Annotated in this window: 56 protein-coding genes (1 of these 56 cut by a window edge); 35 read left to right on the top strand and 21 right to left on the bottom strand. The window is 67.0% G+C overall.

What is annotated here, in order from left to right:
* Positions 1-256 carry the 3' end of a PQQ-dependent sugar dehydrogenase gene (locus L0966_RS12165; protein ID WP_370640731.1) on the top strand. It extends 890 nt beyond the left edge of the window, so only the last 256 of its 1,146 coding nucleotides appear in the window; the start codon falls outside the window, past its left edge; its stop codon occupies positions 254-256.
* On the opposite strand, the gene L0966_RS12160 is transcribed toward L0966_RS12165, so the two are convergent.
* On the bottom strand, positions 232-594 hold the full coding sequence (locus L0966_RS12160; RefSeq protein WP_234052187.1) for a DMT family protein: 363 nt from the start codon (positions 592-594) through the stop codon (positions 232-234). The two genes, L0966_RS12165 and L0966_RS12160, sit on opposite strands and share 25 nt — an antisense overlap.
* Positions 595-779: 185 nt before the next feature.
* Between L0966_RS12160 and uvrB the strand changes: the two genes are divergently transcribed.
* The 3 genes from uvrB (at position 780) to L0966_RS12145 (ending at position 5,670) form a co-directional block, all read left to right on the top strand.
* Entirely contained in the window at positions 780-3,515 is a 2,736-nt protein-coding gene (uvrB, locus tag L0966_RS12155; protein WP_304945421.1) for an excinuclease ABC subunit UvrB, read from the top strand.
* 95 nt (positions 3,516-3,610) lie between these two features.
* Positions 3,611-4,981 (top strand): ATP-binding protein, encoded by a 1,371-nt coding sequence (locus tag L0966_RS12150; RefSeq protein WP_234052186.1) that lies wholly within the window; start codon positions 3,611-3,613, stop codon positions 4,979-4,981.
* A gap of 59 nt (positions 4,982-5,040) precedes the next feature.
* Entirely contained in the window at positions 5,041-5,670 is a 630-nt protein-coding gene (locus tag L0966_RS12145; protein ID WP_234052183.1) for a trimeric intracellular cation channel family protein, read from the top strand.
* A gap of 15 nt (positions 5,671-5,685) precedes the next feature.
* Here L0966_RS12145 and L0966_RS12140 read toward each other — a convergent pair whose 3' ends face one another.
* Complete coding sequence (locus L0966_RS12140) at positions 5,686-6,099, bottom strand: DUF930 domain-containing protein (protein ID WP_234052181.1); 414 nt, start codon at positions 6,097-6,099, stop codon at positions 5,686-5,688.
* 201 nt (positions 6,100-6,300) lie between these two features.
* Here L0966_RS12140 and L0966_RS12135 point away from each other — a divergent pair, with 201 nt between their 5' ends.
* Positions 6,301-6,855, top strand: coding sequence for a DUF2478 domain-containing protein (locus tag L0966_RS12135; protein WP_234052180.1), 555 nt, complete (start codon positions 6,301-6,303; stop codon positions 6,853-6,855).
* A 64-nt stretch (positions 6,856-6,919) separates the two neighbouring features.
* On the opposite strand, the gene L0966_RS12130 is transcribed toward L0966_RS12135, so the two are convergent.
* Positions 6,920-8,392 carry an MFS transporter gene (locus L0966_RS12130; RefSeq protein WP_234052179.1) on the bottom strand — a complete coding sequence of 491 codons (1,473 nt, stop codon included), beginning with the start codon at positions 8,390-8,392 and terminating at the stop codon, positions 6,920-6,922.
* A gap of 216 nt (positions 8,393-8,608) precedes the next feature.
* Here L0966_RS12130 and L0966_RS12125 point away from each other — a divergent pair, with 216 nt between their 5' ends.
* Positions 8,609-9,355 carry a hypothetical protein gene (locus L0966_RS12125; protein ID WP_234052178.1) on the top strand — a complete coding sequence of 249 codons (747 nt, stop codon included), beginning with the start codon at positions 8,609-8,611 and terminating at the stop codon, positions 9,353-9,355.
* Between the two features lie 245 nt (positions 9,356-9,600).
* A complete protein-coding gene (locus tag L0966_RS12120; RefSeq protein WP_234052176.1) occupies positions 9,601-9,957 on the top strand; it encodes a cytochrome c family protein in 357 nt (118 codons plus the stop codon).
* Positions 9,958-9,983: 26 nt separating this feature from the next.
* Here L0966_RS12120 and L0966_RS12115 read toward each other — a convergent pair whose 3' ends face one another.
* On the bottom strand, positions 9,984-10,430 hold the full coding sequence (locus L0966_RS12115; protein WP_234052175.1) for a GtrA family protein: 447 nt from the start codon (positions 10,428-10,430) through the stop codon (positions 9,984-9,986).
* 289 nt (positions 10,431-10,719) lie between these two features.
* Between L0966_RS12115 and carB the strand changes: the two genes are divergently transcribed.
* Positions 10,720-14,085: a carbamoyl-phosphate synthase large subunit gene (carB, locus tag L0966_RS12110; RefSeq protein WP_234052174.1), complete on the top strand. Its 3,366-nt coding sequence runs from the start codon at positions 10,720-10,722 to the stop codon at positions 14,083-14,085.
* Between the two features lie 243 nt (positions 14,086-14,328).
* The gene (gene greA / locus L0966_RS12105) at positions 14,329-14,802 is read left to right on the top strand and encodes a transcription elongation factor GreA (protein ID WP_234052173.1); all 474 of its coding nucleotides are present in this window, start codon (positions 14,329-14,331) and stop codon (positions 14,800-14,802) included.
* A 940-nt stretch (positions 14,803-15,742) separates the two neighbouring features.
* On the opposite strand, the gene L0966_RS12100 is transcribed toward greA, so the two are convergent.
* Positions 15,743-16,669 carry a LysR family transcriptional regulator gene (locus L0966_RS12100; RefSeq protein ID WP_234052172.1) on the bottom strand — a complete coding sequence of 309 codons (927 nt, stop codon included), beginning with the start codon at positions 16,667-16,669 and terminating at the stop codon, positions 15,743-15,745.
* 97 nt (positions 16,670-16,766) lie between these two features.
* Between L0966_RS12100 and L0966_RS12095 the strand changes: the two genes are divergently transcribed.
* Positions 16,767-17,213, top strand: a complete 447-nt coding sequence (locus L0966_RS12095; protein WP_370640728.1) for a CidA/LrgA family protein — start codon at positions 16,767-16,769, stop codon at positions 17,211-17,213.
* Positions 17,200-17,898: an LrgB family protein gene (locus L0966_RS12090; RefSeq protein WP_234052171.1), complete on the top strand. Its 699-nt coding sequence runs from the start codon at positions 17,200-17,202 to the stop codon at positions 17,896-17,898. The genes L0966_RS12095 and L0966_RS12090 overlap by 14 nt, the downstream gene beginning before the upstream one ends.
* Here L0966_RS12090 and L0966_RS12085 read toward each other — a convergent pair.
* Positions 17,855-18,889, bottom strand: a complete 1,035-nt coding sequence (locus L0966_RS12085; protein ID WP_370640726.1) for a COX15/CtaA family protein — start codon at positions 18,887-18,889, stop codon at positions 17,855-17,857. The two genes, L0966_RS12090 and L0966_RS12085, sit on opposite strands and share 44 nt — an antisense overlap.
* Positions 18,890-19,151: 262 nt before the next feature.
* Here L0966_RS12085 and L0966_RS12080 point away from each other — a divergent pair, with 262 nt between their 5' ends.
* Positions 19,152-19,370 (top strand): DUF2842 domain-containing protein, encoded by a 219-nt coding sequence (locus tag L0966_RS12080; protein ID WP_370640725.1) that lies wholly within the window; start codon positions 19,152-19,154, stop codon positions 19,368-19,370.
* A 43-nt stretch (positions 19,371-19,413) separates the two neighbouring features.
* Here the strand turns inward: L0966_RS12080 and L0966_RS12075 are convergent, their stop codons facing one another.
* On the bottom strand, positions 19,414-20,865 hold the full coding sequence (locus L0966_RS12075; RefSeq protein WP_234052170.1) for a hypothetical protein: 1,452 nt from the start codon (positions 20,863-20,865) through the stop codon (positions 19,414-19,416).
* Between the two features lie 115 nt (positions 20,866-20,980).
* A complete protein-coding gene (locus tag L0966_RS12070) occupies positions 20,981-21,799 on the bottom strand; it encodes an enoyl-CoA hydratase (RefSeq protein WP_234052168.1) in 819 nt (272 codons plus the stop codon).
* A 123-nt stretch (positions 21,800-21,922) separates the two neighbouring features.
* Here L0966_RS12070 and L0966_RS12065 point away from each other — a divergent pair, with 123 nt between their 5' ends.
* The 3 genes from L0966_RS12065 (at position 21,923) to rpsI (ending at position 23,539) form a co-directional block, all read left to right on the top strand.
* Positions 21,923-22,378, top strand: a complete 456-nt coding sequence (locus L0966_RS12065; protein WP_234052166.1) for a PaaI family thioesterase — start codon at positions 21,923-21,925, stop codon at positions 22,376-22,378.
* Positions 22,379-22,593: 215 nt separating this feature from the next.
* Positions 22,594-23,055, top strand: coding sequence for a 50S ribosomal protein L13 (gene rplM / locus L0966_RS12060; protein WP_234052165.1), 462 nt, complete (start codon positions 22,594-22,596; stop codon positions 23,053-23,055).
* Between the two features lies 1 nt (position 23,056).
* On the top strand, positions 23,057-23,539 hold the full coding sequence (gene rpsI / locus L0966_RS12055) for a 30S ribosomal protein S9 (RefSeq protein WP_234052164.1): 483 nt from the start codon (positions 23,057-23,059) through the stop codon (positions 23,537-23,539).
* Between the two features lie 167 nt (positions 23,540-23,706).
* Here the strand turns inward: rpsI and L0966_RS12050 are convergent, their stop codons facing one another.
* Positions 23,707-24,039 carry a hypothetical protein gene (locus L0966_RS12050; RefSeq protein WP_234052161.1) on the bottom strand — a complete coding sequence of 111 codons (333 nt, stop codon included), beginning with the start codon at positions 24,037-24,039 and terminating at the stop codon, positions 23,707-23,709.
* A 206-nt stretch (positions 24,040-24,245) separates the two neighbouring features.
* On the opposite strand from L0966_RS12050, the gene L0966_RS12045 reads away from it, so the two are divergent.
* The gene (locus tag L0966_RS12045; RefSeq protein WP_234052159.1) at positions 24,246-25,034 is read left to right on the top strand and encodes a hypothetical protein; all 789 of its coding nucleotides are present in this window, start codon (positions 24,246-24,248) and stop codon (positions 25,032-25,034) included.
* Here the strand turns inward: L0966_RS12045 and L0966_RS12040 are convergent.
* The 4 genes from L0966_RS12040 to L0966_RS12025 form a co-directional block, all read right to left on the bottom strand.
* Positions 25,006-25,530: a DoxX family protein gene (locus tag L0966_RS12040; protein WP_234052157.1), complete on the bottom strand. Its 525-nt coding sequence runs from the start codon at positions 25,528-25,530 to the stop codon at positions 25,006-25,008. The two genes, L0966_RS12045 and L0966_RS12040, sit on opposite strands and share 29 nt — an antisense overlap.
* Positions 25,527-26,297 (bottom strand): DNA-binding domain-containing protein, encoded by a 771-nt coding sequence (locus tag L0966_RS12035; RefSeq protein ID WP_234052156.1) that lies wholly within the window; start codon positions 26,295-26,297, stop codon positions 25,527-25,529. Before L0966_RS12035 ends, L0966_RS12040 begins: the two co-directional genes overlap by 4 nt.
* A gap of 1 nt (position 26,298) precedes the next feature.
* Positions 26,299-27,186, bottom strand: a complete 888-nt coding sequence (locus L0966_RS12030; RefSeq protein ID WP_370640724.1) for a DUF692 domain-containing protein — start codon at positions 27,184-27,186, stop codon at positions 26,299-26,301.
* 106 nt (positions 27,187-27,292) lie between these two features.
* A complete protein-coding gene (locus L0966_RS12025) occupies positions 27,293-27,568 on the bottom strand; it encodes a DUF2282 domain-containing protein (RefSeq protein WP_234052153.1) in 276 nt (91 codons plus the stop codon).
* Between the two features lie 199 nt (positions 27,569-27,767).
* Here L0966_RS12025 and L0966_RS12020 point away from each other — a divergent pair, with 199 nt between their 5' ends.
* The 7 genes from L0966_RS12020 to L0966_RS11990 all read left to right on the top strand — a co-directional run bounded on the left by L0966_RS12020 (position 27,768) and on the right by L0966_RS11990 (position 33,502).
* The gene (locus L0966_RS12020; protein ID WP_234052151.1) at positions 27,768-28,355 is read left to right on the top strand and encodes a sigma-70 family RNA polymerase sigma factor; all 588 of its coding nucleotides are present in this window, start codon (positions 27,768-27,770) and stop codon (positions 28,353-28,355) included.
* Positions 28,352-28,990, top strand: a complete 639-nt coding sequence (locus L0966_RS12015) for an NrsF family protein (protein ID WP_234052150.1) — start codon at positions 28,352-28,354, stop codon at positions 28,988-28,990. Before L0966_RS12020 ends, L0966_RS12015 begins: the two co-directional genes overlap by 4 nt.
* A gap of 317 nt (positions 28,991-29,307) precedes the next feature.
* The gene (locus L0966_RS12010) at positions 29,308-29,532 is read left to right on the top strand and encodes a hemin uptake protein HemP (RefSeq protein WP_234052147.1); all 225 of its coding nucleotides are present in this window, start codon (positions 29,308-29,310) and stop codon (positions 29,530-29,532) included.
* 259 nt (positions 29,533-29,791) lie between these two features.
* Positions 29,792-31,525 (top strand): glycosyltransferase family 39 protein, encoded by a 1,734-nt coding sequence (locus tag L0966_RS12005; protein WP_234052145.1) that lies wholly within the window; start codon positions 29,792-29,794, stop codon positions 31,523-31,525.
* Positions 31,522-32,430, top strand: coding sequence for a phosphatase PAP2 family protein (locus tag L0966_RS22545; protein ID WP_234052140.1), 909 nt, complete (start codon positions 31,522-31,524; stop codon positions 32,428-32,430). The genes L0966_RS12005 and L0966_RS22545 overlap by 4 nt, the downstream gene beginning before the upstream one ends.
* A complete protein-coding gene (locus L0966_RS11995) occupies positions 32,424-33,173 on the top strand; it encodes a glycosyltransferase (RefSeq protein ID WP_234052221.1) in 750 nt (249 codons plus the stop codon). The genes L0966_RS22545 and L0966_RS11995 overlap by 7 nt, the downstream gene beginning before the upstream one ends.
* Entirely contained in the window at positions 33,173-33,502 is a 330-nt protein-coding gene (locus L0966_RS11990) for a lipid-A-disaccharide synthase N-terminal domain-containing protein (protein WP_234052139.1), read from the top strand. Before L0966_RS11995 ends, L0966_RS11990 begins: the two co-directional genes overlap by 1 nt.
* Before the next feature lie 25 nt (positions 33,503-33,527).
* Here L0966_RS11990 and L0966_RS11985 read toward each other — a convergent pair whose 3' ends face one another.
* Positions 33,528-34,451, bottom strand: a complete 924-nt coding sequence (locus tag L0966_RS11985; RefSeq protein WP_234052138.1) for a bestrophin family protein — start codon at positions 34,449-34,451, stop codon at positions 33,528-33,530.
* 15 nt (positions 34,452-34,466) lie between these two features.
* The gene (gene metC, locus L0966_RS11980; RefSeq protein ID WP_234052137.1) at positions 34,467-35,666 is read right to left on the bottom strand and encodes a cystathionine beta-lyase; all 1,200 of its coding nucleotides are present in this window, start codon (positions 35,664-35,666) and stop codon (positions 34,467-34,469) included.
* Between the two features lie 160 nt (positions 35,667-35,826).
* On the opposite strand from metC, the gene L0966_RS11975 reads away from it, so the two are divergent.
* From L0966_RS11975 to L0966_RS11960, 4 genes are all read left to right on the top strand, one after another.
* Positions 35,827-36,837, top strand: a complete 1,011-nt coding sequence (locus tag L0966_RS11975; protein WP_234052136.1) for an amino acid ABC transporter substrate-binding protein — start codon at positions 35,827-35,829, stop codon at positions 36,835-36,837.
* Positions 36,838-36,968: 131 nt separating this feature from the next.
* A complete protein-coding gene (locus tag L0966_RS11970) occupies positions 36,969-38,264 on the top strand; it encodes an amino acid ABC transporter permease (protein ID WP_234052135.1) in 1,296 nt (431 codons plus the stop codon).
* 4 nt (positions 38,265-38,268) lie between these two features.
* Positions 38,269-39,678: an amino acid ABC transporter permease gene (locus tag L0966_RS11965; RefSeq protein ID WP_234052133.1), complete on the top strand. Its 1,410-nt coding sequence runs from the start codon at positions 38,269-38,271 to the stop codon at positions 39,676-39,678.
* 14 nt (positions 39,679-39,692) lie between these two features.
* Positions 39,693-40,469, top strand: coding sequence for an amino acid ABC transporter ATP-binding protein (locus tag L0966_RS11960; protein WP_304945420.1), 777 nt, complete (start codon positions 39,693-39,695; stop codon positions 40,467-40,469).
* Positions 40,470-40,540: 71 nt separating this feature from the next.
* On the opposite strand, the gene panC is transcribed toward L0966_RS11960, so the two are convergent.
* Complete coding sequence (gene panC / locus L0966_RS11955; RefSeq protein ID WP_234052129.1) at positions 40,541-41,389, bottom strand: pantoate--beta-alanine ligase; 849 nt, start codon at positions 41,387-41,389, stop codon at positions 40,541-40,543.
* 178 nt (positions 41,390-41,567) lie between these two features.
* Between panC and L0966_RS11950 the strand changes: the two genes are divergently transcribed.
* Both L0966_RS11950 and L0966_RS11945 read left to right on the top strand, forming a co-directional pair.
* Positions 41,568-42,311 (top strand): VWA domain-containing protein, encoded by a 744-nt coding sequence (locus L0966_RS11950; protein WP_234052128.1) that lies wholly within the window; start codon positions 41,568-41,570, stop codon positions 42,309-42,311.
* A gap of 210 nt (positions 42,312-42,521) precedes the next feature.
* On the top strand, positions 42,522-43,238 hold the full coding sequence (locus L0966_RS11945; RefSeq protein ID WP_370640723.1) for a DnaJ domain-containing protein: 717 nt from the start codon (positions 42,522-42,524) through the stop codon (positions 43,236-43,238).
* A 19-nt stretch (positions 43,239-43,257) separates the two neighbouring features.
* Here L0966_RS11945 and L0966_RS11940 read toward each other — a convergent pair whose 3' ends face one another.
* Positions 43,258-45,090, bottom strand: coding sequence for a serine hydrolase (locus tag L0966_RS11940; protein WP_234052125.1), 1,833 nt, complete (start codon positions 45,088-45,090; stop codon positions 43,258-43,260).
* 312 nt (positions 45,091-45,402) lie between these two features.
* On the opposite strand from L0966_RS11940, the gene L0966_RS11935 reads away from it, so the two are divergent.
* The 4 genes from L0966_RS11935 to L0966_RS11920 all read left to right on the top strand — a co-directional run bounded on the left by L0966_RS11935 (position 45,403) and on the right by L0966_RS11920 (position 49,594).
* A complete protein-coding gene (locus L0966_RS11935) occupies positions 45,403-45,735 on the top strand; it encodes a phasin family protein (protein ID WP_234052124.1) in 333 nt (110 codons plus the stop codon).
* A gap of 345 nt (positions 45,736-46,080) precedes the next feature.
* The gene (clpS, locus tag L0966_RS11930) at positions 46,081-46,407 is read left to right on the top strand and encodes an ATP-dependent Clp protease adapter ClpS (RefSeq protein ID WP_234052218.1); all 327 of its coding nucleotides are present in this window, start codon (positions 46,081-46,083) and stop codon (positions 46,405-46,407) included.
* 203 nt (positions 46,408-46,610) lie between these two features.
* The gene (clpA, locus tag L0966_RS11925) at positions 46,611-49,064 is read left to right on the top strand and encodes an ATP-dependent Clp protease ATP-binding subunit ClpA (RefSeq protein WP_234052121.1); all 2,454 of its coding nucleotides are present in this window, start codon (positions 46,611-46,613) and stop codon (positions 49,062-49,064) included.
* Positions 49,065-49,264: 200 nt separating this feature from the next.
* Entirely contained in the window at positions 49,265-49,594 is a 330-nt protein-coding gene (locus tag L0966_RS11920) for a hypothetical protein (protein ID WP_234052119.1), read from the top strand.
* Between the two features lie 156 nt (positions 49,595-49,750).
* On the opposite strand, the gene L0966_RS11915 is transcribed toward L0966_RS11920, so the two are convergent.
* The 3 genes from L0966_RS11915 to pabB are packed head-to-tail and all read right to left on the bottom strand — an operon-like array spanning position 49,751 to position 52,505.
* Entirely contained in the window at positions 49,751-50,317 is a 567-nt protein-coding gene (locus tag L0966_RS11915) for a GNAT family N-acetyltransferase (RefSeq protein ID WP_234052117.1), read from the bottom strand.
* Positions 50,317-51,111, bottom strand: coding sequence for an aminotransferase class IV (locus L0966_RS11910; RefSeq protein WP_234052116.1), 795 nt, complete (start codon positions 51,109-51,111; stop codon positions 50,317-50,319). Before L0966_RS11910 ends, L0966_RS11915 begins: the two co-directional genes overlap by 1 nt.
* The gene (gene pabB, locus L0966_RS11905) at positions 51,108-52,505 is read right to left on the bottom strand and encodes an aminodeoxychorismate synthase component I (RefSeq protein WP_234052114.1); all 1,398 of its coding nucleotides are present in this window, start codon (positions 52,503-52,505) and stop codon (positions 51,108-51,110) included. The genes L0966_RS11910 and pabB overlap by 4 nt, the downstream gene beginning before the upstream one ends.
* A gap of 243 nt (positions 52,506-52,748) precedes the next feature.
* Between pabB and L0966_RS11900 the strand changes: the two genes are divergently transcribed.
* A complete protein-coding gene (locus tag L0966_RS11900) occupies positions 52,749-53,498 on the top strand; it encodes an AzlC family ABC transporter permease (RefSeq protein WP_234052112.1) in 750 nt (249 codons plus the stop codon).
* Positions 53,495-53,842, top strand: a complete 348-nt coding sequence (locus L0966_RS11895; RefSeq protein ID WP_234052111.1) for an AzlD domain-containing protein — start codon at positions 53,495-53,497, stop codon at positions 53,840-53,842. Before L0966_RS11900 ends, L0966_RS11895 begins: the two co-directional genes overlap by 4 nt.
* Positions 53,843-53,846: 4 nt before the next feature.
* Here the strand turns inward: L0966_RS11895 and rfbC are convergent, their stop codons facing one another.
* Positions 53,847-54,407 carry a dTDP-4-dehydrorhamnose 3,5-epimerase gene (gene rfbC, locus L0966_RS11890; protein WP_234052110.1) on the bottom strand — a complete coding sequence of 187 codons (561 nt, stop codon included), beginning with the start codon at positions 54,405-54,407 and terminating at the stop codon, positions 53,847-53,849.
* Positions 54,408-54,432 lie beyond the last annotated feature (25 nt).

Below are 54,432 nucleotides of genomic sequence, written 5' to 3'. Positions count from 1 at the left end.
GCCGGCGTTCAAGGGACACCTGTTCGTGGGTGCGCTGGCCGGTGCGGCGCTGGTGGAAGTGAAGGTGCGCGACGGCGTGGTGATGGGCGAGGAGCGGCTGCCCATGGGGGCGCGCATCCGTGACGTGCGCATGGGCCCCGACGGTGCGCTCTGGCTCGCCACCGATTCGTCCGAAGGCCAGATTCTGCGCGTGGTTCCCGCCACGACGCCACGGCCCGGTTCGGTGGATGATCAGAATTCGTGGAAGATAAAATAGGCGCCCGCCGCGATGAAGGCGAAGCCCACCAGGTGATTCCAGCCCAGCGGCTCCTTCAGGTAAAACACCGAGAAGCCGGCGAACACCAAGAGGGTGATGACCTCCTGCATGGTCTTGAGCTGGGCGGTGGAATAGGCCTGCGAGCCGAGCCGGTTGGCGGGGACCGCCAGGCAATATTCAAAGAAGGCGATGCTCCAGCTGGCAAGGATGGCGAGCACCAGCGGCGACGACTTGTATTTGAGATGCCCATACCAGGCGAACGTCATGAAGACGTTGGAGGCCAGTAGCAGGACAAGCGGGGCGATCTGCGGAGGCAGGAGAGAGGTTAGCGCGGGCATGGGTTTCGGCTGAAGGGGCTGAGCGGCGGATGGGCTCCAGCAGGCTTCACTAGAGCATTCGCAGGTACGGTTGAAACGCGCAAATGCGTGAGGTGGCGACGACGCCATGCGTTTTTCGCGGAGGGCGGCGGCCGCACCTGGCGAAGGGGCTTTTCCGGCGGCGGCGCCACGCCCATATTGGCGCCATGGCCAAAGCATCCCGCCCCGGAAAGCTCGGGGAGCGCTCCCAGCGCGCCTTCGAGCCGGCGCCCCAGCAGGCGCTCGACCCTGACCTCGCTCGCTCCCTCGGGCTGGATCCGGGTGATCTCACCCTCGCTCCGGAATCCTCCGGCGCCTCCGCCACGGTCCAGGCGCTCAGCCGGCTGATCGAGGGCGGGCGGCCGGAGGTGGAGGGGCAGACCTGGGTGCCCCACCGCCCGCCGCGCCCGGAGAAATCGGAAGGCGGTGTCGCCTTCACCATGAAGAGTGAGTTCAAGCCCTCCGGCGACCAGCCCCAGGCCATCGCGGAATTGTGCGCCCAGGCGCAGCAGGGCGAGCGGGATCAGGTGCTGCTGGGCGTCACCGGTTCGGGCAAGACCTTCACCATGGCCAAGGTGATCGAACAGCTTCAGCGGCCCGCCATTGTGCTCGCGCCCAACAAGACGCTGGCGGCCCAGCTCTATGGCGAGTTCAAGAGCTTCTTCCCCGACAATGCGGTGGAATATTTCGTTTCCTATTACGATTATTACCAGCCGGAAGCCTATGTGCCGCGCACGGATACGTATATCGAGAAGGAGTCCTCCATCAATGAGCAGATCGACCGCATGCGCCATGCGGCGACGCGCGCGCTACTGGAGCGTGACGATGTGATCATCGTGGCGTCCGTGTCGTGCATTTACGGTATCGGCTCGGTGGAAACCTATTCGGCCATGACCTTCGACCTGAAGGTGGGCGAGCGCATCGACCAGCGCGCCCTTTTGGCTGATCTCGTGGCCCTGCAATACAAGCGCATCCAGGCCGACTTCGCGCGCGGCACCTTCCGGGTGCGCGGCGATGTGGTGGAAATATTTCCGGCGCACTATGAGGACCGCGCCTGGCGCGTCTCTCTGTTTGGCGACGAGATCGAGAGCATCCAGGAATTCGACCCGCTCACGGGGCAGAAGAGCGGCGATATGAAGAGCGTGCGCGTCTACGCCGCCTCCCATTATGTGACGCCGCGCCCCACCCTCATCCAGGCCATCACCGGCATCAAGGCCGAGCTGAAGATGCGCCTCGAGGAGCTCTACAAGATGGGCCGCCTGCTGGAGGCCCAGCGCCTGGAGCAGCGCACGCGCTACGACCTCGAAATGATGGAGGCCACCGGCTCCTGCGCCGGCATCGAGAATTATTCGCGCTGGCTCACCGGCCGCAAGCCCGGCGAGCCGCCGCCGACACTGTTTGAATACGTGCCGGACAACGCCATGGTTTTCATCGACGAGAGCCATGTGACGGTGCCGCAGATCGGCGCCATGTATCGCGGCGACTTCCGGCGCAAGGCGACGCTGGCGGAATATGGCTTCCGCCTGCCGAGCTGCATGGACAACCGGCCCTTGCGCTTCGAGGAATGGGAAGCCATGCGGCCCCAGACCGTCCATGTCTCCGCCACCCCCGGCCCCTGGGAGATGGACCAGACCGGCGGCGTGTTCGTGGAGCAGGTCATCCGCCCCACCGGCCTGGTCGACCCGCCGGTGGAGGTGCGTCCCGCCCGCAGCCAGGTGGATGACCTTCTGGGCGAGATCCGCGCGGCGAGCGCCAAGGGCTATCGCACCCTCGTCACCGTGCTCACCAAGCGCATGGCCGAGGATCTCACCGAATATCTGCACGAAAATGGGATCCGCGTGCGCTACATGCACTCGGACATCGACACCATCGAGCGCATCGAGATCATCCGTGACCTGCGGCTGGGGGCGTTTGACGCGCTCATCGGCATCAACCTGCTGCGCGAGGGCCTCGATATTCCCGAATGCGGGTTGGTGGCCATCCTCGACGCGGACAAGGAAGGCTTCCTGCGGTCCGAGACCTCGCTGGTGCAGACCATCGGCCGCGCGGCGCGAAACGTGGATGGCCGGGTGATCCTCTATGCGGACAACATCACCGGTTCCATGTCCCGCGCCATGGCCGAAACCACGCGCCGCCGCGAGAAGCAGATCGCCTATAATGTGGAGCACGGCATCACACCCGAGAGCGTGAAGAAGGCCATCGGCGACATTCTCAACTCCGTCTATGAGCGCGACCACGTGCAGGTGGACACGGGGCTGATGGAGGAGGGGGCCGCCTTCGGCCACAACCTCAAGGCGGTCATCGCCGACCTGGAAAAGAAGATGCGCGCCGCCGCCGCCGATCTCGATTTCGAGACGGCCGCCCGCATGCGCGACGAAATCCGCCGCCTGGAGGCCACCGAGCTGGCGGTGGCGGACGACCCCCTCGCCAGCCAAGGCGCGGTGGAGGACAAGACCGGCGGCTTCAAGGGCGCGCGCAAATATGGCCGCGCCGCCAATCTGCCGCCGGAGGGGGGAAGGGCCGGCGCGGCCAAAAGCCCTTCATCCAAAAGCTCTTCATCCAAGGGTGTCGGGTCGAAGGCTTCAGCCTCGCGAGGCCGTGCCGCCAAGCCCGCCGCTCCGGAAGCGCCGTTGCCGCCGGGGCGGGACGAACCCGCCAAGGCGCCGGCCGCGCCGCGCCAGTCCCGGGCGAAGACCGATCTTGAAGCCGCGCTGGAAGGACTTGCCGAAAAGCAGGCCCCCTATAAGGCGCCTCCCGCCTCCCGCGCCCACAAGCCGTCGCTGGACGACATGGGGCCGGGCAGCGATCGCGCCGTGCCCCTCGCCGAGGACAGCTTCCGCCCCGGCCCCCGTCCGGACCCGGGCACGAAGGGCTATCGCAAGGGCGGCCGGCGGAAGGGTTGAGGTATTAAAATACAATTAAAAATTTTTATTTTGTCGCAGAATTATGCTCTCATGGGTTGTGCTGGAGTGATTCGCTGAAATCGCCATGGGGGAGCATGATGTTTTTAGTTGAAAATGTATCCTGCGATGATGTCTTAATTTTGCTTTCACGCCAAGAGTCTCAGTTTTTTGATTTTAAGAGAAAAGACAATTTTGATAAAATGTCAAAAACAATCTCTGCTTTTGCGAATGCAGATGGTGGGGAGCTGCTGATCGGAATTGGAGATCCTAGCGATTTGGGAGAGCGTTGGCTAGGGTATGATACTATAGAGGATGCTAATGGGCATGTTACGCAATTATTCGCGTTGTTTGAGAATGGTGCAGAGTACATAAATGTAGACTTCGTATCGGCTCAAGGTCGTAGCGGCTACGTTATGAGGGCTGTCGTCCAAAAAACTCCTTACATTGTACGGGCGGCCGATAATAAGACGTATCGGCGCCAAAATGCTCAAGATCGCCAGGTGTCCGGGAGTGATTTGCATCAGCTTGAATTAGATAAGGGTGTAAGGAGTTATGAGGATCAGGTAACTGATGTTAATATAGATGAGTTATATGATTCAGAAATTTATGATTATTTTAAGGAGGCGATAGTACCTCATAGCGGAATTGACGCTTTTTTTAAGCGCGAGCGCATTGTTTCAGAGCGCAGGGTGCGGGTAGCTGGGGTGTTGTTGTTTTATGATTTTCCGCAGTCAATTTTGGCGCAAAGTGCGATAAAGGTTTATCGGTATAAGAGTATTTCTGAAGAGGGGACGCGTAATGAATTGGCGTTCGACCCTATAACGATTGAGGGGCCGATTTATAATTTAATAAGAGATTCTGTTTCTAAGACGAAAGAAATAATAGAGCAGATCCCGATATTAAAAGAGGGTGGCTTTAGGGCGATAAAATATCCTGAAGAGGCGATACATGAGGTCGTATGTAACGCGGTTATTCATAGGGATTATAGTATAAATGACTATGTTCACGTAAGAATATTCGATAATCGTGTTGAAGTAGAGAGCCCGGGCAAGTTGGCTGGGCCTGTGACTGTAAGCAATATATTGAATCAAAGGTTTGCAAGAAATAAGAAGATAGTTCGATTGATAAATAAGTTTCCGTCTCCTCCGAATAAAGACGTTGGAGAAGGGTTAAATACTGCTGCGAGGGCTATGCAGGATCTTAACCTGGGGGGGCCGGAGATTAGGGAGACTGATGCCTCAGTTATTGTTGTTTTAAAACATGAGCCTCTGGCTTCAAGGGAGGAGCTGATTTTGAATTATATTACTGAAAATGGAAGTATAAATAATTCGATAGCTCGCCGGGTTTGCTCGGTTCAGTCGGACAGTGTGATTAGAAAAATTTTCAAAAAGATGATGGAGTCGGATCTTATAGAAAAGGTGCCTGGGACAGCGGCTCGGGGCACGAGGTATAGATCTAAAAATTAGAACATTCCGCTATTTGTGGCCTAACTGCGTGTTGGGTTATGAATTTGGTGTGGCGAGGCATGGAAACGACGCTCTTCTTTAAGGCGATCTATATCGTCGCCATCGTCGCGGAAGCCATGACGGCGGCGCTGGCGGCCGGGCGGCGGGAGATGGACTGGGTGGGCGTGTGTCTGCTGGGTTCAGTCACGGCGCTGGGCGGGGGCTCGGTGCGCGATGTGCTGCTGGGGCGCCATCCCTTGACCTGGATCGAGCATCCCTCCTACCTGCTCATCACGTGCGCGGCGGCGCTCGGCACCATCGGCATCGCGCGCTACATGCACCATTTGCGGCACCTGTTCCTGTTTCTCGATGCGGTGGGTCTTGTCGTGTTCACCATCATCGGCTGCAACATCGCCATGGGGCTCGGCATGCCAGTGGTGGTGGTCATCGCCTCGGGCATGATCACCGGTTGCGTCGGCGGTGTGCTGCGCGACGTTTTGTGCGCGGATGTGCCTCTGCTGTTCCGCGCCGAGCTCTACGGCACCGTTTCCATCGTCACCGGAGGGCTTTACGTGGCCGGGGCGCAGCTCGGGGTGTCCCATGATCTGCTGATGATCGGGGCCATGCTGGTAGGGCTGGGCCTGCGCCTTTTGGCCCTGCACTATGGCTGGCGCATGCCCAGGTTCGTCTACACGAACGATCTGCACTGACCATGCGCGGGCGGCTCAGGGCACCAGGTAATGGGCGGACCAGTCCGCCCGCGGCACCTCGTGGCCGAGCACGTAGCTGAATTCCTTGATATCCATTCCGTCGGCGGAGGTGCGGCAGCGGTAGGAGAGACGGTACCAGTGACCAGAGCTGCGCACGGCGGCGCCGGGGGCCACGATGTTGTCCGCGCCCACCTTGGTGTCTGCGAAGGCGTAGGCGACCAGCTCGTCCGGGCGCATGTCGTGATGCTCGCGGCTGATCACCCCCATGGCGCGCGCATTGCAGCGCTGCTCGACGCGGGCGGCGGGGGCAAGATGCAGGATCATCTGATCGCGCTTGGGCGTGGACGCCGAGGCGGGGCCCATGCCGGCAAGGCCCGTAGACAGGATGAGGGCGGTCGCCGCCGCGACATGACGATGGCTGGTCTTCAAGGGATGTCGTCCTCGCTGGGGAGCCGCTCAGGCGGGCCGACTTAAGTCGAATCTGTGGCGAGGATGAGGACAGGCGCGGTTCCGTCGAGCGCCTCGGTGAGTGAAGGCGTCTGGCGCCTGCGGGCCGCACTCTGCTATGGTTCGATATATACAAACACGATACAGCGCCATGGGCGGCCTGCGCCCGTGCGGAAGATGGCCATGGTGGACGTTTCAAGCCGGCCCACGATCCTTGCCGTTCAAGGCGCCGATCGGGAGGTGATCCAGTCGCTGCTCGCCGAGGCCGCACGCCGGCTGCGGGCGGGTGGCGTGCATGTGCTCGGCGTGGTCGAGGACATGGTACCCGGCATCGCCCATCACGAGGTGATGCTGCTTGATCTCGCCTCCGGCGCCACCCACCGCCTGCACCAGGATCTCGGCCCCGGTTCATCCGGCTGCGCGCTGGATCCAGAGGGGCTGGCGGCCGCCTGCGCCGGGGTGGAAAACGCTATTGCCGCGCGCCTCGCCCAAGGTGGCGCGGGGGCGGATACCGTGGTGATCCTCTCCAAGTTCGGCCGCCAGGAAGCGGAGGGGCGCGGCCTCACCTCCGCCTTCCACGCGGCGGTGGCGGCGGAGTTCTCGGTTCTCACTTCGGTTTCCCCCTCCGTGGCGGGCGAGTGGGTCAATTTCGCTGGTGACATGGCCCGCGTGGTGTCCGCGGAACTCGATGAGGTGGAAGCCTGGTGGCACGCAGTGCCCGCGGTGGCGCCCCTTTAGCGCGCTGGGGCCTCCCTGGGGGCGCGTTTACCGCGCCCCCCGTCCCGTGTCGTCCGGTTGGGCCTCAGGCGCCGATGTCGTCCAGGCTGCGGCCCTTGGTTTCGATGCGGAACGCATAGGTCACCACCGCGCCCAGCACGGATGTGCCCACCAGGATATAGAGCAGGGTCGCCGTTCCGATTTCCGCCAGCAGGATGGGAAAGAGGAAGGCGGTGGTCACCGCCCCGATCTTCGCGAAGGCCGCAGCGAAGCCGGCACCCATGCCGCGAATGTGAGTGGGGAAGACCTCTCCGGCCAGCAGGTAGGTCTGCGCGTTGGGGCCGAGATTGGTCATGAAGTTGAACAGCATGAAGCCCGCGAAGATGAGGGTGATGCGCGGCCCGTCGGCATAATAGGTGGACAGGGCGGCGATCAGCAGGCCCGCCGCGCAGCCCAGGAACCCCACGATCTGCAGCGGAATGCGCCCCACCCGGTCGGCCAGGACCACCGCCGCGCCGATGCCCACCAGTAGCAGCAGGTCGATGGCGGCGGCCCCTTCCGCCGCCAGCTCGTCATGGAGGATGAGCGCGCTCAGGTGCTGGTCATGGCTGGCGGCCATGCCCAGCGATGCCGCCAGGATGGTGGGGGTGAAGATGCCGATGCCGTAGGTGCCCAGATCCTGCAGGAACCAGGGCACGGAAGCCAGGATGGTGGCGCGGCGGTTGCGCGCGTTGAACAGGGCGGAGGGGTGGCGCTCATCCTTCGAGTGGGCCTTGTGCTTCGAGGCGAGCTTGATGTGCTTGGGATATTGGGGCTTGCGCTTGAGCAGCTTGTGCGCCTCGCGCTCGGCTTCGGTATGGCGGCCGTGCACCATCAGCCAGGACGCGCTTTCGGTGACGTAGAAGCGCCCGATGACCACCGCCAGCGCCGGCAGGATGGCCACCGCGTACATGAGCCGCCAGCCGGTCACGTCGGAGAGATTGGAGAGCACCAGATAGCCCACCAGCGTGCCCAGGAGCGCGCCCACCGCCTGGAAGCCGAAGGCGCCCAGCACTAGCCGCCCGCGCGCGCTGGTGGGGATGCTCTCCGAGATCACCATGTGGGCGGTGGGATAGTCGCAGCCGAGCGCCACGCCCATGCCGAACAGAAAGGCCACCGTCCAGCCCAAGCTGGGGCTGACCGAGAGCAGGGCGAGGAAGATGATGAAGATCACCATCTCCACGATGAACATGACCTTGCGCCCGAACTGATCGGCCAGCCCGCCCAGGAGCAGCGCGCCCACCAGGATGCCTGCGAGGCTCGCCGCGCCCACCAGTCCGTGCTGGAAGGCATCCATGCCGAATTCCTTCGACATCAGCGGCATGGCCACGCCGGTCATGAACACGACGAGGCCCTCGAAGAACTTGCCCGCCGCGGCCAGCCACCAGATGCGCCATTGCATCGAGGTCATGGGCACGGCGGCGACAGGCGTGCCATCGGGCCATGCCGGCGCCTCGTCGATATAGTCTTGAACCGAGCGGGCGGCCGTGGCCGCCGTGTTCCCACTCATGTCGTTCATGGTGGCCCCCCTTCGTCAACCATGAGGGAAACCTCTTTACCGTGAAGCCGTTGTGACGTTCGAGGCCTCTGGCGGGTGGCTCCGCGACCCGCTATGGGTGGAAAAAGGCGCAGGTGCATCCGGGAACGGCGGTGGGGGCCGCTGCAGCCGGCTCGCCGCGACCGCCCGGTCCGCCGCCTGCGGGCCGCTCTGTCCTCCGGTTGCACGAGGCTGCCCATGACCATGAAATCGCGCATCAATCCCGCATCGACGACCGTGTCGCGCCCCACGGCCGGCCTGTCCGCCGCGGCCCTCCTGGTGCTGTCCGCGACCGTGCTTTCCGCCTGCCAGGGTTCGCCCGACAGCTGGGGCACCGGCGTCGTGAAGCAGACCGACGGCTTCGGGGATTATTCCGAGACCGTGGTTTCCATCCCCAAGCCGACGGCGGGCCCGCGCCAGTTCCAGTGCACCGGCCCCTTCGCCCCCAACACCACGGCGCTCAACCTCGCCGCCGACTTCGGCCAAGCCAATGTCGTCACCGGCACCGTGACGTCGCCGGATGGCAATTCGTCGCCGGGCGTGGTGGTGCTGCCCAACGATCCCGGCCTGGCCATGGAGATTTCTTTCAAGGACCCGGCCAATCTGGCCTCGCCTCGGCGGATCTCCTTCACTGAGGAAAGCGCCTGGAGCGTGAACGGCATCCGCATCGGCTCCACCATCGCCGATCTGGAGAAGGCCAATGGCGGTCCGTTCCGGGTGCAGGGGTTCGGCGGACAGGCCGGTGGCGTGGTGGCCGACTGGCAGGGCGGGCGCCTCTCCAATATCGGTGGCGGATGCCGGCCCGGCGTCCAGCTCGCGCTGCCGGCGACCGTGAGCACGGCGGTGCAGGGCAAGCTTTCCGGACCGAGGCGCATTTCGTCCGGTGACGCGACCTTGCGGGCGGCGAATCCGACCGTGGGCGTGTTCTGGATCAACTACCGGTGAGGCGGGTGCCGCTGCTCCCCCCGCGTTCGCGGCGCCTTCCCCTCCGGCAGCGTCAAGATGCCTGAGGGGAAGGGTGGCCTGCGGGCGCCCGTAATCTGGACACTTTCCAGGCCGCTGACTACCGTTCTTCCCCGGCTGGGCGGCTGATGGGGGGCCTGTTGGACGTTCGGACCGATGGACCGTGACCCGGACCGCACGGGCCTGCCGAAGAGGGCGGTGGTGCGGCCGTTTCCCTGGAGATCCGAATGTCGAGGCTTCTGATCGGCGCTGCCGCCGTGGCGCTGGTGTTCACGACGTCTGCCCAGGCGGCCGATGCGCCGCGCGCCTTCAACGCGTGCAAGGCCTGCCACCGGGTGGAGCCGGGCAAGAACCTGGTCGGCCCCACCCTGTTCGGCGTGGTGGGGCGCAAGGCGGGCACTGAGCCGGGCTTCAAGTACAGCCCCGCGATGGAGGCGGCCGGCTGGACCTGGGACCCGGAGAACCTCAGCGCATACATCGCCGATCCCAAGAAGACGCTGCCGGGCAACAGGATGGCGTTCATCGGCCTCAAGAATCCGGAGGATGTGAAGGCCGTCGTCGCGTATCTTGAAACCCTGAAGTGAGCCTTCGCCGGTGCGGCGCGCGGGGCTCAGGCCCCATGAGCGCCGCGCCGTGCCCCGGCGCGATGGGCGAAGGCCCAGACGCGGTAGCCGGCAAAGGTCCACACCATGGTGATGCCCGTGGTGATGACCTGGGCCAGCAGGTAGAATACCCCCAGCCGGTGAACCAGCAGATCCATCAGCAGCCCGTTGAGGGCGAATGAGATGAGCGCCACCACCATGAAGCGTGGAACGGCGCCCGCGTGGGTGCGGGTCGATTCGAAGGTGAAGGCGCGATTCAGCAGGTAGGAGACGATGGCCCCCACCACCGCGCCGAGGGAGGAGGCCACCACCGGGCCGGCAATATCGCGCTCCACCACCAGTGCCAAGGTGGCGAAATGAGCGCCCGTGGCGAGGACGCCAACCCAGGCGAATGATGCGATCTGCAGGATCAGCGGCCGGTAGCGCCGGGCGAGGGCCGCGAGATTTGCGTGCAAGACGTGATGCTCCCGCAGGGCAGGAATGGGAAAGACGTCTTCCGTCGCCGGAAATTATGGTCTAAGGAAGCCCATCAGTGAGCCGGCACGCACGATTTTTCGCGCGTCACGCCGGCTTGAACCGCATCCGCCGCGCTCGTGCGCCTCGTCCTCGAGCGGTGGACTGTTCCTATAGGGGGCGCGCGACCCGCGGCCCTTTTTTTGCGCCTGAAGCATTTCTCTCCGGCCGTTCCACGGCGCGGGAGAGGTGCATGCCAGGGGCCAAGGTGAGCCAGAGCGCCAGAGAGACATGCCGAAACGCACAGATCTCGAAACCATCCTCATCATCGGCGCCGGCCCGATCGTCATCGGCCAGGCGTGCGAGTTCGATTATTCCGGCACCCAGGCGGTGAAGGCGCTGAAGGAGGAGGGGTACCGGGTCGTCCTGGTCAACTCCAATCCCGCGACCATCATGACCGATCCGGACATGGCGGACGCCACCTATATCGAGCCCATCACCGCCGAGATCGTCGCCAAGATCATCGAGAAGGAGCGCGGTGACCGCTCCAAGGGCTTTGCCCTGCTGCCGACCATGGGCGGGCAGACCGCGCTGAACTGCGCGCTGTCGCTCAAGAAAATGGGCACGCTGGACAAGTTCGACGTCGAGATGATCGGCGCCACGGCCGAGGCCATCGACAAGGCCGAGGATCGCGAGCTGTTCCGCGAGGCCATGACCAAGATCGGCCTTTCCACCCCCCGCTCGCGCCAGATCAAGACCCTGGCCCAGGCGTTGGACGCGCTGGAGGAGGTGGGGCTGCCCGCCATCATCCGCCCGTCCTTCACCATGGGTGGCACCGGCGGCGGCATCGCCTATAACAAGGCCGAGTTCATCGAGATCATCGAGCGCGGCATCGACGCTTCCCCCACCAATGAGGTGCTGGTGGAAGAGAGCGTGCTCGGCTGGAAGGAATATGAGATGGAGGTTGTCCGCGACAAGGCGGACAACTGCATCATCATCTGCTCCATCGAGAACATCGACCCCATGGGCGTGCACACCGGTGATTCGATCACCGTGGCGCCGGCCCTGACGCTGACGGACAAGGAATACCAGATCATGCGCGACGCCTCGCTGGCGGTGCTGCGCGAGATCGGTGTGGAAACCGGCGGCTCCAACGTCCAGTTCGCGGTCAATCCCGCGGATGGGCGCCTCATCGTCATCGAGATGAACCCGCGCGTGTCGCGCTCCTCGGCGCTGGCGTCGAAGGCCACCGGCTTTCCCATCGCCAAGGTCGCGGCGCGCCTCGCCGTGGGTTACACCCTCGACGAGATCGAGAACGACATCACCGGCGGCGCGACCCCGGCTTCCTTCGAGCCCACCATCGATTATGTGGTGACCAAGGTTCCGCGCTTCGCCTTCGAGAAGTTCCCCGGCGCCGAGCCGACCCTGACCACCGCCATGAAGTCGGTGGGCGAGGCCATGGCCATCGGCCGCACCTTCGCCGAATCGCTGCAGAAGGCGCTGCGCTCGCTGGAAACGGGCCTCACCGGCCTCGACGACATCGAGATCGAGGGCCTCGGCCAGGGCGACGACAAGAACGCCATCCGCGCCGCCTTGGGCACGCCCACTCCGGATCGCCTGCTCTATGTGGCTCAGGCCATGCGCCTCGGCGTGTCCGACGAGCAGATCCACGCCGCGTGCAAGATCGACCCCTGGTTCCTGGGCGAGATCCGCTCCATCGTGGAAGCGGAGGAGAAGATCCGCCGCCTGGGCCTGCCCGCCACTCCCGGCGCGTTCCGCAAGCTGAAGGGCATGGGCTTCTCGGATGCGCGGCTCGCCACCCTCACCCGCCGCACCGAGGCGGACGTGCGCGCCCAGCGCCGCGCCCTCGACGTGCATCCGGTCTATAAGCGCATCGACACCTGCGCCGCCGAGTTCGCCTCGCCCACCGCTTATATGTATTCGACCTACGAGACCCCGTTCGCGGGCCAGCTCGCGGACGAATCGCGGCCGTCCGACCGCGAGAAGGTGGTCATCCTGGGCGGCGGGCCGAACCGTATCGGCCAGGGCATCGAGTTCGACTATTGCTGCTGCCACGCGGCCTTCGCCCTTGAGGACGTCGGCTACGAGACCATCATGGTCAACTGCAATCCGGAGACCGTCTCCACCGACTACGACACCTCCGACCGGCTTTATTTCGAGCCGCTCACCGCGGAGGACGTGCTCGAGCTGATCGAGCGCGAGCGGACCAATGGCAAGCTGAAGGGCGTGATCGTCCAGTTCGGCGGCCAGACCCCGCTGAAGCTCGCCAAGGCGCTGGCGGACGCGAACGTGCCGATCCTCGGCACCTCGCCCGACGCTATCGACCTCGCGGAGGACCGCGACCGCTTCAAGCACCTGCTGGAGCGGCTGAACATCCGGCAGCCCGCCAACGGCATCGCCTATTCGGTGGAACAGGCGCGGCTGGTGGCGTCCGACCTCGGCTATCCCATGGTGGTGCGCCCCTCCTACGTGCTCGGCGGCCGGGCCATGCAGATCATCCGCGAGGAGAGCCAGCTCGGCGACTACCTGCTGGAAACCCTGCCGGGCCTGGTGCCCCAGGAGATCAAGGCCCGCTATCCCAACGACAAGACCGGCCAGATCAACACGGTTCTCGGCAAGAACCCGCTGCTGTTCGACCGCTATCTGTCGGACGCCATCGAGGTGGATGTGGACGCCCTGTGCGACGGCACGGATGTGTTCGTGTCCGGCATCATGGAGCACATCGAGGAGGCGGGCATCCATTCGGGTGACAGCGCCTGCTCGCTGCCGCCTTACTCCCTGAGCCCCGAGATCCTGGCGGAGCTGGAGAAGCAGACCGCCGCCATGGCCCTGGCGCTGGGCGTCGGCGGCCTCATGAACGTGCAGTACGCCATCAAGGACAAGGATGTGTATGTCCTCGAGGTGAACCCGCGCGCCTCCCGCACGGTGCCGTTCGTGGCCAAGGTGATCGGCCTGCCCATCGCCAAGATCGCGGCGCGGGTGATGGCGGGGGAGAAACTCGCCTCGTTCGGGCTGACCAAGCCGAAGTTCGACCACATCGCCATCAAGGAGGCGGTGTTCCCCTTCGCCCGCTTCCCGGGCGTGGACACCGTGCTCGGCCCGGAGATGCGCTCCACCGGCGAGGTGATGGGGCTGGACACCGATTTCGGCGTGGCCTTCGCCAAGAGCCAGCTCGGCGGCGGCACCAAGGTGCCGCAGTCGGGCACCGTGTTCATCTCCCTGCGCGAGCAGGACAAGGCGCGCATCCTGCCTTCGGTGCAGATGCTCCAGAGCCTGGGCTTCAAGGTGATCGCCACCTCCGGCACCCAGCGCTTCCTGGAAGAACACGGCGTCGCCGCCACCAAGATCAACAAGGTGCTTGAAGGTCGCCCGCATATCGTGGACGCCATCAAGAACGGCGAGGTGCAATTGGTGTTCAACACCACCGAGGGGGCGCAGGCTCTTGCGGACAGCCGCTCGCTCCGGCGCGCGGCCCTCTTGCAGAAAGTGCCGTATTACACCACGCTGTCGGGTGCCGTCGCGGCGGCGGAGGGGATAAAGGCCTATGTGGGGGGCGACCTGAAGGTGCGCCCGCTCCAGGACTATTTCCACGCCGATCATAATCCGCTCGTGCGGGGCAAGTCCTCCGTCGCCTGACGGATGGACGGGGAGAGTTGAGCAGCGCGGGCGTTTCGGCGTCCGCGCATTCTTGTCGTTAGGTCTCCTGTGTCTGGCAGGCCGGTCGCTTCGCGCCGGCCAGGGCGACCGGCCGATTGGGCCGGTGGGGGCCACGGTCCGTGCCGCAGGGTTCCGCGTTGCGCGGGCACGGAGGATTTCAGGGCGGCAGGCCGCCGGGCGGCGTGTCGCGCGCATCAGTTTCGGGAGGTCTTGAAAGGACCCATGGAGAAGATTCCCATGACCGTCGGCGGCTATGCCGCCCTCGCGGAGGAGTTGAAGAAGCGTCAGCAGGTGGAGCGCCCGCGGATCATCACCGCCATCGCCGAGGCGCGCGCTCACGGTGACCTGTCTGAAAACGCCGAATATCACGCCGCCAAGGAACTGCAGTCGCTCAATGAAGGCCGCATCGCCGAGCTCGAGGACAAGCTGTCCCGGGCCGAGGTCATCGATGTGTCCAAGCTCTCCGGTGACGTGGTGAAGTTTGGCGCCACCGTGACCCTGGTGGACGAGGACACGGAGGAAGAAAGGGTGTGGCAGATCGTCGGCGACAGCGAAGCTGACGCCAAGGCGGGCCGTATCTCCATCTCCTCGCCCATGGCGCGCGCGCTCATTGGCAAGAAGAAGGGCTCTTCCGTGGAAGTGGTGACGCCGAAGGGCGCTCGCTCCTTCGAGATCGTCGAGGTGCGCTGGTCCTGACCGCGCCGAGCCTCGCGCCGAGCGGGGCGATGACTGCCGGGACCTAATCCGGTTTCCGATCGGTACCATGGCGGCGCCGCCGTGCCTTGCCTCGATGGCCTCCATCGGGGGCGGAGGCGAGGGCGGCGCCGCCCGCACATCTCCTCTGAATACGCGGGTCATGCTCCGCTTCCTGGCGGCCAAGGGCCGCACGGTCTGCGCGGCGTTTGTGCTGCGGCGGCCGTGGTTCCATCGCGGCCGCCGCGCCGCCCGGGCGCCGAGGGATCGCAAGCGGACGCGCACCTAGGGGCGGGGGGCTTGCCATGTCCGGTACTTCCGCTGCGGCTGAAGCCGGTCCTTGCTTGGCTGTCGCAGGGAAATCCTCCTGCCCATTGCGCGGGCCCGTTTTTCGAGCAAACCGTTGTCCGTTCTGCTGGAAAACGCTCCGGGCGGAGGTCCCTCCGTCCCGCCTCGGTGTGGGCTGGTTGCCGTTGAGTCTTGGTGCCAGCCGACTTTCGCAGCAGCCTGCGGAGCCTGTGGTCCCCCAAGGTGTTCCTGAAGCCGCAGCGCGTTCGCCCGCGGGGCGGGGGCATAACTTGGGAATGCGGACCCGGCGGCGCGCCAAAGGGCGATGCCTTGAGGGCGATGCCTTGGGTGGGGCCCTTCGACTGTTTCAGATTTTCACGGACGTGGCGAAGCCGTTTAGTCGGCTTTTTTCGCGGGCATCCACTGCCCAAGCGGGTTCCGGCCCCGCTTGCAGGCGCGCCAGCCGCGAAGGCGAACGACCCGCGACGCCAGGGCGGTCGCGGCTGGTTCACTCATCCGGAACCGGGGGAGGAGGCCGCATTACCTCTTGCTGCCTGAGTGCTGGTCGGCCGGCGACGGGCCCATCCGCGAGCAAGCTTTCATCCCTGTGGCGAGGTTCGCGGAATCGCGGACGTTGGGTCCCGGTTCGCGCGGATCAGGACCGCGGCGCGGCCGGCGGTGCGCCGGTGCCGCTGTCGGGCGTGGCGCCATAGACTTCGCGGGTGAGCTCGACCCAGGCGCGCGCGGCGCGGGAGAGGTAGCCGCCCCGGCGCCACACCAGGGCCATGTGCCATTGGGTGTCGGGCTCGTCCAGCAGCACCAGGGAAACGGCCGGCGTGCGGCGCAGGCTGGCGATGGTCTGCGGTAGGAAGGCGACGCCCAGCCCCGCGCCCACCAGCTCCACGATGAAGTCGATCTGCCCGCTGCGGGCCGCCACCATGGGGGCGAATCCGGCACGATCGCAGGCGTCGATCAGTACCTTGTTGAGCGCGAAGCCCCGCTCGAACAGGATGAAGGGCGATGCGGCGAGCGCCGCAATGCCCACCGCGCGCTCGCCCGCCAGGGGATGGTCCTTGGGCATCACCACCATCAGCGGCTCGCAGCGCACCGGCTGAAAGTCAAAGTCGTCCGAGGTGGGCAGCAGCGAGGCGGCAAGCTCCACTTCGCCCGCTAGCACGATCTCCTCCAGCCGCTTGGAGCCTTGTTCTGTCAGGCGGATGTCGATGCCCGGATAGCGCGCCCGATAGATGGCGAACAGAGGCGCGAACAGGGTGCTGGCGCCCAGCGGCGGCAGGCCCAGGCGGAGCGTGCCCGTCTTCAGCCCGCGCAGGTCCGCGAGCTCGGCGATCATGTCGTCGCGCTCGGCCAGCATGGTGAGGGCGCGGCGGTAGACAATCTCGCCCGCCGCGGTGAGCATGCTCTTGTGGCCGATGCGGTCGAGCAGGGGCACCCCCAGCTCGTCCTCCAGCTGCTTCACCGCCTTGGAAATGGTCGGCTGGGTCGCGAAAACCACCTTGGCGGCCTGGGAAAAGCCCCCCTGCCGTACCACCTCCACGAAGGCCCTGAGCGTGCGAAGTTCCATACCATTCAAATACGGAATGGACGGAATTCAGTCAATTCATTTTCATAATAGACAGGGCACGCCTATCTTATGGGTAACGGCACTGGAGGTGCCTCCCATGTTTACCAAAATGCCTGATCCGGAGCGCGCATTTCGGCGCAGCGCTCTCCTATTCCGCGCGGCGCTCCATCGCTCCGGCCTGCTGCAGATTGCCGTTCTGGCGCTGTTCTGGATGCTGGGCGAGGCGCTGGTGCGGCTGGCTCATCTGCCCTTTCCCGGCGGCATCGTCGGCATGGCGGTGGTGCTGGCGCTGCTGATCTCCGGCTTCATCCGCCCCATCGCGGTGCGGCGCGGCGCGTATTGGCTGATCGCCGAAATGCTGCTGTTCTTCGTGCCGGCGGTGATGGCGGTGCTGGACCATCACGAATTCATCGGCCTGCTGGGCCTCAAGATCGTCGCGGTCATCCTGGTGGGCACGGTGCTCGTCATGGGTGGCACGGCTCTCACCGTGGACCTGTGCTACCGCTGGCGCGCGCGGCGGGAGGAGACCCATGCCGGCGCTTGACCTGATTGAGACGACGGTCCTGTGGTCCGCCGTGACCATCGGCTGCTATCTGGTGGCGCGCTTCATCGCCCGCCGGTGGCGGTTCTGGTGGACCTCGCCCTTGCTGCTCACGCCGATCATGGTGGGGCTCATCGCCGTCAGCCTGCATGCGGGTTATTCCGAATACATCCGCTCCACCCATTGGCTGGTGTTGATGCTTGGCCCGGCGACGGTGGCCTTCGCCATTCCCATCTATGAGCAGCGGGCGGTCATCCGCCGGCATTGGCCGGTGCTGCTGCTGGGCGTGCTGGTGGGCAGCTCCATCGCCATGGTCGCGGCCTTCTTCATGGCCTCCTGGCTCGGCCTGTCCTCCACCATGCAGCTGTCGCTGATGCCGCGCTCCACGTCCACTCCGTTCGCGATGGCTGTGTCCGACGATATCGGCGGCCTGCCGGACCTGACGGCGGTGTTCGTGATCCTCACTGGCGTCTGCGGCGCGGCCCTGGGCGAGTTGCTGCTGAAGGTGATGCCCCTGCGCTCCTCTTTGGCCCGCGGCGCGCTGTTCGGCATGGGCGCCCACGGCGCGGGCGTGGCCAAGGCGCACCAGATCGGGGGCGAGGAAGGCTCCATCGCCGGTCTCGTGATGGTGCTGGCCGGCCTGTTCAACGTGATGATGGCCCCTGTGGTGGCGTTCCTGCTGCGCTGAGGGGCTGGCGCGTCACATCCACCGCGTGTGCCGTGGCGGCGATCAGCACCGCCGTGGCGCCAAGCTGATGGGCCAGGGCGATCGGCAGCGGCACATGCAGCAGAAGCGTCGCGATGCCGAGCCCCGCCTGCGCGCTCACCAGCACCAGCAGCCCCGCCGCCCCACGCCCCGCGCGTGAGCGGCGGGTATCGACTGCGTGCAGCAGCGCCAGCGTCCATAGGCCATAGGCGATCATGCGGTGATCGAACTGCACCGTGAGGGCATTCTCGAACAGGTTGCGCCACCACGGCCGCGCGGCGCCGAGCTGCTCCAAAGGCGGAACGAATGACCCGTCCATGAGCGGCCAGGTGTTGAAGGCGAGCCCCGCATCAAGGCCGGCGACCAGCCCTCCGGCGAAGACCTGCACCAGCACCAGCGCCACCAGCGCCACCGCCGTCGCGCGCTGTCGCAAGGGCGCGCTCGGGCCTTCACGGGCGGGCACGAGGGTGCGCGCCACGGCCACGGTGGCGGCGAGGATGATGCAGGCGAGGGTGAGGTGCACGGCCAGTCGATAGGGGCTGACGGAGGTGCGGTGCACGAGGCCCGAAGCCACCATCCACCACCCCACCGCGCCCTGCAGCCCGCCGAGGGCGAACAGGCCGAGGCAGCGGGCCAGCAGCCGCCCCCGCACGGCGCCGGTGATCACGAAATACAGAAAGGGCAGCAGGAAGGCGATGCCCACAAGCCGCCCCAGCAGGCGGTGCGCCCATTCCCACCAATAGATGCGCTTGAAGCCGTCGATCCCCATGCCGCGGTTGAGGGCCTCGTATTGGGGAATGGTCTTGTAGCGGTCGAACTCGGCCTGCCAGTCGGCTGCGGAAAGCGGGGGGATGACCCCTGTCACGGGTTTCCATTCAGTGATGGAAAGGCCGGATTCGGTCAGCCGGGTGGCCCCGCCCACCACCACCATGGCGACGATCAGCAGCGCCACGCCATAAAGCCAGAACCGCACCCGCCACAGCGCTGGCGCGAGAGGACGCGCGGGGGACGAAAAGGGCGCGGCCGCGGCTCCACCTCTCGCCGGTCCCATGGAGGTGGGAGCGGCTCGGGGACGGGCAACATCGCGCGAAGCCTGCCACGCAGCGTGGCCGCCTGGATCCGGCATGGCGTCTCTCCCAGCCGGCGGGCCATTCTGTCGTGGCTCTCACCGTGGATCCGTTATAGAGGGCAGTCGCCGGCCCTCACAAGGCGATCGCGAACAGGAGAGACGGGAGATGATGCCTCAGCGCATCCGCAAGCTCATCGGCACGGTGCTGCTGCTGGTTCTGGTGGTGGTGTGGGCGCTCGGGGCCATGGCGGTCGCGCAAGGGCGCGTCACCGAGCTGCACTGGGCGCTGCAAACCGTGTGCTACGTGCTGCTGGGCACCTTGTGGGTGATCCCCGCCGGCGCCCTCATCTGGTGGATGGAGCGCCCGGACCGGCCCAAGGCCTGAGGCGCGTTTTCGCGCTTCCGCCACGCCGGCCTTGCCGCCGATCTCAGGCGGCGCGCTTGCGCAGAATCATCGGCTCCTCGGCGATGGGCTCGGGCGGCAGGATCTCCTCCTGGGCCAGCTCCTCGGCCACCGTCTCGCCGGTGGCGAAGCGCAGCATCACGATGCGGGACAGGCGCATGGCGGCCAGCGCGTCGAAGCTTTCCACCGCCGCCGTGCGCGGCGCGGTGTCGGCGGTCAGGCACACCACCAGCGGGTCGCAGCCCGCGAAGGCGGCGTCGTCCGGCTCCAGGCGCGGATTGGCCATCACCACGTAATCATAGGTTTCACGAAGAGCCTGCAGCACGGCGGCGAGCCGCTGCGTGTCCGCCTCGTCCGATGCGGTGCCTTCGCCCTGCGCGCCAGTGGCGGAGGTCCAGCCCGGGGGCAGGTGGCCGGGCGGAATCACATGGGCGCGCGAATGGGGGTCGCGATGCACCGCCTCGCCGAAATGGGCGCGGCCCAGGATGAGCTCGCGGAGGCCCGGGGCCCCCACCTCGCAGCCGATGTCGACCAGATCCGCGGTGTCGGCGGCCTGGTCGAGCACCACCAGCACCACGCCGGCCTCGTCACCCAGTCGGCGGGCCAGGGCGCGGGCGCAGCGGCCGGCGGCATCGGGCAGGCCATCGGAAGTCATGCAGATGAGGCGGCCGCGCACGCGCACCGGGCCCTCGGCCCAGGTGGTGGCATGGGGCAGGAGCTGGTCCACGGCGGCGTCCAGCTCCAGCCCGCGCGCGGTGGTGCCGTCGAGCCAGGTGATGCGGTGGGGCGTGTCGAGCTGGCGCGGCAGCGCCTCGCGCGCAAGGATGCCCTGGGGAAGGGGCTCGCGCCGCTGCTGCCGGCGGCCCAGCAGGAAGGTGACGGCGGCGGCCGCGAGCAGCGTGAAGGGCAGGGGCCCGGGGACGTCGGGCGTGAGCGGCGCGATCGCGGCGGCGCCCCGGCTGAGGCCCGGCAGATCGGAGGCGGCGGCCGGGCGCGCCTCAAGGTCGAGGGCGGCCGACACATAGGCATCCGCGAGGCGGGCCGCCAGGGCGGGGGAGGGGGCGGCGACGGCGAGATCGTATCCGCGCCCGCCATTCACGGGCACGATGGACACATCCTGCACCACCCGGCGGGCCGCGATGCCGGTGAGCGAGGCGAGATCGGCGCTGGCCGCGGCCGGGAACAGGCCGTCGGAGGCCAGCCGCGCCACCTCGCCGGGCGCGAGCTTCTCCAGCGCATCACGGGCGAGCTCGCGGGAGCCGAGCACCTGGGCGATGCCGCGCACGGTGGCCGCGGGCGGCTGGGTGGCGACATCAAAAGAGAGGTTGGCGGTGGCGGTGAAGCGCAGCGGCAGCGCGCTGACGAGCGCCAGCGCCGCCAGACCCGCCGCGACGGCATTGAAACCGCTGAGGCGACGGGCGCGCGCGGGCGCCGCCAGTGCGACGCTCGATCCGATCTCGGCGACGTTCATTGCCATGCGCCGCTGTCCCGCTCCTGCCACCGCGCCATGCGGCTGCTTCGAGGAGACAGGAAAGCCCGTTTATGGTTGAGAGATGGTTAAAGCGACGCGCTGCGGCTTGTTGCCCCGTCGCTCACCGGTCCTCCCAGCTGGGTGCGCGCTTGCCCAGAACGGCGGAAATGCCTTCCTCCGCATCGCGCGCCAGCATGTTTTCGGTCATCACGCGGGAGGCGTAGGCATAGGCCTCGTCCAGCCCCATTTCGATCTGGGCGTGGAAGGCCGCCTTGCCGAGTTTCACCGGCACCTGCGACTTTTCGGCGATTCGCCGCGCCAAAGCGGTGGCGGCCGCCAAAGCGGAGCCCTTTTCCACCACGCGGTTCACCAGGCCCATGCGGAAGGCGTCCTGCGCCTCCACCCACTCGCCCAGCAGCAGCATCTCCATGGCATGCTTGCGGGACACGTTGCGGGTGAGGGCGACCATGGGCGTGTGGCAGAACAGGCCGATATTGACGCCCGGCGTGCAGAAGCGGGCCTCGGCCCCGGCCACGGCGAGGTCGCAGCTCGCCACCAGCTGGCAGCCGGCGGCGGTGGCCATGCCCTCCACGGCGGCGATGACCGGCTGCGGCAGGCGGACGATGGCGGTCATGAGGGTGGAGCAGCGCTTCAGCACATCCTCAAAATAGACGCGGCCGCGATCGGCATCGCCGCGATGGCCCTGGATCTCCTTCAGATCGTGTCCGGCGGAGAAGACCGGTCCTTCCGCCGACAGCACCACCGCGCGCACCGCGGGATCGGCGCCGATATCCGCAAGCGCCGAGGTGAGGGCCGCCATCATGGCTTCCGACAGGCTGTTGCGGGATTGCGGCCGCGCCAGGGTGAGGGTGGCGACGCCGTCGGCCACCTCAGTCTTCAGGATGAGGCCATCGGCGGCGGTGGCGGGGTGCGCGGACATGGGCAATCCTCCCGGGGATGCTGATGCTTGATCTTGTGGCGCGGCATTCTATGCACAGGGGCGTGCCCCATGCGAGCCGTGCGGCACGGGTGGGGCGAGAATGACAATAAAGGGAGGAAAATCATGGGGATGGAGGCCGCCACCGCCTCTGCGATGAGCATCGCGGAGCTGGAGCAGTTCCTGCACGGGGAGTTCCCGCAGGCGTTCGGGCCCGGCAAGCCGCACCATATCGAGACCGTGGGCCGGCGCGCCGCCACCATCCGGCTCGATGCGGACGAGGAGCATCTGCGCCCCGGCGGCACCGTGTCCGGCCCCGCCTTGATGGCGCTGGCCGACATTGCCGTCTATGTGGCGCTGCTGGGAGAGATCGGGCCGGTGGCGCTGGCGGTGACGACGAATCTCTCCATCAACTTCCTGCGCAAGCCCGCGCCCGGCGCGATTTATGCCGATGCGCGGCTGATCAAGCTCGGCAAGCGCCTCGCGGTGGGAGACGTGGGCATCCGCAGCGCCGGTGTGGACGATCTCGTGGCCCATTGCGTGGCTACCTATTCCATCCCCGACCGGCCTGCGAAACGCTGATGCGGCGGGAACAGGCCCAACTTTCTGCGAAATCAGAGCCTTTTTGAGTGGTGTTAAAATACCAAAATAATAAACCATTGTTTTGCAATGACTATTCGAGGTGGGCTGACGTTGACGAGTCCGCGGGCCTCGGATACAAGCCGCCTCCATCGCCACAGGGGCCCGCGGATTTTCGTTCCGGGTCCGTGCGGCAGTCACAATCGGAAAACGACCCCATGAAGACGTATTCGGCCAAACCCGCCGATATCGAAAAGAAGTGGGTGGTGATCGACGCCAGCGGCCTTGTTGTGGGTCGTCTTGCTTCCATCATCGCCATGCGCCTCAAGGGCAAGCACCTGCCCATCTACACCCCCCACGTGGACTGCGGTGACAATGTCATCGTCGTGAACGCTGAGAAGGTGGTGTTCACCGGGCGCAAGAAGGACCAGAAGGCGTACTACCACCACACCGGCTTCCCGGGTGGCATCAAGGAGCGCACCGCCAAGTTCATCCTCGAGGGCCGCTTCCCTGAGCGCGTCATCGAGAAGGCGGTGGAGCGCATGCTCGCCCGTGGCCCGCTCGGCCGCAAGATCCTCGGCAACCTGCGTGTCTACAAGGGCCCGGCCCATCCGCACGAGGCCCAGCAGCCCGTCGCCCTCGACGTGGCCGCGCTCAACCGCAAGAACGTGAGGAACTGACATGGCCGAGGTTCTCCAGTCCCTCGAAGATCTTGGCGGCGCCGCCATCACCACCGAGGAAGTGTCCGCTCCCGTCCATGTCCAGAAGCTGGACAAGTACGGCCGCGCTTATGCCACCGGCAAGCGCAAGGACGCGGTGGCCCGCGTGTGGGTTCGTCCCGGCACCGGAAAGATCACCGTCAATGATCGCGACATCGAGGTGTATTTCGCCCGTCCGGTGCTGCGCCTCATGATCAACCAGCCGTTCCAGGCCGCGGCCCGCGAAGGCCAGTATGACGTGATCTGCACGGTCACCGGCGGCGGCCTCTCCGGTCAGGCCGGCGCGGTGCGTCACGGCATCTCCCGCGCGCTCACCTATTACGAGCCGGAGCTGCGCACGCCCCTCAAGAAGGGCGGCTTCCTTACCCGCGACAGCCGCGTGGTCGAGCGCAAGAAGTATGGCCGGGCCAAGGCGCGTCGTTCGTTCCAGTTCTCCAAGCGCTGATCCGCGCTTCGGGTTTGCAGTGTCAAGAAACGGCGGGGGCTTCCCCCGCCGTTTTTCTTTTGCGCCCTGGTCCGCGACCCCAGAAGGGCGCGGACCAGGGCGCAAAGAAAAGGGCCGCCTGGCGATGCCGGCGGCCCTTTTCGTATGGTTTACCCTCGCGGGGCGCATCAGAAGCTCGGCGTGTTCCCGGCCAGCGGGCTCCACGAGCCGTTATTGGTGGGGTCGCCGGGCGGGCCGGAGCCGTAGCCACCGGACAAATCGGGCGGGAACACGTAATCGTTGTTCTCGCCCCGGCCGATCTTCACGTCAGGGCGGATGGCCGGGCCCGGGCCCGGATCGAGATAATTGCCCTGGGGAATCACCGGCAGCTGGATCACGTTCGGCGTGATGACCACATGCGGCCGTGAGGCCGTCTGCGCCAAGGCCACAGTGGTGAGGCTGGCAAGACCCGCCAGCAGCATCATGGTGTGTGCGCTGGACCCCAACCTGATTGTGAGCATGGCTCACCTCCGCCTCGAACCCGAACAGTCATTGTCGCGTTGAAGCATGTTCGCGCGAGGGTGTGAAGGCCCTGCCGGCTCCACCCGTCCAGATTTAACCCGCCGGCGCGACGTTCTGGCGGGGCCGAGCCGAATCTGTTTCGCTCGCGAGGATATCAGGACCGGGACAGTGGGGGCGGATCGGCATGGCGGCATGGAGAAGCTGGATGGCCGCAGGGCTGTGCGCCGGGGCATGGGCGCTCGTGGCGGCGGATGCGGTGGCCTTGCCGAGCCGGATCATCCTGCTGCGCCACGGTGAGAAGCACGACGCCTATCGCCTGTGCGCGGTGGGCGACCTGCGGGCGCAGGCGCTGGCCGCGCAATATCTCGGCCGGGAGGCCACCACCAGCCTGTTCGGCCCCGGCGAGGCGCCCAAGGCGTTCTTCGCCATGACCCTCCACACGCTGGAAACCATCGCTCCTTCGGCGCGCAGCTGGGGGATGCCGGTCAATCTTTATCCCGCGCTGCCGGATGCCTCGGGCGCCATCGCTGAGACCGTGTTGAACGGCCAGACCCAGCAGCTCGCCCGCGACCTTCTCACCGATCCGCGCTGGGATGGCGCCACGGTGGTGGTGACCTGGGAGCACGACCACATCGCCAAAACCCTGTCCGGCCACGGCAAGAAGAGCACAGAGCAGAAGGACAGGGCCGCCGCCAGGGAGGCCGCCCGTACGCCCGCCGAGCTGGAAGCCGTCGTCGCCAAGGATGACGCACGCCCCGAGGCGCCCTCCACGCTCTATGACCTGTTCGGCCTCGCCCGCTTCAGGGAAGCGCTGAGCGATTGGCCGAGCGAGACCTATGACTATTTCTGGATCATCGATTTCGATCCGGCGACCCGGCAGGCCTCTTCGTTCCGGATGGTGAAGCAGAGCTACGGCGCCCCCTATGCCGGCGTGCCGCAGAACGACTGGGGCCAGCCGGAGGGCCTCACATCGGCGAGCGGCTGCCAGCTTTAGCGGCCTCTGCCCGGCAGAAGAACCGGCCCAGCAGGTGGTCCAGGCTGAAGCGTCCGGGTCCGTGTGCCACCAGCAGCAGGAACAGGGTGGCCCAGGTGCCGTGGGTGGGCCAGGCATCGGGATAGACGAAGATCTCGATCACCATCGTCATGCCCAGCAAGGCGAGGGCCGAAAGGCGCGTGGCGAGGCCCAGCACCAGCAATATGGGAAAGGTCAGCTCCGCTGTGGCCGCCGCGTGGGCGGCCAGCCAGGGGTCCAGCAGCGGCAGGCGGTATTCCTCTTGAAACAGGAACACCGCATTGTCCGAGACGCGCCAATGCTCATCGAGCTTGGTGAGCCCCGATTGCCAGAACACGGCTGCCGGAAAGATCCGGGCGCCGACGGCGATGAGATCGTAGGGCACGGCTTCCGCCCGGCGCCTCAGTCCGCGCAGCCATATGGCGAGCGGGGCCAATGCGGGTGCGGAGCCGGCGGGGAAGGTGGTCTTGGTGGTCATCGCTGCTCTCCTTGTGGCGTGCTCGCGCGCCGCACGGCGCCAGCGTCGAGCAGTGGCGGCAGCGCGCCGGCCAGGCCGCCCACGGGCTCCATGGCCTCGGACAGCGCGGCGAGGGACAATGGTGTTTCGAGCACGGACAGAAGCTGATCCCCGCCCACCGGCAGCGCCGTCAGCATCACGTCCAGCTCGGGCCGGGTGACGAGCGCGCTCTCACCGGCCCAGTGAGAGAGGGGGGTGAGGGGCAGGTGCCCGGCATTCATCCGCCACAGGGTCACCACCGGCCACGGCGAGCACAGCCAGCGGGCGGCAGGATGGCGGGCGAGGGTGAGCGGCGCCGCCTCCTGCGGGCTAAGGCCCGCCAGGCCGGCACGTGTTTCGGCCGGGGCGTCGGTGGAATGGTATGATTCGACCATCAAGCGTTCCAGCCGCGCGACATCGGGCAGATAGGGCAGCTCCGCGGCGGGCGGGAAGCGCGCGAGGAAATCGGCGAACCCGGCCCCATAATCGGCCAGCACCGGGGATGTGGGCGGGGCGGCGGTGACGAAGGCGCGGGCGGCCGCGGCGAAGAAGTCATCACCCACCAGCTGACGCACCACGGGAAAGGCGACGGCCAGGGCCTCGGACAGGGTGACGCCCACCGTGTTGCGGTGGATGGCGAAGCGCCGGGCCACCGCGTCACCACCGGCGGCGGTTAGGCCGGGCGGCGGCGCGCCATCGGGCGCGAGCAGGGCGCGGGCGAAGCGCTCATCGGCATGGAGGGCGGGCATGTCAGGCCGCCTTCCGCGCTTGGAGGAGATGGGCGCCGGCGCGCTCCGCCTCGGCCCGTAGGGTGGGCCAGTCGGGCACGTCATTGTCCCATTCGATCAGCGTGGCGACGGGACCGGTGCGGCGCAGCACCCGCGCAAAGAGCGCCCATACCGGCGCCGATACGTGGCTGCCGTGGGCATCCACCAGCAGTGGGGCGGTCCCGGGGCTTGCCGCGGGCACGTGCCCGGCCAGATGGATCTCGCCCACGCGGTCGAGGGGGAGGGCCGCCAGCATCCGGTCCGGATCGAGGCCATGGTTGATGGCGGAAACGAACAGGTTGTTCACATCCAGCAGCAGCCCGCAGCCGGTGCGGCGGGTCAGCTCCGCGAGGAACTCCCCCTCGGGAATCGAGCTTTCCGCAAAGGTGAGATAGGTGGCCGGATTTTCGATCAGAATCGGGCGCTTGAGAGCCTCCTGCGCCTGCTCCACATGGGCCGCCACCGTGGCCAGCCGCTCTGGCGTATAGGGCAGGGGCAGAAGGTCATTCAGGAACATGCCGCCATGGCCGGCCCAGGCCAGATGCTCGGAAAAACTCTCCGGCTCATAGCGTTCGCACAGGCGGGCGAGGCGCGCGAGGTGGGCGCCATCGAGGGGCCCTGAGCCGCCCAATGCGAGCCCCACCCCGTGGATGGACAAGGCGTGGTCACGCCGCAGCCGGGCGAGCTGCGCGTGGGGCCGCCCGCCTTCGCCCATATAGTTTTCCGCATGGACCTCGAAGAAGGCGAGCGGCTGGGGCGCGGCGATGATGTCGGCGAAATGCTGCGGCTTGAAGCCGACCCCGGGGCCGGGCGGCAGGGCCGGGGCGCGTGCGGCACCGCCGCGTTGGGGCATCATGGAAACCTGGGACATTTCGAACCTCCCGGAAGTCGCTTGCGCCAGCGGCCCCCTCCCGCGGGAGGGGGCCGGGCCAGAGGCCGTCGCCCCTTGCGGGAGGGGCGATGCTTCGGAGCGGGGATCAGGACTTGATGGGCATCAGCGCGCCCATGCCGTGGGGCGTCTTGATGCTGACGCAGGTGCCCTTGGGCACGAGCTTCCAGGAATTGCCCTGGTAATCCATCTTGGAGGTGCCGGCGCAGGTGGTGCCGGGGCCGGCGGCGCAGTCGTTCTGGCCCTTCAGGGCGACGCCGTAGCACTTCTCCTTGCCGGCATCCTGGGCGGCGGCCGGCGCCGACACGGCGGCGAGGGTGGCGGCCAGAGAGCCGAGGACGGCGAGAGTGGCGACAGGCTTCATGGGTCTTCTCCAGTTTCAACACCGGCCACGCTCATCGCGGCCATGACCTGAATTCGCCGCCATGCCGGCACCCGTTACGCCGATCACGCGCCTGTGTTCCCATCACCGGTCGCGACGTGCGAAATGGCGGGGGCCGGGCTGCGAGATGTAACGTTCCGCTCTTTGCCGGCGAAGAAGAGGGGTGCCGTCCCGCGCCACCATGACCCGAGCCGACGACACCGCGACCGCCCAGGCCGCTTCCAGAAGCGAGCAATGGGCCGACTTGATGCGCTCCGCTCTGAACGGGGACGCGGCCTCCTATCGCCAGCTGCTGGTGGCGCTGGCGCCGGTGCTGCGCACGGCCGCGCGGCGCATTCTGGAGCGCGCCGGGCAGGGCACGGGGGATGTGGAGGACGTGGTGCAGGAAACGCTGCTCGCCCTTCATCTCAAGCGGCAGAGCTGGGATCCCGCCTCGCCGCTGATGCCCTGGGTGTGGGCGATCGCCCGCCACAAGGCGTTGGACGTGCTGCGCCGGCGGGGGCGGCGGGCGGAAGTGCCCATCGACGAGCTGGAGGCCGTGCTGGCCGATACGGCCGCGGCCGATGACGGATTGGCGGGGCACGATGTGGCCCGCCTCACGCAGAGCCTCTCGGGGCGCGAACGGGAAGTGGTGGAGGCGGTCTACCTGTCGGGGGCGAGCACCAAGGAAGCGGGGGCGCGGCTGGCCATGAGCGAGGGCGCGGTGCGGGTGGCGCTGCACCGGGCATTGAAGCGCCTGGCCGCCATCTATGGAGGAGGAGAGCCATGAAAACCGACGAGCTGATCCTCGCTTTGTCTGCCGATGCGCGCCCGCGCGGGCCTTCGCTTGCGGTCGCCCTCGCCGTGGCCGTCACCCTGGGCGCGATCGCTGCCGCCATCGGCATGCAGCTGACGCTGGGCATCCGGCCGGATGTCCTGGCGGCTCTCGGCTCGCCGCGCTTCCTCTTCAAGTTCGTGGAAACGGCGGCTCTGGCGGTGGTGGCGGTGCGCCTGGCGGCTCGCATGTCGCGCCCCGGCGCCGAGCTTTGGTCCGCCGAGGTGGGGTTGTTCGTTCCCGCCTTGCTGCTGTTCACGGCCGTGGTTCTGGAGCTGGCCAGCGTGCCCGAGGCGGCGTGGGAGCGCCGGCTGGTGGGCACCAACTGGGCAGTGTGCCTCATGGCGGTTCCGTCCTTCTCTTTGGTGCCGCTGGGCCTGCTGCTGTGGGCGCTGCGGCGGGGGGCGAGCGAATCGGGTGCGCTCACCGGCCTGGTCGCGGGGCTGGCGGCTGGCGGCATCGGCGCCTTCTTCTATGCGGCACACTGCCCCGATGACTCACCGCTGTTCGTGGCGGTCTGGTACACCATCGCCATCGCCGGTGTGGCGGGGCTGGGCGCGCTGCTGGGCGCGCGCATTCTGCGCTGGTAGGGCCTGCCGCGCGCTCGGCCGCTCCGCAATTGGGGCCGGCGCCGCGCCGATCTGAGCCAAAGACCCAAAAAGATACCTACGCCAAAGCGCGGGGCAACGCGCGGGGGCAAGGCGCGGAGGAGCTACGGCGCGGGCGCGCGCCTGCCCGCCGCCGCGCGCCCTATCGACATGCGAATGCCATATTGCGAGTTGATCCGAACAAATTCGTGTATTATCCAAATAAGATGGTCGGAAGAAGCAATATTGAATGCTTCTAATGTGGCCAATTAGAATTGAATACTGTGAATATCCAAACGGGCAATTTGGAGCGATTCAAAATGACCAAGCAAGATTATCTTCAGGCCACCTGGTCCGCGGATCGGTCCTCGGCCGAGGGCTGGGCGGGCGGTGCCATTTCCAGCGCGCGGGCCATTCCCATGGTGGATGCGCAGCTCGACAGCCGAGACCTGTTCGCCGCCGGGCGGCTGATCACCATCGCCCATGGCGACCAGACCTATCAGCTGCGCCTTACGGCACAGAACAAGCTGATCCTGACGAAATAGGCCGCGACCGGCGGCCTTCTGGGCGGGGCTGGCAGCCGGCCTTGAGGCCGCATCGGGCTGGCGCTGCTGTCCGCGGGGCGGCATGCTGCATTGCGGCGAGGTGGTAGCGGCGTGGCAATTTGCGCCTTTCCTTCGCCCTTTTCCTTTGCCAGAGGTCCGCCGGCTGGGGGAAGGGGCTGCGGCTTCTCTCCGCCGGGCCTTTCCGGTGTGGGCGGTTCTGCTATTGTCCGCGCCCAATTCGAGCGGATCCGACCAAAGCATGGCCATCTCTGAGCCCGCCCCCCATCAGGGCCGGGCGTTCGATCTCGACCTTCCGCGCCGCCTTCCGCGCGTGCTTGACCGCGCCGCGGCGAGCCATAAGCGGGCCTGCCTGCTGCTCGTCATCGTGGCGCTGGCCGCCTTTCTGCCCGGCTTCTTCTCGCTGTCTCCCATCGACCGAGACGAGTCCCGCTTCGCCCAGGCCACGAAGCAGATGCTGGAGAGCGGCAACTATGTGGACATCCGCTTCCACGTGCAGGTCCGCTACAAGAAGCCGGTGGGCATCCACTGGCTCCAGGCCGCATCGGTGAAGCTGGGCGAGGCGGTCATCGGCCCCTCGGCGCGAACCTCCATCGCCTTTTATCGCCTGCCTTCGCTCATCGGCGCCATTGGCGCGGTGCTGCTCACCTACTGGACGGCGCTGGTGTTCGCCTCCCGGCGCGGCGCGCTGCTCGCGGGCCTGATGATGGCGAGCTGCGTGCTGCTGGGGGTGGAAGCGCGGCTCGCCAAGACCGATGCGGTACTGCTCTTCACCATTATGGCGTGCATGGGGGCGTTGGCGCGGGCCTATCTGAAGGCGCCCGGCGAGCGTATGAGCGATTTCAAGCTCTCCGCCATCTTCTGGACCGCCATGGCTGGCGGCATTCTGGTGAAGGGGCCCATGGCGCCCCTGTTTGTCGCCCTGCCGGTGCTGGCGCTCGTCATCGCCGGGCGCTCGGGGCGTTTCCTCAAGGCGCTGAAGCCGTTGATGGGGCTGCTGTGGTGCCTGCTGCTGGTGCTGCCCTGGTTCATCGCCATCTATTATGTCACCGCCGGCAAGTTCTATGAGCTCGCCGTGGGCGTGGACATGCTCGGCAAGGTGACGGAAGGGCAGGAGGGCCATTGGGGGCCGCCTGGCACCTATCTCCTCGCGGTTTGGGGCACTTTCTGGCCCAGCGTGGTGCTGGCCGCCATGGCGCTGCCGTTCGGCTGGCGCGCGCGGCGCGAGCCGGCGGTACGCTTCCTGATCGCCTGGGTGGTGCCCACCTGGATCGTGTTCGAGATCGCGGCCACCAAGCTGCCCCATTATGTTCTGCCGCTCTATCCGGGGCTCGCCATCCTCGCCGCCATGGCGCTGGAGCGCGGCGCCCTGGCCAAGGCGGGCAGCCGGCTCGCGGGGCTGGTGTGGCTGTGGCCGGTCATGGCGGGGCTGCTGGCGGTGGGGCTGGGCGGGGCCTATGTGTGGCTCGGCAGCGGCTTCGGCCTGCTCGCCTGGCCGCTGCTTCTGGTCGCGGTGGCGCTGGCGGTGATCGCCGCGCGGGCCATGGCGCGCACGGGCGCGGAAGGGGCTTTCCTCACCATGGTGGCGGGGGCGCTGTTCCTCTATCTCGGTGTCTACCAGATGCTGCTGCCGCAGATGCGGGCGGTGTGGATCTCCGAGCGGCTGGCGGCCATCGCCGCCGAGAGCGGATGCCCGGCGGAAAACATCGCCTCGGTGCCTTATCAGGAGCCCAGCTTGGTGTTCCTGGTGGGCACGAAGATCAATTATGTCGGTCCGTTGGAGGCGGCCGACCTTCTGAAGAAGGGCGGATGCGCGCTGGCTTTCATCGATCGCCGGATGCAGCCCTTCTTCGAGGCGCGGGCGGCGACGCTGAAGTTGAAATACAGCGCCATCGCCACCGTGGAAGGCTTCGCCTATAACGGCGGCCGGCCGGTGAGCATCACCGTGTACCGCTCGCAGGAGGCCGCCGAGTGAGTGCCGCCCTGCCGCCCCGCGTGTTCCTGCGCCGCCTGGCCGAAGGTGGACGTGACGTGATCGTCGATGCCGTGCTGGCCTTCCGCGACCTCTGGCGCCGCCCGGTCCGCATGCCGCAGCCGAAAATGGTGCGCGGGGGCCTGCTGGAGATCGTCGCGCTCGCGGCGCTGGTGGTGGGGGTGGTGGCGACGTGCATGCTGCTGGTGGATCCGCTGGCGCCCGGCCTGCGGGCCCGCCTGCCGGTGAGCGCCCTCATCCTCACCGAGCGTCTCACGGCCCTGGGCCTCGGTGGCGTCGTGCTTTGGCCGCTGGGCCTGGCGCTGGCGGCGGTGCTGGCGCTGCGGCGCTACCTTGCTGCCGCCTTCGACGACATGGGCCGACGGGTGGCGAGCGCGCTGCTGGCGCGGATCGGCTTTCTGTTCGTCTCGGTGGCGGGCGCCGGCCTGCTCGTGACGGTGGTGAAACGCCTCATCGGCCGGGCCCGGCCCCATGTGGCCCTGCGCATGCCGGGGCCGGAGGCGCAGCTCACCTTCGACTGGCTCTCGTGGAAAGCGAGCTATGCGTCGTTTCCATCGGGCCACAGCACCACCATCTTCGCCACCGCGGTGGCGTTCGGCCTGCTGTTTCCCCGGGCGCGGGGGCCGCTGATCGCCCTCGCGGTGGTGGTGGCGGCGACGCGGGTGCTGCTCGGCGCCCATTATCCGAGTGATGTCATCGCCGGCGCGGCGGTGGCGACGACCTTCGTCCTGTGGACGGCGAAGGTCTTCGCTTCGCGCCGGCTCGTATTCCGGGTTGACGCGCGCGGCGCCATCACGCCCATGGCAGGGCCGTCCGCGCGCCGGCTCGGGCGGCTGCTGCCGTGGAGCGGCCGCTTCCCCGTGTCCCTTGAAGAGGCGAGATCGTGACCTCCGCTGATGCACCCACCGCCATCGTCCCCCGCCTCTCGGTGGTGATCGCCGTTCGGGACGAGGCGGAGAACATCGCCCCGCTCATCGACGAGATCGACACCGCGCTCAACTTCGAGCCGTTCGAGCTGATCTTCGTGGATGACGGTTCCACCGACGCGACCCTGGCCGAGCTGCGCAAGGCTGCCGCGACCCGGCCCTATTTGCGCATTCTGGTGCACGCCAAGTCATGCGGGAAGTCCGCGGGCGTCGATACCGGGGCCCGTGCCGCGCGCGGCGACCTGCTGCTGTTGCTGGACGGCGACGGGCAGAACAACCCGGCTTACCTGCCTGAAATGGTCCGCGTGCTCGATGCGGGCGGTGAGAAGGTGGGCATGGTGCAGGGCGAGCGGCAGGGCCGCAAGGACACGCGCTTCAAGCGCTTCCAGTCCCGCCTCGCCAATGCCGTGCGCCGGGGCATGCTGAACGACGGTAACCGCGACACCGGCTGCGGCCTCAAGGTGGTGCGGCGCGAGGTGCATCTGCGGCTGCCGGTGTTCGATGGCCTGCACCGCTTCATGTCCGCTTTGGTGAAGCGCGAGGGCTACGACATCCTCACCGTGAAGGTGGTGGACCGCGAGCGCTGGCACGGCGTGTCCAAATACGGCTTCTGGAACCGGCTGTGGGTGGGCATCGCCGATCTGCTCGGCGTGTGGTGGCTGGTGAAGCGCCGCCGGGTGCCGCAGGTGGTGGAGCGCGGCTGATGCTCTATTACCTGGGAGAAATCGGCAAATACCTGCACGAGGTCTTCATCGACCAGTTCGACTGGTGGACCGTGCTCGGCCTCGTGGCCCAGTTCATGTTCACCATGCGCTTCGTGGTGCAGTGGATCGCCTCGGAGAAGGCGCAGCGCTCGGTGATCCCGTTCGCGTTCTGGACCTTCTCCCTGGGTGGCGGTACGCTGCTGCTGGTCTATGCCATCTACCGGCGCGATCCCGTCTTCATCGCCGGGCAGGCGCTCTCCACCTTTATCTATATCCGCAACCTGCAATTCGCCCTGCGCGAGCGGCGGGCCAACCGCGCGGTGACCTGAGGGGCCCCTGCGGCCCTTCCGGCGGTCAGACGAGGATGTGGTCGGTGGGCTCGGGGGCGGGCGGCAGCTCCTGCTCGCCGATGGCCTCCAGCAGGCCAATCTCGATCTGGGTGGCGAGGGCGGCGATCGGCAAATCGTTGGGCAGGGTGCCGAAGGGTTCCTCCAGCTCACTTCCCAGCGCATCCAGGCCGAAGAAGGTGTAGGCCACGAGGCCCGTGGCCACCGGCGTGGCCCACCCCAGCACGTCCGCGAAGCCGAACGGCAGCAGGAAGCAGAACAGATAGGCCGTGCGGTGCAGCAGCAGCAGGTAGCCGAACGGCACCGGCGTGCCCTTGATGCGCTCGCAGGCGGCCAGGACATCGTTCATCCGCGTTACGGCATCGTCGAGCGCGCGGTATTCGATGTCGCTGACGTGGCCGTTCTGGCGCAGCTCCGCAAGCTCGCGTCCCATGGCGCGCAGCACCAGCTCCGGCCCATTGCCGCTGGCGGCGAGGGTCGCCGCCAGATCGGGCGGCGCCGTGCGGGCGATCTCGGTGGTGGCTGAGCCGGGCCGAAGATGCGCCACCAGGGTGTGGCCGAAGGCTGAGGCCAGCCGCACCAGCCGGTCGCGGGCGCGGTGCGCATCGGCCCCCCGGCGCTCCAGGATCAGGCCGCGGCGCACCAGGTCACGCGTAGTGGCCACCAGCGCGCCCCAGGCCTTCCGCGCTTCCCACCAGCGGTCGTAGCAGGCGCTGTTGGAGAAGCCGAGAAACACCGACAGCGCGATGCCGAGCAACGCGAACGGCGCCCCGCTGAAGGAGGGCACCAGCCCCGGCTGGCGCCCATGGAGCAGCACCACGAGCCCCGACAGGACCATGACCACCATCACCTGCGGGAAGATGCGCTGCAGCACCGAGCCCCGCAGGATCAGGAACAGGCGAATGAGGCCGGGGCGCTCGCGGACGATCATGTGCGACGGCTCCGCTCACACGCCGGAGGCGCGCGCATTGAGGGCGGAGAAGGCGCGATCGAGATCGGCCTTCAGGTCTCCCACATCATCGAGCCCGATATGCAGGCGCACCGCCGGCCCTTCCACCGCCCAGCTGGTGGCGGTGCGGTAGTCGCGGCAATCGAACGGGATGGCGAGGCTCTCATAGCCGCCCCAGGAATAGCCCATGCCGAACAGGGTGAGCGCATCGAAGAAGGCCGCCACCGCCGCCTCGGGCACCGGCTTCAGGATGAGGCTGAACAGGCCGGAGGCGCCGCAGAAGTCCCGCTTCCAGATGGCGTGACCCGGGTCGGTGGGCAAAGCGGGGTGGAGCACCCGCGACACCTCCGGCCGGGCCTGGAGCCATTCGGCCATCTCAAGGCCCGAGCGCTGGTGGTGGGCCAGGCGCACCCCCAGGGTGCGCAGCCCGCGCGCGCCGAGCGCGGCATCATCGGGGGAGATGGTGATGCCGAGATTGCCATGGGTGGCGCTCACCTTCTTCCAGGCCGGGCCAATGGCGGAGATGGTGCCCAGATTCAGGTCGGCATGGCCGCCGATATACTTGGTTCCGGCCTGGATGGAGATGTCCACCCCCACCGCATGGGGCTTGAAGAACAGCGGCGTGGCCCAGGTGTTGTCGATGAGGGTGGTGATGGAGCGGGCGCGGGCCACCGCCGTGATGGCCGGCACATCCTGCATCTCGAAGCTCTGCGAGCCCGGCGATTCGAGGAAGATGGCGCGCGTGTTCTCGCGGATGAGCGCCTCGATGCCGGCGCCGATCAGCGGATCATAATAGGTGGTCTCCACCCCCATGCGCATCAGCACGCTGTCGCACACGGTGCGGGTGGGGCGATAGGCGGTGTCGACCATCAGCAGGTGGTCGCCGGCACCGAGCACGGAGAGCAGGCCGATGGAGACGGCCGACAGGCCCGAGGGCGTCAGCACCACGCCGTCACCGCCCTCCAGCGCCTTGAGCGCGGTTTCCAGCCCCTCGGTGGTGGGGTTGCCGCGCCGGCCATAGCTGTAGCGGCCGCGGTGGTGCATCAGGTCATCATAGGTGGGCGAGAGCACGGTGGAGCCGCGTACCACCGGCGTGTTGACGAAGCCGTCGAACCGCTTCGGGTCGCGTCCGAGATGCACGAGCTGCGTCGCCGGTGCCAAGGTCGCGTTCCTGCTTTCGTCTTCCGAGCCCGCCATCCCGGCCTCCTCTTCCTGCTACTGCATAACCACTGGGTCTCTATTGACCGTACCGCAACATCGGTCTGTGATGGGCGGGATAGACGGCCCGGGGCGCTGCGTCGAGGCTAGACCTTGAGCAGGGGCCCAACGGGACGTTATCCGAAAGAAGGAACCTTCCGTGAAACGCTTCCTCCTCGCAGCTGCCGGCCTTCTGTCCCTGGTCGGCGCCGTCCACGCCGGCACCCTCGACGACGTGAAGACCAGGGGTGCCCTCAACTGCGGCGTGTCTCAAGGTTTGCCGGGCTTCTCCACGCCGAACGACAAGAATGACTGGAGCGGCTTCGACGTGGACTTCTGCCGCGCCATCGCGGCGGCCATCTTCAACGATCCCACCAAGGTCAAGTTCACCCCCCTTTCGGCCAAGGACCGCTTCACGGCCCTGACTTCGGGCGCGGTGGACGTGCTTTCCCGCAATACCACCTGGACCATGTCGCGCGACACCACGCTGGGCTTCAACTTCGCCGGTGTGACCTATTATGACGGCCAGGGCTTCCTGGTGCGCAAGTCGCTGGGCCTGAAGGGCTCCAAGGAGCTGGACGGCGCCTCCATCTGCGTGCAGACCGGCACCTCGAACGAGCTTAACGTCTCCGATTATTTCCGCGCCAACAACATGAAGTATCGCGAGGTGATCGCCTTCGGCACCCTCGACGAGACCGTGAAGGCCTACGAATCCGGCCGCTGCGACGTGTTCACCTCCGACCGCTCGCAACTCGCCGCCGTGCGCCTGAAGCTCACCAATCCGGCTGACCACGTGGTGCTGCCCGAGACCATCTCCAAGGAGCCCCTCGGCCCGCTGGTGCGCCATGGCGACGACCAGTGGTTCGACCTGGTGAAGTGGACCTATTTCGCGCTGCTGGACGCCGAAGAGCTGGGCGTGAACCAGAAGAACGTCGACGAGATGCTCTCCTCTCCCAATCCCGAGGTGAAGCGCCTGCTGGGCACCGACGGCAAGTATGGTGAGGGCGTCGGCCTTACCCCCGACTGGGTGGTGCGGATTGTGAAGGCCACCGGCAATTACGGCGAGATCTATGACCGCAATCTCGGCCCGGCGACCCCGCTCGGCCTGGAGCGTGGCCTGAACAATCTGTGGAACAAGGGCGGCATCCAATACGGCATGCCGGTGCGCTGAGGCGCCAGCACCAGGGCCGGGCGCGCTGTTGCGGGCCGCCGGCACTGGACGAGATGCGGAGCGGGCCACGGCCCGTTCCGACCCTAAAAATATAAGGAAGCCCTCGAGGCTTCCGAACCTCCGAGGGTTTCATGTCGGATGCTCGCCTTTCAGACCCCGCGCCCCCGCGGGGACGGCGGTGGTCATGGACCGATCCCAAGCTGCGAAGCTCGGTGATCCAGATCACGCTCGCCTTGATCCTGGTTTGGCTCGCCTGGTCGTTCTATGCCAACGCCGAGGCCAACCTCTCCCGCCTGGGCATCGCCTCCGGCTTCGGCTTCCTGGATGATCGCGCCGGCTTCGCCATCAGCCAGACGCTCATTCCCTACAACGAGAACATGAGCTATGGGCGGGCCTTCCTGGTGGGCCTGCTCAATACGCTGCTGGTGGCTTTCTTCGGCATCATCCTCGCCACCATCCTGGGCTTCCTGGTGGGCGTGGCGCGGCTGTCCAAGAATGTGGTGATCAAGGCGCTGGCATCCGCGTATGTGGAAATCACGCGCAACCTGCCGCCCCTGTTCCAGATCATGTTCTGGTATCTGGCCGTGCTCGCCGCCTTGCCCACGCCGCGGCAGAGCTGGGGCATCGGCCTGCAGCCCATTTTTTCGGGCATCGCCTCCGGCCTGTCGGCCATCGGGCTTGGCGGGCTGGCCGCGCCGTTCTCCGGTCTCGCCGAGGGGGTGGGGGCGCCGGACGTCTACATCAACAATCGCGGCCTGATCCTGCCGCGGCCAGTCTTCGGCGAAGGCTCGTCCGGCATCCTCATCGCGCTCGCGGTGGCGGTGGTGGTGAGCTTCATCATCGCGCGCTGGGCCAAGAAGAGGCGCGAGGCTACCGGCCAGCAATTCCCGGTGTTTTTGACCGGGCTCGGGCTCATCATCGTGCTGCCGTTCCTCGCCGCGGCCGCGGTCGGCTTTCCCGTGCACCTCGAGGTGCCGCAGCTTCGGGGTTTCAATTTCGCGGGCGGCGTCAGCGTCATTCCCGAGTTCGTCGCGCTGCTGATTGCGCTGTCCACCTACACGGCGGGCTTCATCGCGGAGATCGTGCGCTCCGGCATCCTGGCGGTGTCGAAAGGGCAGTCCGAAGCGGCCCATTCGCTGGGGCTGCGCGGCGGGCCGACCCTGCGGCTGGTGGTGATTCCCCAGGCCATGCGGGTGATCGTGCCGCCGCTCACCAGCCAGTATCTCAACCTCACCAAGAATTCCTCGCTCGGCGTGGCGGTCGGCTATCCCGACCTGTTCGCCGTGTTCGCGGGAACCACCCTGAACCAGACGGGACAGGCCATCGAGATCATCGCCATGACCATGGCGGTCTATCTCGTGATCTCGATCGTCACCTCGCTTGTCATGGGCTGGTACAACAAGCGCGTCGCGCTGGTGGAGCGGTGAGGCCATGAGCGATTCAACCTCGGGCCAAGCCCTTTCTCCCCACGCTTTCGTCTCCGCCGCCTTCCGCGAGCCGGAGCCGCCCCCCACCTCGGATCGCGGGCCGCTGCGCTGGGCGCGAGCGCATCTGTTCGGCTCGGTGCCGCAGGTGCTGCTCACTTTGTTCGGCATCTGGCTGCTCTATGCTGTGATCCCGCCGCTGGTGCGCTTCTTCATCACCGACGCCGTGTGGGAGGGCACCAACCGCAATGCCTGCCTGCCGGCGGATGTGGGCCATTCGGTGGGGGCCTGCTGGCCCTTCATCTGGGCCAAGATCAACCAGCTCACCTATGGCTTCTACCCGGCGGACGAGCGCTGGCGGGTGAATGTGGTCTACGCCCTCGGGGCGCTGCTGCTGCTGCCACTGCTGATCCAGAAGGCGCCGTACAAGCGGCTCAACGCCATCGTGTTCTTCGGCGTCTATCCGGTGCTGGCCTTCGTGCTGCTCACCGGTGGCAATTTCGCCCTGCGGCACTTCCTGCTGGGCTATCTCGGCTTCGACGGCCTGTTCCCCGCCGGCGCTGAGGTGGGCGGGCTCTCCGTCGCGTTCTGGGCGGATTTCATCCTGTCGAGCGCGCTGCTGGCGCTCGTCGCGGCGGGCATCTCGCGCGCCGTGGCGGGACCGGGCGCGGGCAGGGGCGCGGCGCGGAGCACGCTCATCGTCATGGCCCTGCTGGGCGTGGTGCTGCTGGCGGCGGATGTGAACTTCGGACTGGTGCCGGTGGAAACGCGCCTGTGGGGCGGCCTGCTGGTGACGCTGGTGATCGCAGTCACGGGCATCACGGTGTCGCTGCCGTTCGGCATCCTGCTGGCATTGGGGCGGCGCTCCAAGCTGCCCTTGGTGAAGATCAGCTCCATTCTCTTCATCGAGTTCTGGCGCGGCGTGCCGCTCATCACGGTGCTGTTCTTCGCCACCTACATGCTGCCCTTGTTCCTGCCCGGCCAGCTCACCATTGACGGGCTGCTGCGGGCGCTGGTCGGCGTCGCCCTGTTCGCCTCGGCCTATATGGCGGAGGTGGTGCGCGGCGGTCTCCAGGCTATTCCCAAGGGGCAGTATGAAGGCGCCATGGCGCTCGGCCTGCCGGGCAGCCTCATGATGCGCCTCGTGGTGCTGCCCCAGGCGCTGAAGCTGGTGATCCCGGGGATCGTCAACAACTTCATCGGCCTGTTCAAGGACACGACGCTGGTGCTGATCGTCTCCATCTTCGATCTGCTCGGCGCCATGCGGGCGGCCTTCACCGACCCCAATTGGGCGACGCCGACCACCCTGTTCACGGGCTTCGGCTTCGCCGGCATCGTCTATTTCGTCTTCTGCTTCGGCATGTCGCGATACTCCATGGCGCTGGAGAAGCGTCTCGACCGCGCGCAGCGCCACTGAAAAGGGTTCAGATCATGTCCACCGATCCCGTGATCGCCCAGGCCGAAGCCGGCGCTCCGAAGCTCGCCGTCGAGATGGTCGGCGTGAATAAATGGTATGGCGAGTTCCACGTGCTGCGCGACGTGAACCTCACGGTCGAGCGGGGCGAGCGGCTCGTCATCTGCGGGCCGTCCGGCTCCGGCAAGTCCACCCTCATCCGCTGCATCAACCGGCTGGAGGAGCACCAGAAGGGGCGCATCATCGTCGATGGCATCGAGCTCACCGACGACCTCAAGCGTATCGACGAGGTGCGGCGCGAGGTGGGCATGTGCTTCCAGCACTTCAACCTTTTCCCCCACCTCACGATTCTGGAAAATTGCACGCTCGCCCCCATGTGGGTGCGCAAGATGCCGAAGAAGGAGGCGGAGGAGGTGGCCATGCACTTCCTCGAAAAGGTGAAGATCCCCCATCAGGCGAAAAAGTATCCCGGCCAGCTTTCCGGTGGCCAGCAGCAGCGCGTGGCCATCGCCCGCGCGCTGTGCATGCGCCCGCGCATCATGCTGTTCGACGAGCCCACCTCGGCGCTCGATCCGGAGATGGTGAAGGAGGTGCTCGACACCATGGTGGAGCTGGCCCAGGACGGCATGACGATGCTGTGCGTGACCCACGAAATGGGCTTCGCGCGGCAGGTGGCCAACCGGGTGATCTTCATGGACGCCGGCCAGATCATCGAGATGAACGAGCCGAACGCCTTCTTCTCCAATCCGCAGCATGAGCGGACGAAGCTGTTCCTCAGCCAGATCCTGCACTGAAAAACAAGGCGGGCCGCCTTTCAGGGTGGCCCGCCACGATCTCTTCCACGCGCCTTCGCGAGGCGGGTACCTCAGACGCCGATATTGTCGATAAGCCGGGTGGTGCCGAGCCAGGCGGCGGCCAGCAGGCGAATGGGCTCGCCCTCGGCTCCGGTCAGCGCCGCCAGCGTCTCGGCATGGCGCGCGGTCACATAGTCCACCCTCAGACCCTTGGCGGCGATGGCGTCGGCCGCCTTCTTCACCGCATCCTCTGGCACGGCGCCCCCGCGAATGTTGAGCGCGGCGCTCTTCAGCGCGGTGTAGATCACCGGCGCCGTGGCGCGCTCCTCCGCGCTGAGATAGGCGTTGCGGGAGGACAGAGCGAGGCCGTCCGCCTCGCGCGTCGTGGGCACGGGCACGATCTCGACACCCAGGTCGAGGTCCCGCGACAGGCGGGTGACCACCTTCAGCTGCTGGTAGTCCTTCTCGCCGAACAGGGCAAAATCCGGCGCGCAGCGGATGAAGAGCTTGCCCACCACCGTGGCGACGCCAGCGAAGAATTGCGGGCGAAAGTCCGTCTCCAGCCCCTCGGCGGGGCCGGCCATGGTGATGCGCGTGGCAAAGCCTTCCGGATACATCTCGGCCGGCGTCGGGGCATAGACCGCGTCGGCGCCAAGCTCGGAGAGCTTTTCGATATCCGCCTCAAGGGTCCGCGGATAGCGTGAGAAATCCTCGGTGGGACCGAACTGGGTGGGGTTTACGAAGATGGAGACCACCACCTTCTGCGCTACTTCCTGCGCCCGCCGCACCAGCGCCATGTGGCCCGCGTGCAGCGCCCCCATGGTCGGCACCAGCGCGATGCGCGCGCCCTCCGACCGGAAGGCGCCGGTGAGCGCCCTCAATTCCCGAACCGTCTCCACCACAATGGGTTTGCTGGTCATCGTACCGCGACTCCCCGCGTTTCGCGCGGGCGGACCCTAGAACTTGCAGCCCCCGGAGGGAAGCGCCGGCCGGCTGCGGCCGGCGCGCGGCATGTCCGCCGGGATCGCCGCCCTTGGTTCGGCAGCCGGCGCGGCCTATCTGTAAGGTTCTGGTCCCAAAGGAAACGGCACGGCAGCCATGGCGCGGTCCGACGACAAGACAAAGAGCGAGCTTGAGGCCCGGCGCGGCGCCGCCCCGCCTGCCGCCGCCTCCAGCGATGCCGAGATCGCCCGCTTTCTGGGGGATGTGCGGGCCATGGCTCCCGCACGGGAAGGGGAGGGGCGCGGCCGGCTGGCCTTCGCGCTGGATGCCACCGCCTCGCGCCAGCCCACCTGGTCGCTTGCCTGCGAGATCCAGGCCGACATGTTCGCCGCCGCCGCCGCCCATGGCGGGCTTCAGATGCAGATCGTCTATTATCGCGGCATGGGTGAATGCCGGGCCTCGCCCTTCGTGGGCGATGCCGCCACCCTGCGGCGGCTCATGGGCGGCATCAGCTGCGAGGGCGGCCTGACGCAGATTCACCGGGTGCTGTCCCATCTCTCGCGGGAAGCCGAGCGCAGCGGGCTGAAGGCCGCCGTGTTCGTGGGCGACGCGCTGGAAGAGGATGTGGATGCGCTGCACGCGGCCGCCGGTCAGCTCGCCTTGCGGGGCGTGCGCCTGTTCATGTTCCAGGAGGGGGAGGACCCGGAGGTGGAGCGCACCTTCCGCGCCCTGGCGAAGATCACCGGCGGCGCTTATTGCCGGTTCGACATTCGCGCGGCGGGCGAGCTCCGCGCCCTGCTCTCAGCGGTCGCGGCCTATGTGGCGGGCGGGCGCCCGGCCCTGGAAGCACGCCGTGATGCCGGTGCCCGCCAGCTGCTGCTGGCCGTGGACGGGCGCTGAAGGGGCGGCGCCGACGGGCTGTCCGCCAGAGGGGCGGGGCCCTCGCGCACCCTGAGTGCAGCCATGCCTGTCGATATTACGCAACGGAACTTCCCGACGCGCGGTGGGTATCGGCGTCCTCCGCTCGCGGGGGGCGGCGGCGCCTGCTATCCCTCTTGAACGAATGTGCGGGATTCCGGGCGGCTGCTTCGGAACGGCAAGGAGGGCCATGTGATCAGTCTCATCGCCGGCGCGCTGCTGCTGGTCATCGGCCTTTACGGCCTCAAAGTGTGGACGCGCGCGGACCCGAAGGTGCTGGCCGAGATGCTCATGCGCACGGTGGCCTATGCGGCGCTGCTGGGGGCGGTGGGGGCCCTGCTTCTGGGGCGTATCGGGGCGGCAGTGCCGCTCGCGGCGGTGGCGTTCGCCCTGCTGGGCCGGCTTGATCCCGGCGGCATCGGTGGCTGGCTGGGGAGCCTGTTTCGCAAGCGGTCGGCGCCGCGCAGCTCACAGGTCCGTTCCGCCTTGTTCGAGATGGAGCTGGACCACGCCACCGGCACTCTTTCCGGGCAGGTCATTGGCGGCCCTCATGCGGGCCGCGCCCTGGACGATCTCGATGTGCCGACCTTGGTGAGCCTGCGCGCCGCGTGCGACGCGCAGTCCCTGAGCCTACTCGAAGCTTATCTCGACCGCCGGGCGCCCGCCTGGCGTGAACACGCTGAGGCTGATGCGGACCGGGGGCAGATGGGCGCTGCGGGCACGAGCGGCGCGATGACCGAAGAGGAAGCCTACCAGATCCTTGGGCTTCAGCCGGGTGCGGACGCCGCCGAGGTGCGCTCGGCCCATCGCGCCCTTATGAAGAAGCTTCACCCCGACGCCGGTGGTTCCAGTTACCTGGCGGCGCGGATCAACCAAGCCAAGGATATGATCCTGCGCAAACATGGCTGAAGCTCTCTCCTGCATGTGCTCAATTCTTGATAGTCATGCAGGAGAACGAGTTACGCTGGAGTAAACGGCAGGCTTCCTGCGCGCCTTTCTTGTCGAAGCCTGCGAAGCGGGCCCGATAGAGGGTCGCGGAGCCCTTCGTCGTCTTTTCCGTGTACGGGTCGGCGCTACCCAATACGGAGCGCGCCTTGGTCTGCGCCAGGTCGAGCTTGGCACGCGCCTCACGCTCGGCACCGAAAGCGCCGATCTGGATGCACCAGCCGCTGCGGGCGGAGGAGGGGCGGTCCGACCTGTCGGTGTCCTCGGGGATGTGCGTGGGGGCGAGGGACGCGGTGCGCACGGGCTTCTCGAAGCTGGTGGAGGGCTGGACCGCGCGCGGCTGGGCCGGGGGCTCCAGGGCGGCGACGCTGGCCGCGCGCTCGGCCAGGGTGGCGGGACGCGGCGGCGGGTTGTAGCGGCTGGCGTCCTTCTCGCCGGAGGCGACCACTTCGGGCTTCGGCGCGGCGGGCTGGCGGGCGCGGCCCTGGGCGGCGCGGGTCACGGCCTCGGTGGCGGGAGCCGCGGCGGGGGCGGGCTCCAGATAGCCGAGCACGCCGGCGGGATTGCTGAAGCCGCGGGCCGCGGCGGTAGCGGAGGCGGCCGCGGAAACCGAGGGCGTCGCCGCCGCGGCGGCCACCGGCCGCTGGATGGACACGGTCTTCACCGCCACCGGGCGAATGGGTTCCACCGAGCCGCGCTTCACGGCGCCGGAATTGGGAATGGATGCGGTGGTGACCGGGTCCGGGATCATCATCGCCATTTCGGGCTTGGGCAGCGGGGCTACCGCATGGACGGGCACCTCCTCGCGCTCTGCCGGCTGGGGCAGGGGCGCGGCCATGGCGAACAGCCCGCTATCCTCGGAAACCTTGGGCGCGGTGCGCGGGCCGGAGGAGGCGCGCGGCAGGTTCTCCGCCAGCAGCGAACGCATGCGTGCATCGCGCGATCCGGCGGAGCGTCCGCCCAGCACCACGGCCACCAAGTAGCGGTCGTCGCGCTTCATGGAGGTCAGCAGGTTGAAGCCGGAAGCGGAGGTGTAGCCGGTCTTGATGCCGTCCACCCCATCCACGGAACCCAGAAGGCGGTTGTGGTTGCCGATGGACTGGCCGCGGAAATAGAAGGTGCGGGTGGAAAAGTAACGGTACTCCCGGGGGAAGCGATCCTGGATCGCGCGGCCCAGAATGGAGAGGTCGCGGGCGGTGGTCACCTGCTCGGGGTTGGGCAGGCCGGAGGCGTTGCGGAAGGTGGTGCGCGTCATGCCGAGCGCGCGCGCCTTCTGCGTCATCATCGCCGCGAAGTTGCTCTCGGTGCCGCCGATGGCCTCGGCGATCACCACCGCCGCGTCATTGGCGGAGCGGGTGACGATGCCCTTGATGGCGTCTTCCACCTCAAGGGTGGAGCCGGGCCGCAGGCCGAGCTTGGTGGGAGACTGGGCCGCCGCCTTCGCCGAAACCGGCAGGTCGCTGGAGGGCTTCAGGCGGCCGGCTTCCATCTGCTCGAACAGCAGATAAAGGGTCATCACCTTGGTGACCGAGGCAGGATGTCGCAGTGCGTCGGGATTATCGTCGTAAAGGACGCGGCCGGTATTGGCGTCCACCACGATGGCGGACGAGCCGTAATGCCAGCGCCCGCTGTCGTCGCGCGAGATGTCACGCGCCACGGTGGTCTTCTTCGATTTGCCGGAGCTCTTGGAGCGCTCCGCCTGGGTGCGCTTGCGCGGCTTGGCGTCGGCGGTGGTCGTCGAGAAGACGAAGCCCGCAAGGACAGCCACTGCAAGGGCTTTGGTCAGGAGCGAGAGGCTCGCGGAAGCTGTACGCATGGACATTTGCCCCGTCTGATCGGTCGCTGGACTGACGCGGCTCCCACGCCGACGCCCTGCGCCACGGCCCGGCACTGGCGGGCGCATCAGGGGCAGGAGGCGGGGAAAGCGACCAGGCAAGAAGCCTAAGAAGGCGGAGTTACCAAGGCGTGAATCCGGCCGCGGAATGGCTTGGCCGGGTCGTTGTGCACTGCACAAAATTTCTTGACATCGATGTTGCGGTGCATATTCTCAACCTGGGCGAAAGATATAAGTCGCCCACTCGGAAACGGCAGATCCGGCATTGCGCCGGCGAGAGGAATGAGGACTCCCATGGTGCAGAGCGCAGAAGAGCTCCAGCAGCTCAGCAAGGACAACATCGAGAACGCCCTCAAGAGCTTCGGCCTGCTCTCCAAGAGCGCGCAGGCGATCGCTGTGGAAGTGGCTGACTACACCAAGACCTCTTTCGAGCAGGGCACTGCCGCGCTGGAGAAGCTGCTCGGCGCCAAGACCCTCGATCAGGCCATGGAAATCCAGCAGTCCTACATCAAGGGCGCTTACGAAGGCGCCGTGGCCCAGGCCACGAAGCTCGGCGAGCTCTACACCGAGCTGGCCAAGGAAACCTACAAGCCCTTCGAGAGCGCCTTCAGCAAGGTGGCCCGCTGAGCTTTCGGCTTTTTAAGCCCCGACGTTGCATCTGCCCATGGCGTTGAGGGACGAAAGTCCAAGAGGCCCGACCTTGCGTCGGGCCTTTTTCGTGACGACATAGCGGTGGGGCGCGCCGGCCCCGGCCGCGCCCATCCTCGCGCCAGCGGGACGGATTTCGTGTCGGACACTGGCGTGCTTCGAGCTCATTTTCTATGATTGTGCGGATTTGCGCCAAGCCGGGTCCGCATGGCCCGCGCAGCCGGCCGCCCTCGCCAACAGGCCGGCGGGAGGGGCCAGGGCGCGACGCAAGTGATCGCGACGGATATGATGCACGAACGATTTTCTTCTCCCCCGCCGGCATTCATGGCGGGATCTGACGGCGATCGCCGGGATGGCAGCGGAACGGCGGTCATCAGCCGCACCCGCCCGCAGACCAAGCGGCCGAGCCTCTACCGCGTGCTGCTGCTCAATGATGATTACACGCCCATGGAATTCGTGGTGCACGTGCTGCAGCGGTTCTTCAACAAGGACACCGACGAGGCCAACCGCATCATGCTGCATGTCCACCACCATGGTGTGGGCGAATGCGGCGTGTTCACCTACGAGGTCGCCGAGACAAAGGTGACGCAGGTGATGGACTTTGCCCGCAAGCACCAGCATCCGCTCCAATGTGTGATGGAAAAAAAATAACCTCCGGCGAAAGAGCGGGGACGAGAAAAAGCAAGCGCGGGCGGGAGTTTGCGGAGGTCAATTTCAAAACGGTGAAGCCTTGATGCGCTTTGGGGGACTTGCGCGCTGCGGAATCCAGTACGAAGTTTGTGTGAATGGTGCACAAGCCTTCGAGGTCTGCGGCCCTTCCGCGGATCCGCGGGTGATGCGCGAAAGAGGTGTCAATGCCTACATTTTCACGCAGCCTCGAGCAGTCGCTTCATCGCGCTCTGGCCCTCGCCAATGAGCGTCATCACGAATACGCCACGCTGGAGCATTTGCTGCTCTCCCTCATCGACGATCAGGACGCCGCCGCGGTCATGCGGGCGTGCAATGTCGACATGGAAAAGCTGCGGCGCAACCTTGTTGAATACGTTGATTCCGAGCTCGAGAACCTCGTTCAGTCCGGCTCTGACGATTCCAAGCCCACGGCCGGCTTCCAGCGCGTCATTCAGCGCGCGGTGATCCATGTGCAGTCCTCCGGCCGCGAGGAGGTGACGGGCGCGAACGTGCTGGTCGCCATCTTCGCCGAGCGCGAGAGCCATGCCGCCTATTTCCTGCAGGAGCAGGACATGACGCGGTATGACGCCGTGAACTACATCTCCCACGGCATCGCCAAGCGTTCCGGCCTCTCCGAGAGCCGGCCCGTGCGCGGTGCCGACGAGGAGACCGAGACCAAGCCGGGCGAGGAGAAGCAGAAGAAGACCGATGCGCTCGAAGCCTATTGCGTGAACCTCAACAAGAAGGCGCACGAGGGCAAGATCGACCCGCTCATCGGCCGCGACGCGGAAATCCAGCGCACCATCCAGGTGCTCTGCCGCCGCCAGAAGAACAACCCGCTGTTCGTGGGTGAGCCCGGCGTCGGCAAGACCGCCATCGCCGAGGGCCTCGCCAAGCGCATCAATGAGGGCACGGTTCCCGAGGTGCTCGCCACCGCCACCGTGTTTGCCCTGGACATGGGCGCGCTTTTGGCCGGCACCCGCTATCGCGGTGATTTCGAAGAGCGCCTCAAGCAGGTGGTCAAGGAGATCGAGGCCTATCCCAACGCGATCATGTTCATCGACGAGATCCACACGGTCATCGGTGCCGGCGCGACCTCGGGCGGGGCCATGGATGCGTCCAACCTGCTGAAGCCGGCGCTCGCCTCCGGTGCCCTGCGCTGCATGGGCTCCACCACCTACAAGGAATACCGCCAGTATTTCGAGAAGGACCGGGCCCTCGTCCGCCGCTTCCAGAAGATCGACGTGGCCGAGCCGTCCGTGGCCGACGCCATCGAGATCCTGAAGGGGCTGAAGCCCTGCTTCGAGGACTATCACAAGCTGCGCTACACCTCCGAGGCCATCAAGGCCGCGGTTGAGCTCTCCGCCCGCTACATCCATGATCGCAAGCTGCCCGACAAGGCCATCGACGTGATCGACGAGAGCGGCGCGGCGCAGATGCTGGTGCCCGAGGCCAAGCGCAAGAAGACCATCGGCATCAAGGAGATCGAGGCCACCATCGCGACCATGGCCCGCATTCCCCCGAAGTCCGTCTCCAAGGACGACGCGGAGGTGCTGGCCAATCTGGAAGCGACCCTCAAGCGGGTGGTCTATGGCCAGGACAAGGCCATCGAGGCCCTGGCCGCTTCCATCAAGCTGGCCCGCGCCGGCCTGCGCGAACCAGAGAAGCCCATCGGCAACTATCTGTTCTCCGGCCCCACGGGCGTCGGCAAGACGGAAGTGGCCAAGCAGCTCGCCTCCACGCTGGGCGTGCCGCTGCTGCGCTTCGACATGTCGGAATACATGGAGCGCCACACCGTGAGCCGCCTCATCGGCGCGCCTCCCGGCTATGTGGGCTTCGACCAGGGCGGCCTGCTCACCGACGGGGTGGACCAGAGCCCGCATTGCGTGCTGCTGCTGGATGAGATCGAGAAGGCCCATCCGGACCTCTTCAACATCCTGCTTCAGGTGATGGACCACGGGAAGCTGACCGATCACAACGGAAAGCAGATCGACTTCCGCAACGTGATCCTCATCATGACCACCAATGCCGGCGCGGCCGATCTCTCGAAGCCCGCTTACGGCTTCACCCGCACCAAGCGGGAAGGGGACGACAGCGAGGCCATCAACCGCACGTTTGCTCCCGAGTTCCGCAACCGGTTGGATGCGGTCATTCCGTTCGCCCATCTCACCACGGACATCATCGCCCAGGTGGTGGAGAAGTTCGTGCTGCAGCTGGAAGCGCAGCTCGCAGACCGCAACGTGACCATCGAGCTCTCGGACGACGCGAGCAAGTGGCTGGTGGAGCGTGGCTATGACGAGCAGATGGGCGCCCGCCCCATGGCGCGGGTGATCCAGGAGCACATCAAGACCCCGCTGGCGGACATGGTGCTGTTCGGCGCCCTGAAGCATGGCGGCCACGTTCAGGTGGTGGTGGAAGGCGAGGGGCGCGAGTCTAAGCTCGGCTTCCAGTTCCCGGAAGGGCCGGTCACGCCCAAGCCGGAAAAGATCGCCGAGGAGCCCAAGCGCGCGGCGCGTCGCAAGCCCGCGGCGGCGGCCAAGGCGGCCTCGAAGTCTGGTTCCGGTCCCAAGTCGGGGCCGAAATCTGGCCCGAAGTCCGGTCCGAAGTCGGGCCCCAAGCAGCCGCTGGTGAAGGCCTGAAGGCTGCGCAACGATAGGAAAACGTTGGGAAAAGGCGGCTTCGGCCGCCTTTTTCATGAGCCGCATAGGCTGGCGGCCTGGACACCACTGCCGCCGGGCGGGTCAGGCATGCTCTCCCGGGTGGTGCCCTCTGCTTGCCTGCTACTGCGGCCTTAGGGTAGTGCGGAAAGGTGAGTTATTACCAGATTGGATCTGTCTTCATGCTCTCTTTCCGTAGTGCCGCCATTGCTGCGTTGATGGTCTGCGCGGTCGCAGCCCCGGCTGCCGCCAAGAATCGCAAGGTCGACATCATCAACAAGACCGGGCACACGATGACCTCGTTCTTCGCCTCCAATGTCGACGAGGAGAGCTGGGAAGAAGACATGCTCGACGGCGACACCTTGAAGAATGGCGAAACCCTGGAAGCCGACATCAATGACGGCACCGGCGCCTGCATCTTCGATTTCAAGGCGGTGTTCGCGGACGGCGATTCCGTGGTGAAGCGCAAGGTCGACGTCTGCAAGGTCGGCGAGTTCACCTTCCTGCCGTGAGGCGTAACGCGCTCGTCTTCAGGCGGGCCGGATCTGGCTCGCGTGAAACACGTGCCGGAATTCAATAAGCTAGAGCAAGAGCCTTGGGCGACCGCCACCGGTTGGTTGCCCAGGCAACGCCGTGTTATCGGGGGCGTCGGGTCAGCGGTCCGGCCCTCATTCCTCGGGTGAATGCAGCGCAAAGTGCTCGCGCGTCATGCGATAGAGCACGTGACGGCGTAGCCGGTGGCCCACGGGGACGGTGGGCATGTCGAAATCACCCCCCTCCACCCGCTCCATGCCGAGACGCTCCATCACCGCCCGTGACCGGCGGTTGGCGGGCACGGTGATGGCGACGATCGAGTCGAGACCCAGCTCAGAAAAGCCCAGTGCGAGGCATTGGCGGGCGGCCTCGGTGGCATAGCCGTGACCCCAATGGGCGGCGAGGAAGCGCCAGCCGATCTCCACCGCCGGGGTGAAGTGCTCGTCATAGGGCACGTGCACAAGGCCGGCATAACCCGCAAATTCGGTTACGCCCGGCACCTCCACTATCCACAGGCCGAAACCATGATCGGTAAAATGCCGGGCAATGCGATCGGCGACCGCGTCGCTGGCGGCGCGGTCCGCCACGGGCATCAGGAATTCCATCACCGCCGGATCGGATTGCATCCGCCACAGGGCGTCCCGGTCGCCCGGCCGCCAGCCCCTCAGTCGCACCCGCGGGCCCGGTTGGGGCATCAGCATCAGCCCAGCTCCCCAAGCGCCTGCCGCAGCCGCTGCACCGTGTCGTCGCTGGCCAGCGCGCGGCCCGCCAGCGCGGCGACCGGGCGAAGGCCCAGGCTGGAGGTGAGGAAGATCTCATCGGCCCGCTGAAGGTCCGCCACGCTCAGGCTGCGCTCGCTCCCCTCCCGTTCGAGCACCGCGGCGCGCATGATGCCGGGCAGGGCGCCATCACCGAGGGGCGGGGTGACGAGCTGCCCGCCAATGACCGCGAACAGATTGGCGATGGAGGTTTCCGCCACCCGTTCGCGGGTGTTGAGAAGAATGGCGTCGTCCGCCCCGGCGGCGGCGGCCTCCTGGCGGGCCAGGATATTGTCGAGATAATTGAGCGACTTCACCCCCGCGAGTGGGGAGTATTCATTGCGCCGTGTCCGGCCTGCGATAACGAGGCGGGCCGGCGGCGCCGGCGGCGCCATGGGTGCGGCTGTGATGAGAAGGGTCGGGTGGGGCTGAGCCGGCGGCAGCACGCCGCGTGGTCCCTCGCCTCGGCTCACGGTGAGCCGCAGCACCGCTTCGCAGAGGCCATTGGCGGCGCGGGTGGCTTCCAGGGCCGCTGCAAGGTCGATATCGGGCAGCGCCAGGCCGATCACGGCGGCGCCATGCGCCAGCCGGGCGAGGTGCGCTTCGAGGCGCAGGACGGTGCCGTTGCGGACCCGCAGAGTCTCGAACAGGCCATCTCCAAGGGTGAAGCCGCGATCGCCGGGGGCGATGCGCGCCTGTTCGGGTTCCACCAGGGCCCCGTTGAGATAGAGCTTCACCGGCCGCCTCCGGAAAGGGCGCGCAGCATGGGCGAGAGCTTCACGAGGCTTTCCTCATATTCGTCGGCAGGGTCCGAATCGGCCACGATGCCACCGCCCGCATGGGTCAGCAGGGTGTCGCCGGCGCGGGTGATGGTGCGGATGACGATGGAGGAATCCATTGCGCCATTGAAGCCGATCCACGCTACGGAGCCGCAATAGACCCCGCGCGGGAAGGGCTCCAGCTCGTGGATGATCTCCATGGCGCGGATCTTCGGCGCGCCGGTGATGGAGCCGCCGGGAAAACAGGCGGTGAGCAGGTCCACCGGCCCAAGCCCCTCATTCAGGCGGCTTTGCACCACCGAGACGAGGTGATGCACACTGGCGAACGTTTCCAGCCCGCACAGCACCGGCACCTTCACGCTGCCCACCCGGCTGACGCGGCTGAGATCGTTGCGCATCAGGTCCACGATCATCAGATTTTCGGCGCGGTCCTTCTCCGAGGCCAGAAGCTCGCGGGCAAGGGCGGTGTCGACGGCCGGGTCGGCGGCGCGGCGGCGGGTGCCCTTGATGGGGCGGGTCTCCACCTGACCGTCTGCGTCGAGGCTGAGGAAGCGCTCGGGCGAAGCGCTCAGCACCGCCAGCTCGGGCCCGCAGCGCAGCAGCGCGGCGAACGGCGCCGGGCTCACGGCACGAAGGCGGCCATAGAGCTGAAGGTCGCTAAGGCCCGACGGCATCGACGCCCGCATCTGCTGGGTGATGTTGGCCTGGAAGATATCGCCGGCGCGGATGTATTCGATGGTGCGTGCCACCGAGGCTTCCACCGCCGCGCGCGGCTGGTCGGGCGTGAACTGGCCGGTCTGAGCCCAGTCGGGCGGGGGAGCGGCGTCCGGCGCGCGGTCAAGCAGGTCGAGGATGCGGGCGGCCCGTGTCTCGGCGCGCGCCCTGCGGCGGGCGGTGTCGGTCTCGGGACGGCCGGAGGAAAACAGCGCTGCGCGCCGGTTCTGGTGATCGAACGCGATCACCGTGTCATAGAGCCCCATCGCCATTTCCGGGATGGGCGGATGGCCGGGCCGCGGCGGCGGCAGGCGCTCCAGATGGCGGCCGAGCTCGTAGCCGAGGAAGCCCACGGCCCCCCCGGTGAAGGGGAACGCCGCGGGCACCTGCTCGACATCCGCGCACTCCGCAAGCGCGCGCCTGAGGGCATCGAACGGTGTTCCCGTCGCCGGCTGGCCGTCCACCCTCACGCCCGCATCGTCGGCGGTGATGATGCGGTAGGGGTCGATGGCGATGTAGGAGAAGCGCGCCCGCGGATCGCCCAGCGCAGCGCTGTCGAGCAGCGCGCAGAAGGGCACGTCGGCGAAGGCGTGGAAGGCGGCGAACGGGTCGCGATAGGGAATGTCGAAACGAAGCACGGGCAGGCGACCGATTCGGAACTGGCGGATTGAGGATGACGTCGCGACGCTCCCACGGCAACCGCCCGCGCGCGATCCCGTTCTGCCTACAGGAGCGAGGCGCCGAGGAAAAGCACGCAGGCGTGCGTGGGCGGCCGGGGCCGGGCCCGCCTTGGAGAGGCGGGCCTGTTTCATGGCCCTTGCAAATGTTATGGCGACCTTATCAATTACTCCCGCGTTCTCAGACTTTCGGCCAATGCCTTCATGCCCCAGCGGTCCCCTTCTTCCCCCACCATCGCACCGCCGCATCGTTCGGCGCTCGCGTGGTTTTTCAGTGGTGCCCGCCATGCCATCTCGGTTCCGGCGCTGGTGCTGTTCGCGAGCTATACGGGGTTCGGCGCGCTGCTGCAGGGCGTGGGCTTTCCCCTTGGCGCGGGAATGCTCTCCACCCTGCTCATCTGGGCATTGCCGGCGCAGGTGATTCTGGTGGGTGGGCTGGTGGCGGGCACGGCGCTGCCGGCCCTGGCGTTCGCCATCGCTTTGTCGTCGATCCGTCTGCTGCCCATGGTGGTGTCGGTGGCGCCGCACATGCGCGGCCCGCGCCGCAGCACCTTTCTGGAACTCCTGTGTGCGCATTACGTGGCCATGACCCTGTGGGTGGAGGGCCAGAGGCTGTTGCCCCACCTGCCGGGTGAGGCGCGGGTGCCGTTCACCCTGGGCCTTGGCAATACCTTCATTTCCATCAGCATGACCGGCACGGTGCTGGGCTTCCTGATGGCCGGCAGCCTGTCCGGCCCGCTGGCCGCGATGCTGCTGGCGCTGACGCCGCTTTCCTTCTCGGTGCTGATGGTGCGCAACGCCTCGCAGCTGACCGATTGGCTGGCGCTGGGCGCGGGCTTCCTCATCATGCCGCTGGTGGTGGGGCTGGATGGCGGGCTTGATCTGCTGATTGCCGGCGTGGGCGGGGGAACGGCGGCCTATCTGGTTGGCCGCTGGCATCGGAGGCGCGCATGAGCACGACCCTGACGGAAGGCGCCGCGATTCTCATCGTCGTGCTGGTGGGCTTCCTGCCCACGGAGATATGGCGCTCCCTGGCGGTGCTCGCCGGCCGCCGGGTGGAGGCGGGCAGCGAGGTGTTCCACTGGGTGAAGGCGGTGGCCACCGCCTTGCTGGCGGCGGTTATCGCCCGGCTCCTGTTCGCCCCCGCCGCGCCGCTTCTGGTGGTGCCGCTGGCGGTGCGGCTGGGGGCTGTGGCGGGGGGCGTCGCGGCCTTCGCGCTCATGCGCCGCTCGGTGTTCGCGGGCGTGCTGGTGGGTGAATTGCTGCTCGGCGCCGGCATCCTCTTCTTCGCGCGCTGAACCTTCAGCGATACTGGAAGAAGGCGGGCAGATCCTTGAGACGGGGGTGCTTGCGGTCCTTGTCCGACAGCACCGCGGACGCCGGCTCCACCGGCCAGGCGATGGCGATATCCGGGTCGTCCCAGGCCACGCCGCCGTCATCGGCGGGGCTGTAATAGTCAGTGACCTTGTAGACCACCTCGCAATTGTCCTCGAGGGTGCAGAAACCATGCAGGAAGCCCGGCGGCACCCACAATTGCGCGCCAGTGGCGGCGTCCAGTGTCACCGCCACATGGCGGCCGAAGGTGGGCGAGCCATGGCGGATGTCCACCGCCACGTCGAAGATGGCGCCGCGCACCACCCGCACAAGTTTGCCCTGGGCGGTGGGGGGCTTCTGGTAATGCAGGCCGCGCAGCGTCCCCTTCTGGGCGGAGAGGGAATGGTTGTCCTGCACGAACCCCATGTCCGCCACCTCGGCCCGGAACTCCCGGTCGGTCCAGGTCTGGCTGAAGAAGCCGCGATGGTCGCCGAACCGCTTCGGCGTCACCAGCTTCACATCGGGCACATCGAAGGTCTGAACATCCATTCCTGAGGTCCTCGTATGGCGGGCG

Origin of the sequence: Xanthobacter sp. NM-59 (genome assembly GCF_021401125.1) — a bacterium.
Lineage (GTDB): Bacteria > Pseudomonadota > Alphaproteobacteria > Rhizobiales > Xanthobacteraceae > Xanthobacter.
Note: the sequence above shows the minus strand (reverse complement) of the source record. Positions and strands in the feature narration are given on the sequence as shown.

Excerpts from the sequence above, each read along its gene's own strand:
- L0966_RS12160 (WP_234052187.1), bottom strand. The coding sequence starts at position 594 with ATGCCCGCGCTAACCTCTCTCCTGCCTCCGCAGATCGCCCCGCTTGTC.
- uvrB (WP_304945421.1), top strand. The coding sequence starts at position 780 with ATGGCCAAAGCATCCCGCCCCGGAAAGCTCGGGGAGCGCTCCCAGCGC.
- L0966_RS12150 (WP_234052186.1), top strand. The coding sequence starts at position 3,611 with ATGATGTTTTTAGTTGAAAATGTATCCTGCGATGATGTCTTAATTTTG.
- L0966_RS12145 (WP_234052183.1), top strand. The coding sequence starts at position 5,041 with ATGGAAACGACGCTCTTCTTTAAGGCGATCTATATCGTCGCCATCGTC.
- L0966_RS12135 (WP_234052180.1), top strand. The coding sequence starts at position 6,301 with ATGGTGGACGTTTCAAGCCGGCCCACGATCCTTGCCGTTCAAGGCGCC.
- L0966_RS12130 (WP_234052179.1), bottom strand. The coding sequence starts at position 8,392 with ATGAACGACATGAGTGGGAACACGGCGGCCACGGCCGCCCGCTCGGTT.
- L0966_RS12125 (WP_234052178.1), top strand. The coding sequence starts at position 8,609 with ATGACCATGAAATCGCGCATCAATCCCGCATCGACGACCGTGTCGCGC.
- L0966_RS12120 (WP_234052176.1), top strand. The coding sequence starts at position 9,601 with ATGTCGAGGCTTCTGATCGGCGCTGCCGCCGTGGCGCTGGTGTTCACG.
- carB (WP_234052174.1), top strand. The coding sequence starts at position 10,720 with ATGCCGAAACGCACAGATCTCGAAACCATCCTCATCATCGGCGCCGGC.
- greA (WP_234052173.1), top strand. The coding sequence starts at position 14,329 with ATGGAGAAGATTCCCATGACCGTCGGCGGCTATGCCGCCCTCGCGGAG.
- L0966_RS12100 (WP_234052172.1), bottom strand. The coding sequence starts at position 16,669 with ATGGAACTTCGCACGCTCAGGGCCTTCGTGGAGGTGGTACGGCAGGGG.
- L0966_RS12095 (WP_370640728.1), top strand. The coding sequence starts at position 16,767 with ATGTTTACCAAAATGCCTGATCCGGAGCGCGCATTTCGGCGCAGCGCT.
- L0966_RS12090 (WP_234052171.1), top strand. The coding sequence starts at position 17,200 with ATGCCGGCGCTTGACCTGATTGAGACGACGGTCCTGTGGTCCGCCGTG.
- L0966_RS12080 (WP_370640725.1), top strand. The coding sequence starts at position 19,152 with ATGATGCCTCAGCGCATCCGCAAGCTCATCGGCACGGTGCTGCTGCTG.
- L0966_RS12075 (WP_234052170.1), bottom strand. The coding sequence starts at position 20,865 with ATGGCAATGAACGTCGCCGAGATCGGATCGAGCGTCGCACTGGCGGCG.
- L0966_RS12070 (WP_234052168.1), bottom strand. The coding sequence starts at position 21,799 with ATGTCCGCGCACCCCGCCACCGCCGCCGATGGCCTCATCCTGAAGACT.
- L0966_RS12065 (WP_234052166.1), top strand. The coding sequence starts at position 21,923 with ATGGGGATGGAGGCCGCCACCGCCTCTGCGATGAGCATCGCGGAGCTG.
- rplM (WP_234052165.1), top strand. The coding sequence starts at position 22,594 with ATGAAGACGTATTCGGCCAAACCCGCCGATATCGAAAAGAAGTGGGTG.
- rpsI (WP_234052164.1), top strand. The coding sequence starts at position 23,057 with ATGGCCGAGGTTCTCCAGTCCCTCGAAGATCTTGGCGGCGCCGCCATC.
- L0966_RS12050 (WP_234052161.1), bottom strand. The coding sequence starts at position 24,039 with ATGCTCACAATCAGGTTGGGGTCCAGCGCACACACCATGATGCTGCTG.
- L0966_RS12045 (WP_234052159.1), top strand. The coding sequence starts at position 24,246 with ATGGCCGCAGGGCTGTGCGCCGGGGCATGGGCGCTCGTGGCGGCGGAT.
- L0966_RS12040 (WP_234052157.1), bottom strand. The coding sequence starts at position 25,530 with ATGACCACCAAGACCACCTTCCCCGCCGGCTCCGCACCCGCATTGGCC.
- L0966_RS12035 (WP_234052156.1), bottom strand. The coding sequence starts at position 26,297 with ATGCCCGCCCTCCATGCCGATGAGCGCTTCGCCCGCGCCCTGCTCGCG.
- L0966_RS12030 (WP_370640724.1), bottom strand. The coding sequence starts at position 27,186 with ATGTCCCAGGTTTCCATGATGCCCCAACGCGGCGGTGCCGCACGCGCC.
- L0966_RS12025 (WP_234052153.1), bottom strand. The coding sequence starts at position 27,568 with ATGAAGCCTGTCGCCACTCTCGCCGTCCTCGGCTCTCTGGCCGCCACC.
- L0966_RS12020 (WP_234052151.1), top strand. The coding sequence starts at position 27,768 with ATGACCCGAGCCGACGACACCGCGACCGCCCAGGCCGCTTCCAGAAGC.
- L0966_RS12015 (WP_234052150.1), top strand. The coding sequence starts at position 28,352 with ATGAAAACCGACGAGCTGATCCTCGCTTTGTCTGCCGATGCGCGCCCG.
- L0966_RS12010 (WP_234052147.1), top strand. The coding sequence starts at position 29,308 with ATGACCAAGCAAGATTATCTTCAGGCCACCTGGTCCGCGGATCGGTCC.
- L0966_RS12005 (WP_234052145.1), top strand. The coding sequence starts at position 29,792 with ATGGCCATCTCTGAGCCCGCCCCCCATCAGGGCCGGGCGTTCGATCTC.
- L0966_RS11990 (WP_234052139.1), top strand. The coding sequence starts at position 33,173 with ATGCTCTATTACCTGGGAGAAATCGGCAAATACCTGCACGAGGTCTTC.
- L0966_RS11985 (WP_234052138.1), bottom strand. The coding sequence starts at position 34,451 with ATGATCGTCCGCGAGCGCCCCGGCCTCATTCGCCTGTTCCTGATCCTG.
- metC (WP_234052137.1), bottom strand. The coding sequence starts at position 35,666 with ATGGCGGGCTCGGAAGACGAAAGCAGGAACGCGACCTTGGCACCGGCG.
- L0966_RS11970 (WP_234052135.1), top strand. The coding sequence starts at position 36,969 with ATGTCGGATGCTCGCCTTTCAGACCCCGCGCCCCCGCGGGGACGGCGG.
- L0966_RS11965 (WP_234052133.1), top strand. The coding sequence starts at position 38,269 with ATGAGCGATTCAACCTCGGGCCAAGCCCTTTCTCCCCACGCTTTCGTC.
- L0966_RS11960 (WP_304945420.1), top strand. The coding sequence starts at position 39,693 with ATGTCCACCGATCCCGTGATCGCCCAGGCCGAAGCCGGCGCTCCGAAG.
- panC (WP_234052129.1), bottom strand. The coding sequence starts at position 41,389 with ATGACCAGCAAACCCATTGTGGTGGAGACGGTTCGGGAATTGAGGGCG.
- L0966_RS11950 (WP_234052128.1), top strand. The coding sequence starts at position 41,568 with ATGGCGCGGTCCGACGACAAGACAAAGAGCGAGCTTGAGGCCCGGCGC.
- L0966_RS11940 (WP_234052125.1), bottom strand. The coding sequence starts at position 45,090 with ATGCGTACAGCTTCCGCGAGCCTCTCGCTCCTGACCAAAGCCCTTGCA.
- L0966_RS11935 (WP_234052124.1), top strand. The coding sequence starts at position 45,403 with ATGGTGCAGAGCGCAGAAGAGCTCCAGCAGCTCAGCAAGGACAACATC.
- clpS (WP_234052218.1), top strand. The coding sequence starts at position 46,081 with ATGGCGGGATCTGACGGCGATCGCCGGGATGGCAGCGGAACGGCGGTC.
- clpA (WP_234052121.1), top strand. The coding sequence starts at position 46,611 with ATGCCTACATTTTCACGCAGCCTCGAGCAGTCGCTTCATCGCGCTCTG.
- L0966_RS11920 (WP_234052119.1), top strand. The coding sequence starts at position 49,265 with ATGCTCTCTTTCCGTAGTGCCGCCATTGCTGCGTTGATGGTCTGCGCG.
- L0966_RS11915 (WP_234052117.1), bottom strand. The coding sequence starts at position 50,317 with ATGCTGATGCCCCAACCGGGCCCGCGGGTGCGACTGAGGGGCTGGCGG.
- L0966_RS11900 (WP_234052112.1), top strand. The coding sequence starts at position 52,749 with ATGCCCCAGCGGTCCCCTTCTTCCCCCACCATCGCACCGCCGCATCGT.
- L0966_RS11895 (WP_234052111.1), top strand. The coding sequence starts at position 53,495 with ATGAGCACGACCCTGACGGAAGGCGCCGCGATTCTCATCGTCGTGCTG.
- rfbC (WP_234052110.1), bottom strand. The coding sequence starts at position 54,407 with ATGGATGTTCAGACCTTCGATGTGCCCGATGTGAAGCTGGTGACGCCG.